At 68.5% G+C, this 56,460-nt stretch carries 49 protein-coding genes (1 of these 49 cut by a window edge); 19 read left to right on the top strand and 30 right to left on the bottom strand.

The window, feature by feature from the left end; translation table 11 throughout:
• Nucleotides 1–31: 31 nt before the first annotated feature.
• The 3 genes from BM070_RS07500 to tauA are packed head-to-tail and all read right to left on the bottom strand — an operon-like array spanning nt 32 to nt 2,777.
• Entirely contained in the window at nt 32–892 is an 861-nt protein-coding gene (locus tag BM070_RS07500; protein ID WP_092939047.1) for an ABC transporter permease subunit, read from the bottom strand.
• Nucleotides 889–1,731, bottom strand: a complete 843-nt coding sequence (locus BM070_RS07495) for a taurine ABC transporter ATP-binding protein (RefSeq protein ID WP_092939046.1) — start codon at nt 1,729–1,731, stop codon at nt 889–891. The genes BM070_RS07500 and BM070_RS07495 overlap by 4 nt, the downstream gene beginning before the upstream one ends.
• A 20-nt stretch (nt 1,732–1,751) precedes the next feature.
• On the bottom strand, nt 1,752–2,777 hold the full coding sequence (tauA, locus tag BM070_RS07490) for a taurine ABC transporter substrate-binding protein (RefSeq protein WP_092939045.1): 1,026 nt from the start codon (nt 2,775–2,777) through the stop codon (nt 1,752–1,754).
• 180 nt (nt 2,778–2,957) lie between these two features.
• Between tauA and BM070_RS07485 the strand changes: the two genes are divergently transcribed.
• The gene (locus tag BM070_RS07485; RefSeq protein ID WP_092939044.1) at nt 2,958–4,445 is read left to right on the top strand and encodes an aminotransferase-like domain-containing protein; all 1,488 of its coding nucleotides are present in this window, start codon (nt 2,958–2,960) and stop codon (nt 4,443–4,445) included.
• Here the strand turns inward: BM070_RS07485 and BM070_RS07480 are convergent.
• A complete protein-coding gene (locus tag BM070_RS07480) occupies nt 4,442–5,854 on the bottom strand; it encodes an NAD(P)/FAD-dependent oxidoreductase (protein ID WP_092939043.1) in 1,413 nt (470 codons plus the stop codon). The genes BM070_RS07485 and BM070_RS07480 overlap by 4 nt on opposite strands.
• Nucleotides 5,855–6,033: 179 nt before the next feature.
• Between BM070_RS07480 and BM070_RS07475 the strand changes: the two genes are divergently transcribed.
• Both BM070_RS07475 and BM070_RS07470 read left to right on the top strand, forming a co-directional pair.
• The gene (locus BM070_RS07475) at nt 6,034–6,429 is read left to right on the top strand and encodes a nuclear transport factor 2 family protein (RefSeq protein WP_092939042.1); all 396 of its coding nucleotides are present in this window, start codon (nt 6,034–6,036) and stop codon (nt 6,427–6,429) included.
• Nucleotides 6,426–7,358, top strand: a complete 933-nt coding sequence (locus BM070_RS07470) for an EamA family transporter (RefSeq protein ID WP_092939041.1) — start codon at nt 6,426–6,428, stop codon at nt 7,356–7,358. The genes BM070_RS07475 and BM070_RS07470 overlap by 4 nt, the downstream gene beginning before the upstream one ends.
• Before the next feature lie 146 nt (nt 7,359–7,504).
• Here the strand turns inward: BM070_RS07470 and BM070_RS07465 are convergent, their stop codons facing one another.
• From BM070_RS07465 to BM070_RS07430, 8 genes are all read right to left on the bottom strand, one after another.
• Nucleotides 7,505–8,680, bottom strand: a complete 1,176-nt coding sequence (locus tag BM070_RS07465; protein WP_092939040.1) for an acetyl-CoA C-acyltransferase — start codon at nt 8,678–8,680, stop codon at nt 7,505–7,507.
• 38 nt (nt 8,681–8,718) lie between these two features.
• Nucleotides 8,719–10,818, bottom strand: coding sequence for a 3-hydroxyacyl-CoA dehydrogenase NAD-binding domain-containing protein (locus tag BM070_RS07460; protein ID WP_092939039.1), 2,100 nt, complete (start codon nt 10,816–10,818; stop codon nt 8,719–8,721).
• A gap of 175 nt (nt 10,819–10,993) precedes the next feature.
• Nucleotides 10,994–11,689, bottom strand: coding sequence for an ABC transporter ATP-binding protein (locus BM070_RS07455; RefSeq protein WP_092939038.1), 696 nt, complete (start codon nt 11,687–11,689; stop codon nt 10,994–10,996).
• 2 nt (nt 11,690–11,691) lie between these two features.
• Nucleotides 11,692–12,531, bottom strand: coding sequence for an ABC transporter ATP-binding protein (locus tag BM070_RS07450; RefSeq protein ID WP_245785140.1), 840 nt, complete (start codon nt 12,529–12,531; stop codon nt 11,692–11,694).
• A complete protein-coding gene (locus BM070_RS07445) occupies nt 12,532–13,851 on the bottom strand; it encodes a branched-chain amino acid ABC transporter permease (protein ID WP_092939037.1) in 1,320 nt (439 codons plus the stop codon).
• 5 nt (nt 13,852–13,856) lie between these two features.
• Nucleotides 13,857–14,810, bottom strand: a complete 954-nt coding sequence (locus BM070_RS07440; RefSeq protein WP_092939036.1) for a branched-chain amino acid ABC transporter permease — start codon at nt 14,808–14,810, stop codon at nt 13,857–13,859.
• 139 nt (nt 14,811–14,949) lie between these two features.
• Nucleotides 14,950–16,185 carry a branched-chain amino acid ABC transporter substrate-binding protein gene (locus BM070_RS07435; RefSeq protein WP_092939035.1) on the bottom strand — a complete coding sequence of 412 codons (1,236 nt, stop codon included), beginning with the start codon at nt 16,183–16,185 and terminating at the stop codon, nt 14,950–14,952.
• Nucleotides 16,186–16,300: 115 nt separating this feature from the next.
• Nucleotides 16,301–17,944: a 3-(methylthio)propionyl-CoA ligase gene (locus BM070_RS07430; protein WP_092939034.1), complete on the bottom strand. Its 1,644-nt coding sequence runs from the start codon at nt 17,942–17,944 to the stop codon at nt 16,301–16,303.
• 199 nt (nt 17,945–18,143) lie between these two features.
• Between BM070_RS07430 and BM070_RS07425 the strand changes: the two genes are divergently transcribed.
• From BM070_RS07425 to BM070_RS07405, 5 genes are all read left to right on the top strand, one after another.
• Entirely contained in the window at nt 18,144–19,646 is a 1,503-nt protein-coding gene (locus tag BM070_RS07425) for a protein adenylyltransferase SelO (protein ID WP_092939033.1), read from the top strand.
• Nucleotides 19,643–20,056: a peptide-methionine (R)-S-oxide reductase MsrB gene (gene msrB, locus BM070_RS07420; protein ID WP_092939032.1), complete on the top strand. Its 414-nt coding sequence runs from the start codon at nt 19,643–19,645 to the stop codon at nt 20,054–20,056. Before BM070_RS07425 ends, msrB begins: the two co-directional genes overlap by 4 nt.
• A gap of 73 nt (nt 20,057–20,129) precedes the next feature.
• Entirely contained in the window at nt 20,130–20,705 is a 576-nt protein-coding gene (locus BM070_RS07415) for a septation protein A (protein WP_092939031.1), read from the top strand.
• Nucleotides 20,702–20,989, top strand: coding sequence for a BolA family protein (locus tag BM070_RS07410; RefSeq protein WP_092939030.1), 288 nt, complete (start codon nt 20,702–20,704; stop codon nt 20,987–20,989). The genes BM070_RS07415 and BM070_RS07410 overlap by 4 nt, the downstream gene beginning before the upstream one ends.
• Nucleotides 20,990–21,051: 62 nt before the next feature.
• Complete coding sequence (locus BM070_RS07405) at nt 21,052–21,837, top strand: foldase protein PrsA (protein ID WP_092939029.1); 786 nt, start codon at nt 21,052–21,054, stop codon at nt 21,835–21,837.
• Between the two features lie 246 nt (nt 21,838–22,083).
• Here the strand turns inward: BM070_RS07405 and BM070_RS07400 are convergent, their stop codons facing one another.
• The 4 genes from BM070_RS07400 to BM070_RS07385 form a co-directional block, all read right to left on the bottom strand.
• Nucleotides 22,084–23,211 carry a branched-chain amino acid ABC transporter substrate-binding protein gene (locus BM070_RS07400; protein WP_092939028.1) on the bottom strand — a complete coding sequence of 376 codons (1,128 nt, stop codon included), beginning with the start codon at nt 23,209–23,211 and terminating at the stop codon, nt 22,084–22,086.
• A gap of 136 nt (nt 23,212–23,347) precedes the next feature.
• On the bottom strand, nt 23,348–23,827 hold the full coding sequence (locus BM070_RS07395; RefSeq protein ID WP_092939027.1) for a hypothetical protein: 480 nt from the start codon (nt 23,825–23,827) through the stop codon (nt 23,348–23,350).
• 2 nt (nt 23,828–23,829) lie between these two features.
• A complete protein-coding gene (locus BM070_RS07390; protein ID WP_092939026.1) occupies nt 23,830–24,264 on the bottom strand; it encodes a DNA polymerase III subunit chi in 435 nt (144 codons plus the stop codon).
• 38 nt (nt 24,265–24,302) lie between these two features.
• Nucleotides 24,303–25,871: a leucyl aminopeptidase gene (locus tag BM070_RS07385; protein WP_092939025.1), complete on the bottom strand. Its 1,569-nt coding sequence runs from the start codon at nt 25,869–25,871 to the stop codon at nt 24,303–24,305.
• 23 nt (nt 25,872–25,894) lie between these two features.
• Here BM070_RS07385 and lptF point away from each other — a divergent pair, with 23 nt between their 5' ends.
• From lptF to BM070_RS07360, 5 genes are read left to right on the top strand one after another with little or no spacing between them, the layout of a single operon-like run.
• Nucleotides 25,895–26,989 (top strand): LPS export ABC transporter permease LptF, encoded by a 1,095-nt coding sequence (lptF, locus tag BM070_RS07380; RefSeq protein ID WP_092939024.1) that lies wholly within the window; start codon nt 25,895–25,897, stop codon nt 26,987–26,989.
• On the top strand, nt 26,986–28,110 hold the full coding sequence (gene lptG, locus BM070_RS07375; RefSeq protein WP_092939023.1) for an LPS export ABC transporter permease LptG: 1,125 nt from the start codon (nt 26,986–26,988) through the stop codon (nt 28,108–28,110). The genes lptF and lptG overlap by 4 nt, the downstream gene beginning before the upstream one ends.
• Nucleotides 28,111–28,127: 17 nt before the next feature.
• The gene (locus BM070_RS07370) at nt 28,128–28,547 is read left to right on the top strand and encodes a sirohydrochlorin chelatase (RefSeq protein WP_092939234.1); all 420 of its coding nucleotides are present in this window, start codon (nt 28,128–28,130) and stop codon (nt 28,545–28,547) included.
• Between the two features lie 43 nt (nt 28,548–28,590).
• Nucleotides 28,591–29,532 (top strand): CysB family HTH-type transcriptional regulator, encoded by a 942-nt coding sequence (locus BM070_RS07365; RefSeq protein WP_092939022.1) that lies wholly within the window; start codon nt 28,591–28,593, stop codon nt 29,530–29,532.
• Between the two features lie 48 nt (nt 29,533–29,580).
• The gene (locus tag BM070_RS07360; protein ID WP_092939021.1) at nt 29,581–30,756 is read left to right on the top strand and encodes a pyridoxal phosphate-dependent aminotransferase; all 1,176 of its coding nucleotides are present in this window, start codon (nt 29,581–29,583) and stop codon (nt 30,754–30,756) included.
• Nucleotides 30,757–30,771: 15 nt separating this feature from the next.
• Here BM070_RS07360 and rng read toward each other — a convergent pair whose 3' ends face one another.
• From rng to BM070_RS07320, 7 genes are all read right to left on the bottom strand, one after another.
• Nucleotides 30,772–32,259: a ribonuclease G gene (gene rng / locus BM070_RS07355; RefSeq protein WP_092939020.1), complete on the bottom strand. Its 1,488-nt coding sequence runs from the start codon at nt 32,257–32,259 to the stop codon at nt 30,772–30,774.
• Between the two features lie 33 nt (nt 32,260–32,292).
• Nucleotides 32,293–32,910 (bottom strand): Maf family protein, encoded by a 618-nt coding sequence (locus tag BM070_RS07350; RefSeq protein ID WP_092939019.1) that lies wholly within the window; start codon nt 32,908–32,910, stop codon nt 32,293–32,295.
• A 396-nt stretch (nt 32,911–33,306) separates the two neighbouring features.
• Nucleotides 33,307–33,774 carry a 23S rRNA (pseudouridine(1915)-N(3))-methyltransferase RlmH gene (gene rlmH, locus BM070_RS07340; RefSeq protein WP_092939017.1) on the bottom strand — a complete coding sequence of 156 codons (468 nt, stop codon included), beginning with the start codon at nt 33,772–33,774 and terminating at the stop codon, nt 33,307–33,309.
• Nucleotides 33,775–33,859: 85 nt separating this feature from the next.
• The gene (gene rsfS, locus BM070_RS07335; RefSeq protein WP_092939016.1) at nt 33,860–34,690 is read right to left on the bottom strand and encodes a ribosome silencing factor; all 831 of its coding nucleotides are present in this window, start codon (nt 34,688–34,690) and stop codon (nt 33,860–33,862) included.
• Between the two features lie 155 nt (nt 34,691–34,845).
• Nucleotides 34,846–35,853, bottom strand: a complete 1,008-nt coding sequence (gene hemF, locus BM070_RS07330; protein ID WP_092939015.1) for an oxygen-dependent coproporphyrinogen oxidase — start codon at nt 35,851–35,853, stop codon at nt 34,846–34,848.
• Nucleotides 35,853–37,133 (bottom strand): phosphoribosylamine--glycine ligase, encoded by a 1,281-nt coding sequence (gene purD, locus BM070_RS07325; RefSeq protein ID WP_092939014.1) that lies wholly within the window; start codon nt 37,131–37,133, stop codon nt 35,853–35,855. Before purD ends, hemF begins: the two co-directional genes overlap by 1 nt.
• On the bottom strand, nt 37,130–37,849 hold the full coding sequence (locus tag BM070_RS07320; protein WP_092939013.1) for a YebC/PmpR family DNA-binding transcriptional regulator: 720 nt from the start codon (nt 37,847–37,849) through the stop codon (nt 37,130–37,132). The genes purD and BM070_RS07320 overlap by 4 nt, the downstream gene beginning before the upstream one ends.
• A 71-nt stretch (nt 37,850–37,920) precedes the next feature.
• On the opposite strand from BM070_RS07320, the gene BM070_RS07315 reads away from it, so the two are divergent.
• Complete coding sequence (locus tag BM070_RS07315; protein WP_092939012.1) at nt 37,921–39,426, top strand: helicase HerA-like domain-containing protein; 1,506 nt, start codon at nt 37,921–37,923, stop codon at nt 39,424–39,426.
• Nucleotides 39,427–40,137: 711 nt separating this feature from the next.
• Complete coding sequence (locus BM070_RS07310) at nt 40,138–41,733, top strand: methyl-accepting chemotaxis protein (RefSeq protein ID WP_175518451.1); 1,596 nt, start codon at nt 40,138–40,140, stop codon at nt 41,731–41,733.
• A 130-nt stretch (nt 41,734–41,863) separates the two neighbouring features.
• On the opposite strand, the gene BM070_RS07305 is transcribed toward BM070_RS07310, so the two are convergent.
• Nucleotides 41,864–42,931, bottom strand: a complete 1,068-nt coding sequence (locus BM070_RS07305; protein WP_092939010.1) for a porin — start codon at nt 42,929–42,931, stop codon at nt 41,864–41,866.
• Between the two features lie 352 nt (nt 42,932–43,283).
• Between BM070_RS07305 and BM070_RS07300 the strand changes: the two genes are divergently transcribed.
• Complete coding sequence (locus BM070_RS07300) at nt 43,284–44,054, top strand: IclR family transcriptional regulator (protein WP_092939009.1); 771 nt, start codon at nt 43,284–43,286, stop codon at nt 44,052–44,054.
• 37 nt (nt 44,055–44,091) lie between these two features.
• Here the strand turns inward: BM070_RS07300 and BM070_RS07295 are convergent, their stop codons facing one another.
• From BM070_RS07295 to BM070_RS07280, 4 genes are all read right to left on the bottom strand, one after another.
• Nucleotides 44,092–46,599, bottom strand: a complete 2,508-nt coding sequence (locus tag BM070_RS07295) for a penicillin acylase family protein (RefSeq protein ID WP_092939008.1) — start codon at nt 46,597–46,599, stop codon at nt 44,092–44,094.
• A gap of 132 nt (nt 46,600–46,731) precedes the next feature.
• A complete protein-coding gene (locus BM070_RS07290) occupies nt 46,732–47,733 on the bottom strand; it encodes an LD-carboxypeptidase (RefSeq protein ID WP_092939007.1) in 1,002 nt (333 codons plus the stop codon).
• A gap of 96 nt (nt 47,734–47,829) precedes the next feature.
• Nucleotides 47,830–49,260: a tRNA adenosine(34) deaminase TadA gene (gene tadA / locus BM070_RS07285; RefSeq protein ID WP_092939006.1), complete on the bottom strand. Its 1,431-nt coding sequence runs from the start codon at nt 49,258–49,260 to the stop codon at nt 47,830–47,832.
• 121 nt (nt 49,261–49,381) lie between these two features.
• Nucleotides 49,382–50,542 carry a branched-chain amino acid ABC transporter substrate-binding protein gene (locus BM070_RS07280; protein WP_092939005.1) on the bottom strand — a complete coding sequence of 387 codons (1,161 nt, stop codon included), beginning with the start codon at nt 50,540–50,542 and terminating at the stop codon, nt 49,382–49,384.
• Nucleotides 50,543–50,639: 97 nt separating this feature from the next.
• Here BM070_RS07280 and BM070_RS07275 point away from each other — a divergent pair, with 97 nt between their 5' ends.
• The 3 genes from BM070_RS07275 (at nt 50,640) to BM070_RS07265 (ending at nt 54,748) form a co-directional block, all read left to right on the top strand.
• Entirely contained in the window at nt 50,640–52,646 is a 2,007-nt protein-coding gene (locus BM070_RS07275) for a peptidase U32 family protein (protein WP_092939004.1), read from the top strand.
• A 217-nt stretch (nt 52,647–52,863) separates the two neighbouring features.
• On the top strand, nt 52,864–54,147 hold the full coding sequence (locus tag BM070_RS07270; protein WP_092939003.1) for an O-acetylhomoserine aminocarboxypropyltransferase/cysteine synthase family protein: 1,284 nt from the start codon (nt 52,864–52,866) through the stop codon (nt 54,145–54,147).
• Nucleotides 54,148–54,295: 148 nt separating this feature from the next.
• Complete coding sequence (locus BM070_RS07265) at nt 54,296–54,748, top strand: energy transducer TonB (RefSeq protein ID WP_092939002.1); 453 nt, start codon at nt 54,296–54,298, stop codon at nt 54,746–54,748.
• A gap of 61 nt (nt 54,749–54,809) precedes the next feature.
• On the opposite strand, the gene egtB is transcribed toward BM070_RS07265, so the two are convergent.
• Nucleotides 54,810–56,102: an ergothioneine biosynthesis protein EgtB gene (gene egtB, locus BM070_RS07260; protein WP_092939001.1), complete on the bottom strand. Its 1,293-nt coding sequence runs from the start codon at nt 56,100–56,102 to the stop codon at nt 54,810–54,812.
• 72 nt (nt 56,103–56,174) lie between these two features.
• On the bottom strand, nt 56,175–56,460 hold the 3' portion of the coding sequence (egtD, locus tag BM070_RS07255) for an L-histidine N(alpha)-methyltransferase (protein WP_092939000.1). Its footprint extends 632 nt past the window's final position; only the last 286 of its 918 coding nucleotides appear in the window; its start codon lies off the right edge, out of view; its stop codon occupies nt 56,175–56,177.

Here is a 56,460-nt window from a genome sequence, read left to right as displayed (position 1 = left end):
AGTGACGGGCTCGCCCGGCCATCCCTGGCGCTCACTTGCCCTTCCAGGGCACGAGCCGGGCCTCCAGCCAGCGCATCAGCATGTCGAAGGCCAGCGCCAGCGCGCCGATGACGAGAATGCCCATGATGACCACGTCGGTCACCATGAACTTGGAGGCGCTGAGCACCATGAAGCCCAGGCCCGCCGTGGCGGCCACCATTTCGGCGGCCACCAGGGTCGTCCAGCCGAAGCCGATGGCGATGCGCATCCCGGTCAGGATGTCCGGCAGCGCGGCGGGTGCGATCACGTGCCACAGTACCTGCGAACGCGTGGCGCCCATCGAATACGCGGCATGGATCTGCTCGATAGCCACGGCGCGCACGCCAGCACGCGCGCTCAAGGCCAGCGGCGCGAACATGGCCAGGTAGATGAGCACGATCTTGGAACTTTCGCCGATGCCCAGCCAGATCACCACCAGCGGCAGATAGGCCAGCGGCGGCAGCGGGCGGTAGAACTCGACGATGGGGTCGAAGATGCCGCGCACCACGCGGTTGACTCCCATCAGCACGCCCACGGGCACGGCAGTGACGACGGCCAGCGCGAACGCCCCGAACACGCGCATGGCACTCCAGCCCAGGTGCGTCAGCAACGTGGCGTCGGCGAAGCCGTCGCCCGAGACCTCGATGAACTGCTGCCACACCGCTTGCGGCGATGGCAGAAAGAGCGGCTGTATCCAGCCCAGGCCGGTGGCCGCAGTCCACAGCGCCAGGATGAGGGCGATGGTGACGGCGCTGATGCGCCAGCTGCTGCCGTTGCCGGGCGCTCCGTACTGCTCCCCGGGGCGGGCGGGCGCCGCGCGGCGCAGGCGGGCGAACAGGCCGCCATGCGCGGCGGTCGATGGGGTCGGGGTCATTGCGTGTGTTCCTCGTCGCCGTGGATGATGCCCAGCACCTTTTCGCGCAGGGCAATGAAGTCGGGGCTGGATTTGACGGCGCGTGCATTGCGCGATTGCAGGAAGCGGCGGCCGAAGTCGAGCGGAATCTCATGCGTGATGCGCCCGGGCCGGGGCGACATCACGATGAGCCGCGTACCCATGAACAGCGCCTCTTCCACGTCGTGGGTGATGAAGAACATCATCTTCTGCGTGCCGTTCCAGATGTCCAGGATCAGCTCCTGCAGGCGCTCGCGCGTGAGCGAGTCCAGCGCGCCCAGCGGCTCGTCGAGCAGCAGCATGTGCGGGTCGTTGGTCAGCGCGCGCGCGATGCCCACGCGCTGCTGCATGCCGCCCGAGAGCTGGTAGGTCGCATGGTCCCGGAAGTCGGCCAGCCCCGCCTGGGTCAGGAAGTGCATGGCGCGCTCCTCGCGCTCGGCCTTGGGCACGCCCTTGAGCTTGAGGCCGAAGGCCACGTTGTCCAGCACGTTGAGCCACGGCAGCAGCGCATGCTTCTGGAACACCACGCCACGATCGGCACCGGGGCCGCTGATCTGGTCTCGCAGGCCAGCGCCTGCATCGGCCCCGGCAGGCGGCTCGCCCTGATAGCGGCCCAGCGTCATGAGTCCGCTGGTGGGCTGGATGAAGCCCGCCATCAGGTTCAGCAACGTCGTCTTGCCACAGCCGGAAGCCCCCAGCGCCACGACGAAGTCGCCCTGGCTGATCTTCAGGTTGACACCAGACAGCGCCGTGACTTGCTGGCCCTGCTGACGTCCGGGAAAGATGACCGAGACGTCTCGGATGTTCAGGCTGAGGCTCATGGGCGCTCCCGCTCGATGGGTTACTTGACGGCCTGCACGAAGCTCGGGTCGACGGCGATGCTGTAGTCGGGCAGCACGGCGGGCACCTTCTTCTGCTCTCTCAGGAAGGCCGCCGTGGCTTCCAGCGCCTTGGCTGCGCCGCTGGCCTTGCCGCCGCCCAGCCAGGCGTTGCCGGCCTGCTCCGCTGCCAGCGGGAACTGGTAGAGCGCCAGCACCGCCGGCACCTCGGCGGGCTGCGCGCCCGATTGCTGGGCCACCTTGCGCACCATGTCGGATTGCGCCGTCCAGGCGTTGGGGTTGTTCACGTAGCTGGCCGTGGAGTTCTGCAGCACCTGGGTGAAGGCCTGCATGGCGGCCTTGTTCTTGGCGGCGAACTCCTTGTTGACGACCAACGCGTCGAAGGTGGCCTTGCCCAGCTTGGTCAGGTCGCCGGAGGTGAGCAGCACCTTGCCGGTCTGCTTGATCTTGCCGAGCGCCGGGTCCCAGACGAAGGCCGCGTCGATGTCGCCGCGCGCCCAGGCGGCGGGGATGTCGGAGGGCTGCAGGTTGATGACGCTCACCTTGCCCGCGATGCCGTAGTGCTCCAGCGCGAACAGCGTGTGGAAGTGCGTGGTCGAGACGAAGGGCACGGCCAGCTTCTTGCCCACCAGGTCCTGCGGCTTCTGGATGCCGCTGCCGTTGCGCACCACCAGGGCCTCGGCATCGTTGATGTTGTCCAGTATCCAGAACACCTGAATCGGCACGCCACGGCTGACGGCCGCGGCAACGGGGCTGGAGCCTGCCACGCCGATCTGCACGTCGCCCGAGGCCATGGCGGTGACCACATCGCCGCCGCTATCGAACTTGCGCCAGTTGATCTTCCAGCCGGTGGCTTTCTCGAACTCCTTGTCCGCGATGGCGGTCTTCCAGGGGCCGAACATGCTCTGCACGCCGATAGTGACGGTAGGAGCGGTCTGCGCACGGGCAGGCAGCGCGGCGGCGCAAGCGGCAAGGCACAGGCCGCCCAGCAGGGCGCGGCGCAGCGTGGCGATAGAGGTAGTGGACATGGCAGGCTCCTGTGATGCGTCGAACGAGAGAGGAAGTGAAAGGGAATCGCTGGTCTGGATGCTAGGTCTGGCCTGTTCCTTGCCTTGGTTCCAGTGCTGAGGCACCGTGGTGCCAGTGCACCAAGGCTTCAGCAAGAAGCGGGCTAGGCCCCCTGCGGATCGGAAGAGAAAGAGTCATTCATGCTGGAACCGTATTTGCGCCCTTTCGAGCCGGGCCGCAGCCTGCAGGAGCAGCTGCGCGAAAGCCTGCTCAACGCACTGCTCGATGGAGCGCTGCTGCCCACCGAGCCCCTGCCTTCGTCACGCAAGCTGAGCCAGCTGCTCAAGGTCTCGCGCAACACCGTGGTGCTGGTCTATGAGCAGCTGATGCGCGATGGCTTTCTGTCGGCAGTGGACCGGCGGGGCTATTTCGTCAACGAAGGCTTCGTGCGCCATCAGTTGCGCGTGCGCCTGCAGCCCGCTCCGGAGAAATGGTTCGCCGCGCGAGAGGACGCACCCGACTGGGTCCGGCGCCTGGGGCGGCGCACCGTGGTGGAGCAGGCCATCGTCAAGCCGCGCAACTGGCGCGACTACACCTATCCCTTCATCTACGGCCAGGTGGAATACGACGAGGCCACCGCCGCACGATGGCGGCACTGCGTCCGGCTGGCCCAGACGCGCGCCCACATGCAGAGCTGGATGGACGACCACGTGATGCACGACGACCCTCTGCTGGTGGAGCAGATCGTGCAGCGCGTGCTGCCGCGGCGCGCCATCCGTGCGCGGCCCGAGCAGGTGCTGGTGACGATAGGCACGCAGAACTCCCTCTTCCTGCTGGCCCAGGCGCTGGCGCAGCCTGAACTGGTGTTCGGCATGGAGAACCCCGGCTATGTGGACGCGCGCAACATCTTCGCGCACGCGGGCTGCCAGATGCGCCCGCTGCGCGTGGACAGCCAGGGCCTGGTGCCGGGCGCACACCTGCATGAATGCGACCTGGTGTTCTGCACGCCCAGCTACCAGTCGCCCATGGGCGTCACCATGCCCGTATATCGCCGCATGGACCTGCTGGAGCGTGCGCGCCAGCACGACTTCGTGCTGATCGAGGACGACTACGACACCGAATTCAACGACCTGGGCAGCAACCACCCGGCGCTCAAGAGTTTCGATGACAGCGGCCGCGTCATCTACCTGGGCAGCCTGAGCAAGAACCTGCTGCCGGGCGTGCGCCTGGGCTTCATCGTCGCCGACGAGGCGCTGATCGAAGCCCTGCGGGCGCTGCGCCGCTATGCCTATCGCCATCCGCCGATGAACAACGAGCGCACCATGGCCCTGTTCCTGTGGATGGGCTATGGCGAGGAACACGCGCGGCGCTGGCGCGAGCGGCTGGCGCCCAAATGGCAGGCCATCAGCCGCGCGCTGGCAGCGCAGCTGCCGCAGTGCCGCAGCACGAGCCTGCCCGGCAGCTCACTGCTCTGGGTGCAGGGGCCGCAGGAGCTGGATGCGCGGGCCCTCCAGGTCCACGCCGCGCGCCGTGGCGTGCTGATCGAGCCAGGCGACGTGCATTTCTTCGAAGGCGTGCAGCGCCCCACGCAGTTCTTCCGCCTGGGATTCGGAGCCATGCCGCTGCACCAGATCGAACCCGGCATGGCGGCGCTGGGCGCGGCCTGGCGCGAGTGCCTGGGAGCCTAGATGCGCCCCTCGTCCTTCCAGTGGTACCAGTGGTAGAGCGCCCGCTGCCCCAGGCGCCGCACGGGCGCGAACAGGCGCGACTGCGGCAGGCGAATGTCGTTGAACATGAAGGGGTAGTCCAGTTCGCCGTGATAGATCGGCAGATCGAACTGCGGCAGCCGCTGGCCGGCGATGCGCTGCGCCAGGCGCCGGCCCGCATGGGCCGAGAACGAGACACCGTTGCCGCCATAGCCGAGCGCGTAGAACACCGTGCTCGCAGGGTCGGGCTGGGCGATGCGCGGCATCATGTCGTGGCTCACGTCCACCCAGCCCCACCATGAGTAGTCGATCTGGATGCCTCGCAGCGCCGGAAACTTGCGGTGCAGCCCATCGACCAGCACCGCCATGTGGCGCGGGTGGGGGGCGTCGGCCCCGGTGACGGAGCTGCGGCTGCCGATCTGCACGCGCCGGTCGGGCAGCAGGCGGTAGTAGTAGCGCAGCGTGCGCGTGTCGGTGATGACCTGGTGCGTGCGAAAACCCGTGGCGTCGATCTCGGCATCGGTCAGCGGCCGCGTGACCATGGAGTTCGACAGGATCGGCATGATCTTGGCGTCGAGACTCGGATGCAGGCCGAAGCTGGTGTAGCCGCCGGTGCAGAAACCCACGGCCCGCGCCTTGACCGTGCCACCCGGTGTTTGCAGGTGGTGCACGCCGCCGCGCGTCTCGAAGCCCGTCACCGGGCTGGACGTATGCACTTTCACACCCAGCGCGCGGGCTTCGCGCAAATAGCTGTAGGCGAGCTTGAGCGGATGCACGCCAATGCCGTCCGGCTCGTGCTGCGCGCCGTGGCATTCCTGGTCGTTCACGTACTGCGTGCGCACCTCCTCGGCGGTGAGCATGCGCGCGTCGTAGCCGAAGACGTCCCGCATCACCTGCGTCTCGCGGCGCAGGAAGTCCATCTTCTCGGGCCGGTGGGCGATGTAGAGATGACCGCCGGGCTGGGGCTCGCATTCCGGAAACTCCCGTACCAGGCTCTTGAACGTCTCGAAGCCCTCGCGGATCTCGGCATCCAGCCGCAGTGCGGCCGGCTTGCCCCAGCGCTCGATCCACTGCGAGCGGTACAGCCGCCCGCTGGCGTTCTGCCCCTGGCCGCCATTGCGACTGGTGCAGCCCCAGGCGGCCTGGTTGGCCTCCAGGACCGTGGCACGGATGGAGTGCTCGCGCGCCAGGAAGAGCGCCGCCGCCAGCCCCGTGAAGCCGCTGCCGACGATCACCACATCGGCATCCAGATCCCCCGCCACCGGGCCGTCGTCGGCGGGCGGCTCGCCCGCCGTGCCCACCCAGTAGGTGGGCGCATAGTCCCGGCCCTGGCCAGGATGAGGGGCAACCAGGGGGTCGTATCGCGGGTCGTAGGCGGCCTTGCTCGGCATCGTGCATCTCCATTGAATGAAAGCATCTTGCGGCGCAGCCTGCGGGTGTCTTGGTGCCAGCAGACAGCTGCCATGGGGCCAGTGCGACTGGCCTCATCCCTGGCAAGCACTGGCACCACACCCCTTAGCCGTGCCCACCTAGCATCGCCGCCCATCACTTCACCGGAATGCCTCACGCCATGACTACCGCCACCGACTCCAGCACGCTGCTTGCGCTACTGCACCGCTTCTCCGACGCCTGGAACCGCCATGACCTGGAGGCGCTGATGGATTGCATGGACGCGGATTGCGAATTCCATGCCGTGGCCGGGCCCGAAGTGCTGGGCCGCAGCTTCATCGGCCGCGAGGCCGTGCGCGAGGGCTTCGCGCTGTCCTGGACAACCTGCCCCGATGCCGCCTGGCGAGGGGCCGATCACTTCGTCTGCGGAGAGCGCGGCGTGAGCGAAACCACTTTCAGCGGCACGCGCGCAGCGGACGGCAAGCGCATCGAGGCGCGCATGGTGGACGTATTCACCTTCCGCAACGGCCGGATCGCCGTGAAGAACGCTTACCGCAAAGACCGGCCCGCGCAATGAACCCCGGCTGGAAACGCGCCGACATCGCCGCCGCGCTGGCCGTGGTGCTGATCTGGGGGCTGAACTTCGTCGCCATGAAGCTGTCGCTGCGCGAGTTCACGCCCATGCAGCTGGGTGCTTTGCGCTACCTGTTCGCCGCCCTGCCCATGGTGCTGCTGGTGAGGCGGCCGGCGCTGGCCTGGCGCTGGGTCGTGCTGTATGGGCTGGTCCAGGGAGTGGGGCAATTCGGCTTGCTGTTCCTGGCGTTGAAGCTGGGCATGACGGCAGCACTGGCTTCGGTGCTGATGCAGACGCAGGTGTTCTTCACCGCGCTGCTGGGCCTGGGCCTGCTGAGCGAGAAGCCGACGCGGGCACTGATGGGCGGGCTGGTGTTCGCCGGGGCAGGACTGCTGTGCTTCGGCATGAACTTCACCGCCGCGGGCGGTGCCGCCGGCGTGACGGCCATCGGTTTCGTGCTGACGCTGGGCGCGGCGGCCATGTGGGGCGGCACCAATATCCTGGCGCGGCATCTGCAGCGCATCCAGCCCGGCTACGACCCGTTTCAGTTCGTCGTCTGGTCCAGCCTGACGCCCATCCTGCCCTTTGCGGCCTTGAGCTGGCTGACCGATCCTGTGCAGGCGGGCCCGCATTGGACGCAAGCTTCCTGGCAGGCCTGGGCGGGCGCTGCCTACCTGGGCTGGTTCGCCACGGTGGGGGCCTATGGACTGTGGACTTGGCTGCTCAAGCGCCACCCTGCCAACCAGGTCGCGCCCTTTGGCCTGGGCGTGCCCGTGGTCGGGCTGCTGGCAGGCATGTGGCTGCTGAACGAGGGCCTCTCGCCCTGGCAGATGGCGGGCATCGCCTGCATCGGGCTGGCGCTGGCCTACGTGATGTTCTCGGAACGGTTCATGCCTCCGATACGAACGGAATGGAAGCTGCACAGCCGATGACAGCAGCGCCGCGCTCCCTGAACCCATTCGCCACCAGGGCTTATTCCACAAGGGTTTGACGCTTCATTTTTCATAGCAAAAAAAAAAGCAGACGCCCCGCGCAGGCCATATGGCCTGCGCGGGGCGTCTGCTTTGCGGGGGGCGCCTTACAGCACCTCGAAGATGCCCGCAGCGCCCATGCCGCCGCCGATGCACATCGTGACGCACACGCGCTTGGCGCCGCGGCGCTTGCCTTCGATCAGGGCATGGCCCGTCAGGCGCTGGCCGCTCACGCCGTAGGGGTGGCCCAGGGCGATGGCGCCGCCGTTGACGTTCAGGCGGTCGGCCGGAATGCCGAGCTTGTCGCGGCAGTAGAGCACCTGCACGGCGAAGGCCTCGTTCAGTTCCCAGAGGTCGATGTCCTGCACCGAGAGGCCCAGTTTCTTGAGCACCTTGGGCACGGCGAAGACGGGGCCGATGCCCATCTCGTCGGGTTCGCAGCCGGCCACGGCGAAGCCCAGGAAGCGGCCCAGGGGCTTGAGGCCATGCTTGCCGGCGTAGGCTTCGCTGACCACCACGCAGGCGCCCGCGCCGTCGCTGAACTGGCTGGCGTTGCCGGCCGAGACCAGGCCGCCCGGCAGGGCGGAACGCAGGCCGCGGATGGCCTCCACCGTCGTGCCTTCGCGCGTGCCTTCATCCTTGGAGACGGTGACCTGCTTGGTGATGAGGCCCAGCGTCTTGTCGGCGATGCCGGCGGTGACGGTGATGGGCGCGATCTCGGCGTCGAACAGGCCGGCGGCCTGCGCGGCGCAGGCCTTTTGCTGGCTGGCTGCGCCGTATTCGTCCATGGCCTCGCGGCCGATGCCGTAGCGCTTGGCGACCTGCTCGGCCGTCTGCAGCATGCTCCAGTAGATCTCGGGCTTCTGCTTTTCCAGCGCCAGGTCGCGGATCATGTGCAGGTTCATTTCCTGCTGCACGCAGGAGATGCTTTCGACGCCGCCGGCCACATACACATCGCCCTCGCCCGCGATGATGCGTTGCGCGGCGGTGGCGATGGTCTGCAGGCCCGAGGAGCAGAAGCGGTTGATGGTCATGCCCGAGGTGGTGACGGGCAGGCCGGCCTTGATCGCGATCTGGCGGGCGATGTTGCTGCCGGTGGCGCCTTCGGGCGTGGCGCAGCCCATGAGGACGTCATCGACGTCTGCGCCATCGATGCCGGCGCGCTGCACGGCGTGCTGCACGGCGTGGCCGCCCAGCGTGGCGCCGTGGGTCATGTTGAATGAGCCCTTCCAGCTCTTGGCGAGCGGCGTGCGGGCGGTGGAGACGATCACTGCGGAGGTCATGTGCGGAATTCCTTGTTCTGTCGGCGGGGGGCGGTCGCTCAGGCGAAGGCCTTGCCTTCGGCGGCCAGGCGCGAGAGCAGCGGCGCGGGTTCCCACGCGGAGGCGTCGTCCAGCGGGTTCTTCGCGAAGCGCTTCATGGCCTGCTCGACGTTGAAGAGGCCCAGCTCGCTCGCGTAGTGCATGGGGCCGCCGCGGTGGATCGGGAAGCCATAGCCGGTCAGATAGACCATGTCGATGTCGCCGGACTTGCTAGCGATGCCCTCTTCCAGGATCTTCGCGCCCTCGTTGACCAGCGAGAACACCAGGCGCTGCACGATCTCCTCGTCGCTGATCTTGCGCGGGGTCACGCCCAGTTCCTTGCGGTGGTCTTCGACCATCTTGTTGACCAGCTCGCTCGGGATGGCGTCGCGCTTGCCGGGGGCGTAGTCGTACCAGCCCGCGCCGGTCTTCTGGCCGAAGCGGCCCAGCTCGCAGAGCTTGTCGGCCGTGCGGCTGTACTTCATGTCCGGGCGCTCGACGGCGCGGCGCTTGCGGATCGCCCAGCCGATGTCGTTGCCCGCCAGGTCGCCCATGCGGAACGGGCCCATGGCGAAGCCGAACTTCTCGATGGCGCGGTCCACCTGCTGGGGCGTGGCGCCTTCGTCGAGCAGGAAGCCGGCCTGCTGGCTGTAGCGCTCGATCATGCGGTTGCCGATGAAGCCGTCGCACACGCCCGAGACCACGGCCGTCTTCCTGATCTTCTTGGCGATGGACATCACGGTGGCCAGCACGTCCTTGGCCGTGGCCTTGCCGCGCACCACTTCGAGCAGGCGCATCACGTTGGCCGGGCTGAAGAAGTGCATGCCCACCACGTCCTGCGGGCGCTGGGTGAAGGCGGCGATCTGGTCCACGTCGAGCGTGGAGGTGTTGGAGGCCAGGATGGCGCCCGGCTTGGCCACGGCGTCGAGCTGCTTGAACACGGCTTCCTTGACGCCCATTTCCTCGAACACGGCCTCGATGATCAGGTCCGCGTCCTTCAGGTCGCCGTAGCTCAGCGTGGTCTTGAGCAGGCCCATGCGCTGCTGGTACTTGTCTTCCTTGAGCTTGCCCTTCTTGACCTGGGCTTCGTAGTTCTTCTTGATGGTGGCGACGCCGCGGTCCAGCGCCTCCTGCTTGGTTTCCAGGATCGTGACCGGAATGCCCGCGTTCAGGAAGTTCATGGCGATGCCGCCGCCCATGGTGCCGGCGCCGATCACGCCCACCGTCTTCACGGCGCGCTGGGGCGTGTCGGAGGGCACGTCCGGAATCTTGCTGGCCGCGCGCTCGGAGAAGAAGATGTGGCGCAGCGCCCGCGACTCGGGCGTCCACATCAGGTTGATGAAGATCTCGCGCTCATAGGCCATGCCGTCGGCGAACTTGCGCTTGGTGGCGGCCTCCACCGCATCCACGCATTTGGCGGGCGCCGGCAGGTTCTTGGCCATGCCTTTGACCATGTTGCGCGCGAACTGGAAGTAGGCATCGCCTTGGGGGTGCTTGCAGGGCAGGTTGCGCACCAGCGGCAGCGGGCGCGCATCGGCCACGCTGCGGGCGAAGGCCAGCGCCTCTTCGGCCAGCGATTCGGCCGAGGCGGCCATCTTGTCGAACAGTTTCTGGCCGGGGAAGGAGCCGATCAGCTCGCTCTTGACCGGCTCGCCGCTCACGATGATGTTCAGCGCCGCCTCGACGCCCAGCACGCGCGGCAGGCGCTGCGTGCCGCCCGCGCCGGGCACGAGACCCAGCTTCACCTCGGGCAGGGCCACGTTGCAGCCGGGCGCGGCGATGCGGTAGTGGCAGCCCAGTGCCAGTTCCAGCCCGCCGCCCATGCAGACGGTGTGGATGGCGGCGACCACGGGCTTGTCGGAGGCTTCCACCGTGCTGATGACGGACAGCAGGTTGGGCTCCTGCAGCGCCTTGTCGGTGCCGAACTCCTTGATGTCGGCGCCGCCCGAGAAGGCCCCGCCAGCGCCGGTGATGACGATGGCCTTCACGGCCGCATCGGCATTGGCACGCTCGATCCCGTCGGTGATGCCCTTGCGGGTGGCATGGCCCAGGCCGTTGACCGGCGGGTTGTTCAGCGTGATCACGGCGATGTCGCCGTGGACTTCGTAGGCAGCAGTCATGCTCTGTGGTTCCTCGGAAGTGAAATGAAGATGGGAGCAGCGGCGCAGGGCCGTCAAATCGAACGATCGTGCTTTTTCATTCTAGGGGCGGCGGATGCAGGTTCCAAGACAGTTCTGTCCCAAACCGGACAGGCGGCGCGGGCACCCCGCCGGGGCACCCGCCCGTCCAGGCGAGTTAGACCTCCAGCCACTCCTTGCGCACGCCGGCATCGGCGCGCAGCGCATCGGGCGTGCCGTCGAACACCACGCTGCCGTGGCCCATGACCAGCGCCCGGTCGGAAATCGTCATGGCGATGGTGAGCTTCTGTTCGATGAGCAGCACCGACACGCCCCGCGCCTTGATGGCCGTGAGGTACTGGGCCACCAGCTCCACGATCTTGGGCGCCAGGCCCTCGGTGGGCTCGTCGATGATGATGAGTTCCGGGTCGCCCATGAGCGTGCGGCAGAGCGTGAGCATCTGCTGCTCGCCGCCCGACATCACGCCCGCCTCGGTGTGCTGGCGCTCCTTCAGGCGCGGGAACATCTCGTACATGTCGTCGAAGCTCCAGCGGCTGCCCCGGCCCTTGCCCTTCTGGCCCAGCAGCAGGTTCTGGTGCACGGTGAGATGGGGGAACACGTCGCGGCTCTCGGGCACGTAGCCCAGGCCCAGGTGGGCGATCTCGTAGGCCTTCTTGCCGGCGAGCGGCTGGCCCTTCCATTCGAGCGTGCCCTGCCAGTCCACCAGGCCCATGATGGCCTTGGCGGTGGTGGAGCGGCCCGATCCGTTGCGCCCCAGCAGGGCCACGATCTCGCCGGGCCGCACGTCGAAGGAAACGCCGTGCAGCACATGGCTCTTGCCGTAGTAGGCGTGCAGGTTATCGATGTGAAGCATGTCTAGTGCCCTCCTTCCTGCTGCGCCGCGATGACCGAGCCCAGGTAGGCCTCCTGCACGCGCGCATTGGCGCGCACGGCCTCGGGCTCGTCGAAGGCGATCACCTCGCCATAGACCACCACGGCGATCTTGTCGGCCAGGCCGAAGACCACGCCCATGTCGTGCTCCACGGTCAGCAGGGTGCGGCCCACGGTCACTTCCTTGATGAGGTGGATGAAGCGCGTGGTCTCGCTCTTGCTCATGCCGGCCGTGGGCTCGTCCAGCAGGATCACGCTGGCGCCGCCGGCGATGGTGATGCCGATCTCCAGCGCCCGCTGTTCGGCATAGGTCAGGTTCATGGCCAGCGTGTCGCGTTTGCCGTCCAGCTGGATCATCTGCATGAGCTGCTCGGCGCGCTCGTTGGCGTCGTGCAGGCCCGATAGAAAGCGCAGGAAGCTGTAGCGGTAGCCCAGGCTCCACAGCACGCCACAGCGCAGGTTCTCGAACACGCTGAGCTTGGGGAAGATGTTGGTGATCTGGAAGCTGCGCGACAGGCCCAGCCGGTTGATCTCATAGGGCGCCTTGCCGTCGATGCGCTGGCCGTGCAGCAGCACCTCGCCGCTGCTGGGCCCGAAGCGCCCGCTGATGAGGTTGAACAGCGTGGACTTGCCCGCGCCGTTGGGCCCGATGATGGCCACGCGCTCGCCCGGCGCCACGGCCAGGTTCGCGCCGCGGATGATCTCGGTCTTGCCGAAGCGCTTGCGCACGTCGCGCAGCTCCAGCGCCGGCGTCTGAGTGTTGCCGGCAGCGCCAGTCTGGCTGCCCTGCGGATGTGCATTGCTGCTGCTGAGGTTCACGTTCATTCAGGCGCCCTCCCCGCGCTGCATGCGATGCTCGATGGCTTCCTGGATGGCTTCCCAGCGGCGCCTGAAGTCCCGGCGCCGCCACTCGAAAAGGCCCACGCCCACCGCGAAGAGCACGGCCGCGCCGATCCAGCTGGCCGGCGCGCGCGCATCCAGCGTCGTACCCATGAAGGGCAGCTGCGGGCCCAGCGCCGCGTTGAGCTGCAGGTGGTAGGTCATCTCCACCATCGCCGCGAAGCCCAGCACCGCGAGCAGCGCCGTGGCCGTGAGCGCCAGATACGAGGGCAGCAGCCCGCGCAGCTTGCCGAAGCGCGCCAGGCGCACGTTCATCATGATCAGGCTGGCGATGCCGCCGGGCGCATACATCACCATGAAGAGGAAGACCAAGCCCAAATAGAGCAGCCAGGCCTTGGAAAGCTCCGACAGCAGCACCGAGGCGAACACCAGCAGCACCGCGCCGATGATGGGCCCGAAGAAAAAGGTGGCGCCGCCCAGGAAGGTGAAGAGCAGGTAGCCGCCCGAGCGCATCACGCTCACGCTGTCGGCGGCGGTGACGATCTCGAAATTGATCGCCGCCAGCCCCCCGCCCACGCCCGCGAAGAAGCCCGCGATGATGAAGGCGAAGTAGCGCACGCGCTGCGTGTTGTAGCCGATGAACTCCACGCGCTCGGGGTTGTCGCGCACCGCGTTCAGCATGCGCCCCAGCGGCGTGCCGGTGAAGGCGAACATCAGCGCGGTGCAGATGAAGCAGTACGCGGCGATCAGGTAATAGACCTGCAGCGCGGGCCCGAAGCTGATGCCGAAGAAGGGCTTGCCATAGACCCGGTCGGTGGTGATGCCGCCCTCGCCGCCGAAGAAGCCCGGGAACATCAGCGCCATCGACGCCACCAGCTCGCCGATGCCCAGCGTGATCATGGCGAAGGTGGTGCCCGACTTGCGCGTGGTGACGAAGCCCAGCAGCGCCGCGAAGAACAGGCCCGCCAGCCCCCCAACCACCGGGATCAGCACCAGCGGAATGGGCAGCGTGCCCTGCCCCGCCAGGTTCATGGCGTGGATGGCGATGAACGAGCCCAGCCCGGTATAGACCGCGTGGCCGAAGCTCAGCATGCCGCCCTGCCCCAGCAGGATGTTGTAGGAAAGGCAGATGATGATCAGATAGCCGATCTGCGAGAGCATGGTGAGCGCCAGGCTGCTCGTGAACACCCAGGGCGCGGCGACGAGCGCCAGCGCGAAGGCGCCCCAGACGATGATGCGGCCCGGGCTGAGCCGCCCCGCGCGATGGCGGCCCGCGGCGGAGGGAGAAAGCGGTGCTTGGTTCATGGGTTTCAGTCCTCGCGGGTGCCGAGCAGGCCCTTGGGCCGGAAGATCAGCATCAGCACCAGCAGCAGGTACGGAAGGATCGGCGCGATCTGCGAGATGGTGAGCTTGAGCACCGGCCAGCCGAAGGTCTGCTCGGTGATCTGCACGCCGAAGCGCGCGAAGGCATGCACCAGCGAATAGTCCAGCGCCACCGCGAAGGTCTGCACCAGCCCGATCAGCAGCGAGGCGAGGAAGGCCCCGGCGAGGGAGCCCATGCCGCCCACCACGACCACCACGAAGATGATGGAGCCCACCGACGCGGCCATGGCCGGCTCGGTGATGTAGGTGTTGCCGCCGATCACGCCCGCCAGCCCCGCCAGCGCGCAGCCACCGCCGAAGACCAGCATGAACACGCGCGGCACGTTGTGGCCCAGCGCCTGGACCATCTCGGGGTGCTTGAGCGCAGCCTGGATCACCAGCCCGATGCGCGTGCGCGTGAGCAGCAGCCAGACGGACAGCAGCATCAGCACCGCCACCAGCATGACGAAGGAGCGCGACTTGGGGAACTGCGTGCCGTAGAGCGTGAAGAGCGGCCCCTGCAACTGGCTGGGCAGCGCATAGGGAACGGTGGAACGGCCCCAGACCAGCTGCACCAGCTCCAGGATCAGGTAGGAGAGGCCGAAGGTCACCAGCAGCTCGGGCACGTGGCCGAACTGGTGGACGCGGCGCAGCGCGAAGCGCTCGAACGCCGCGCCCATGGCGCCGATCAGCAGCGGCGTGACGATGAGCGCGGGCCAGAAGCCGATCACGCCCGAGATCGTGTAGGCGAAGTAGGCGCCCAGCATGTAGAAGCTGGTGTGGGCGAAATTGAGCACGCCCATCATGCTGAAGATCAGGGTCAGGCCCGAGCTCAGCATGAACAGCAGCAGCCCGTAGCTGACGCCGTTCAGCAGGGAGATCACAAAAAATTCAAGACTCATCGGAGTGCTTCGCTTCGGCGGGCAGGGTGGACCTCGCGGCGCGGCCAGGCAGGCCGGCGCCGAGTGGTTCACCCGATGCCTGGGGGTGGAAAAAACCCGGGAGCGGCCCGGGCCCGCGAGGGCGCTGGCGGCCAGCGGCTCAGGACGGCCGCTTCATCTGGCACGAGGTGGGCGTGCTCGCCACATAGGGCTCGTAGTATTTCACCGGAACGAAGGTGTAGCCGGTGTTTTCGGCGTCATAGGGATACTTGCCACCGGCCTTTTCCCAGCGCGAGACGAAGAGGCCCTGCTGCAGCTGGTGGTCGGTCTTGCGCATCTCGACCTCGCCGTTGAAGCTGTTGAACTTCATGCCCTCCATCGCGGCAGCCACCTTCACCGGGTCGGTGGACTTGGCCTTGACGAAGCCGGCGTCGAGGATGGCGAAGGCGTGATAGACGGCCCCGGTGTACATGTCGTCGTTGAACTTGGCCTTGAAGTCCTTGACGATGCGGCCGATGTCGCCGGGCAGGTTCAGGTGGTTGTACGAGGTCATGTACACCCGCCCTGCCGCCGCCGAGCCCATGGCCGTGGGGCTGCCGGTCACGCCGCCGTAGTAGGTGTAGAAGTTGACGTTGTTCAGGCCCGAATCGTTGGCGGCCTTGATCAGCAGGGCCAGGTCCGAGCCCCAGTTGCCGGTGATGACCGTGTCGGCGCCCGACTGCTTGATCTTGGCGATGTAGGGCGAGAAGTCGCGCACCTGCGCCAGCGGGTGCAGGTCGTCGCCCACGATCTGGATGTCGGGGCGCTTCCTCGCCAGGTTCTCCTTGGCGTACTTGGAGACCTGCTGGCCGTGCGAATAGTTCTGGTTGATGAGATAGACCTTCTTGATCTCGGGCTTGTCCTTGATGAAGGTGGTCATGGCTTCCATCTTCATCGACGTGTCGGCATCGAGCCGGAAGTGCCAGTAGCTGCACTTGCTGTTGGTGAGGTCAGGGTCCACCGCCGCGTAGTTGAGGAACACCACCTCCTTGCCCGGGTTGCGCGCGTTGTACTTCTCCAGCGCGTCGATGATGGCCAGCGCCGGGCCCGAGCCGTTGCCCTGCACCACGTAGCGCGCGCCCTGGTCCATGGCCGAGCGCAGGGCGCTGGTGGTCTCCTGCGGGCTGAGCTTGTTGTCGATGCCGATGATCTCGAACTTCACGCCCGAGGCGTTCTTCTTGTTGAACTCCTCGGCCAGGAACTGGAAGCTCTTGAGCTGGTTGGTGCCGACAGCCGCCATCAGGCCCGACAGGGGGTCCAGCCAGGCGATCTTGACGGTGTCGCCCTTCTGGGCGAATGCGCCGCCAGCGCTTGCCAGCAGGACCGATGCTGCTACTGCCTTGATAGCGAAACCCATGTCTGTCTCCTGAGGTGTTGTCGATGCGGCCCAGCGTATCGGCTTGCCCCCGGAGACGTTTGAGGGAATGCCCGTAGCCACTATCGCGCAAGCGACTACGGGCGGCCGCGAGCGGTCAGAGACCGGGCAGGCGGTAGCCCGCCAGCTGCTCGCGCAGCCGGGTCTTGAGCATCTTGCCGGTAGCGCCGATCGGGATCGCCTCCACGAACACCACGTCGTCCGGGATCTGCCACTTGGCGGCCTTGCCTTCGTAGAACTTCAGCAGCTCCTCGCGCGTCACCTCGGCCCCGGGCTTGCGCACCACGGCCACGATGGGACGCTCGTCCCACTTCGGGTGCGGCATGCCCACGCAGGCCGCCATGGCCACGCCCGGGTGGGCCATGGCGACGTTCTCGATGTCGATGGAGCTGATCCACTCGCCGCCGGACTTGATCACGTCCTTGCTGCGGTCGGTGATCTGCATGAAGCCGTCCGCATCGATGGTGGCCACGTCGCCGGTCGGGAACCAGCCGATGCCGTGCTCGTCGGGTACCAGCGGGTCGCCGCCCTCGCCCTTGAAGTAGCTCGCGACGATCCACGGGCCCTTGACCAGCAGGTCGCCGTAGGTCTTGCCGTCCCAGGGCAGCTCGCGGCCCGCGCCATCGACGATCTTCATGTCCACGCCGTAGATGGCGCGGCCCTGCTTGCCCAGCACCTTCATCTGCGCGTCCTTGGGCCAGTCGATCTGCTTGCGCTTGAGCGTGGTCAGCGTGCCCAGCGGGCTCATCTCGGTCATGCCCCAGGCATGCAGCACGCGAACGCCGTAGTCGTCCTGGAAGGTCTGGATCATGGCCGGCGGGCAGGCCGCGCCGCCGATCACCGTGCGCTGGAGCGTCGAAAAACGCAGCCCGGACGACTTGACGTGGCCCAGCAGCATCTGCCAGACCGTGGGCACGCCCGCGGCGAAGGTGACGCCCTCGGCCTCCATCAGTTCATAGACCGACTTGCCGTCGAGCGCCGGGCCCGGGAACACCAGCTTGCAGCCCGTGAGCGGCGCGGAATACGGAATGCCCCAGGCATTGACGTGGAACATGGGCACGACAGGCAGCACCGCATCGCGTGCCGACAGGCACATCACGTCGGGCAGGGCCGCCGCATAGGCGTGCAGCGTGCTGGAGCGGTGGCTGTAGAGCGCGGCCTTGGGGTTGCCCGTGGTGCCGCTCGTGTAGCACATGCCGCAGGCGGTGTTCTCGTCGAAGCGCGGCCAGGCGTAGTCGGGCGAGGCACCGGCGATCAGTGCCTCGTAGCTCATCAGGCCGGGCACGCCGCTGCCTTCGGGCAGCCGGTCGGCATCGCAGAGCGCCACCCAGTGGCGCACGGTGGGGCAGCGCGCATGCACGGCCTGCACCAGCGGCAGGAAGCTGAGGTCGAAGCACAGCACCTGGTCTTCGGCATGGTTGACGATCCAGGCGATCTGGTCGGGGTGCAGGCGCGGGTTGATGGTGTGCAGCACCCGTTCGGAGCCGCTCACGCCGTAATACATCTCCAGGTGCCGGTAGCCGTTCCAGGCCAGGCTGGCCACGCGGTCGCCGGCCTGCAGGCCCAGGCCGTCCAGCGCATTGGCCAGGCGCTTGGCGCGGGCCGACAGGTCGCGGTAGGTGTAGCGATGGATGTCGCCCTCGACGCGGCGCGAAACGATCTCCGCGTCGCCATGGTGGCGCTCGGCGAATTCGATCAGCGACGACACCAGCAGCGGTTGGTTCTGCATCAGGCCCAGCATGTATGTGCTCCTTTATAGGTATGGATTTCCGGTGAAAAGCCATCCTATCGCCTGGGGCCCGGCCGCCGAGGCAGGACTATCCCGTGCATCACCCCGCGGGGCCCCGCGCTGTCGCGCAGCGGACAGGCCCCGGCGCGCCGCCGCCGCGCCCCAAGTCCCTTGCACCAGCGGGAGATCGGCCCTGCGAGACAATCGGCGCATGTCCTCCCCCCTGCCTTCGGGCGACGCATCCGCAAGCTCTCCCCTCGTCTGGCGCAATGGTTTCGCCGCGCTCGGGCCGGCCTTCTTCACCGAACTTCAGCCCACGCCGCTGCCAGCCCCCCACGCCATCGCCGTCAGCGCTAGCGCCGCCGGCTGGCTGGGCGTTGCACACGCCTGGCTGGCCTCGGACGAAGCCGTGCAGGCCTTCAGCGGCAACGCGGTGCTGCCCGGCATGCAGCCGATGGCATCGGTCTATAGCGGCCACCAGTTCGGCGTCTGGGCCGGGCAGCTGGGCGATGGGCGCGCCATCCTGCTGGGCGAGACCGAAGGCGGCATCGAAGTGCAGCTCAAGGGCGCGGGCCGCACGCCCTATTCCCGCATGGGCGACGGCCGGGCCGTGCTGCGCTCGTCGATCCGCGAGTTCCTGTGCAGCGAGGCCATGCACGCCCTGGGCGTGCCCACCACCCGCGCGCTCTGCCTCACCGGCTCGCCCGCGCCCATCTATCGCGAAGAGGTGGAAACCGCCGCTGTCGTGACGCGCCTCGCGCCCAGCTTCATCCGCTTCGGGCATTTCGAGCACTTCGCAGCGCGTGGGCAGACCGAAGAGCTGCGCCAGCTGGCCGACTACGTCATCGACCGCTACTACCCCGGCTGCCGCAGCACCACGGCCTTCGGCGGCAACGCCTATGCCGCGCTGCTGCAGGCGGTGAGCGAACGCACGGCGGCGCTGCTCGCTCACTGGCAGGCCGTGGGCTTCTGCCACGGGGTGATGAACACCGACAACATGAGCATCCTGGGGCTCACCATCGACTACGGCCCGTTCCAGTTCCTCGACGCCTTCGACCCCGGCCACATCTGCAACCACAGCGACAGCCAGGGCCGCTACGCCTTCGGCGGGCAGCCCAACGTGGCCTACTGGAACCTCTACTGCCTGGCCCAGGCGCTCATGCCGCTGATCGGCGAGACGGAACACGCCCAGGCCGCGCTGGAGTCGTACAAGGACGTCTTTCCCGCCGAATTCGTCGCCCGCATGCGCGCCAAGCTCGGCCTGCCGCAGCCCGCGGCGGGCGACGCCCAGGCTTCTGACGTCGCGCTGATCGAAGCGCTGCTGCAGCTGCTGGCCGCCGGCAAGGTGGATTACCCGATCTTCTGGCGCCGCCTCTCGCACGCACGCGCCTCGGGCGACTACGAGCCCGTGCGCGACCTGTTCCTCGACCGCGCCGGCTGGGACGCCTGGCTGCTCACCTATCAGGAGCACACGGCGCAGACGGACCCTGCGCGGGCGGCTGTTGCAATGCTCCAGGCCAACCCCAAGTTCGTATTGCGCAACCATCTGGGCGAAGAAGCCATCCGCGCCGCCAAGGCGGGCGACTTTTCCGTGTTGCACACCTTGCAGGCGCTGCTTGAGCGGCCCTTCGACGAACACGCAGAACAGGACGCCCACTGGGCCGACTTCCCGCCCGCATGGGCCTCCACCATCGAGATCAGCTGCTCATCATGACCTTCCCCATCGAGAAATCCGGCGCCGAATGGCAGGCCCTGCTGAAAGACAAAGGCGCCGAGCCCGCCGCTTACCAAGTCACCCGCCACGCCGCCACCGAACGCCCCTTCACTGGCAAGTACGAGGCCTACTGGGCCGATGGCAGCTACCACTGCATCTGCTGCGGCGCCAAGCTGTTCGACTCGGACACCAAGTTCGACGCGGGCTGCGGCTGGCCCAGCTTTTCGCAGGCCGTGCCCGGCGCCATCAAGGAAGTGGTGGACCGCAGCCATGGCATGGTCCGCACCGAAACCGTGTGCGCGCAGTGCGGGGCGCACCTGGGACACGTCTTCGAAGACGGCCCGGCCCCCACAGGTTTGCGATACTGCATGAATTCCGCGTCGCTCGACTTCGAGCCGCCGGCACGCTGAACGCCACCCTCCGCCCGCTCCGGGCGGAGAGGCCCCAGCGGCGCCGGCCCGCACGCTCCATGCCCCTCGCTTCATGAAACTGCTGATCGACTTCTTCCCCATCATCCTGTTCTTCGTGGCCTTCAAGGTCTGGGGAATCTACGTGGCCACGGGCGTGACCATCGCCGCCACCGTGGCGCAGATCGCCTACCTGCGCATCAAGCACGGCAAGGTCGAGCCCATGCAGTGGGTGAGCCTCGGGGTGATCGTCGTCTTCGGCGGCGCCACGCTGCTCGCGCACAACGACACATTCATCAAGTGGAAGCCCACGGTGCTCTACTGGCTGATGGCCGCAGCGCTGGTGCTGGGCCAGCTCCTCTTCCGCAAGAACCTGATCCGCTCGGTGATGGGCAGCCAGATGCAGCTGCCCGACCCGGTGTGGCGCACGCTGCAGTGGAGCTGGGCGGGCTTCTTCTCGGTGATGGGCCTCATCAATCTCTGGGTCGCCTACCACTTCGACACCGACACCTGGGTCAACTTCAAGCTCTTCGGCGGCATGGGCCTGATGGTCGTGTTCGTCGTGCTGCAGGCGCTCTATATCAGCCGCTTCCTCAAGGAAGGCGCGGCCGATGAGGCGGGCACGCCGGCGACCAAGGATGCCCAGCCATGAGCGGTACCGAGGAGAGGCTCCAGTACCCCGTCACCGCCGAGGCCATGCAGCGCCGCCTGGCGGAAATGCTCACCCCCACGCACCTCGAAGTGCTGGACGAAAGCGCCGACCATGCGGGCCATGTGGGGGCCAACGGCACGGGCTTCGGCACCCACTTCAGGGTACGCATTGCGTCACCGTTCTTTACGGGTCGTACACGGGTGGCACGGCATCGCCTTGTGTATGATGCGCTGCAGGTTTTTATTGACAACGGCGCACATGCCATTGCCATAGAAACCCTCTGACCAGCCCCTCGCAGGGCACGCAGCAGCAGGTGCTGCAATCACTTCCTTTTTTTGGAAATCGAATGAAGAAAAAGCTCTTGTCCGGCCTCGTCGCCGCAGCTCTGCTGGGCACGGTGGTTCTGCCGGTCTCCGCGCAAAACATCGCCATCGTGAATGGCAAGGCCGTTCCCAAGGAACGCGCCGAAGCGCTGAAACAGCAAGTGGAACGCTCGGGCCGCCCCATCACTCCCGACATCGAAAACCAGATCAAGGAAGAAGTGATCGCGCGCGAAATCTTCATGCAGGAAGCGCAAAAGCGCGGCCTGGAAGGTTCGGCCGACTACAAGGCGCAAATGGAACTGGCCCGCCAGGCCATCCTGATCCGCGAACTCTTCGCCGACTACCAGAAGAACAACCCGGTCACCGACGCCGAGATCAAGGCTGAATACGACAAGTACGTCGCGGCCAACACCGGCAAGGAATACAAGGCCAGCCACATCCTGGTGGACAAGGAAGACGAGGCCAAGGCCATCATCGCCGCCATCAAGAAGGGCGCCAAGTTCTCCGATCTGGCCAAGAAGCAATCCAAGGACCCCGGCTCCGCAGCCCGCGGTGGCGACCTGGACTGGGCCAACGCCAGCACCTACGTGCCTGAATTCACCGAAGCCCTGGTCAAGCTGAACAAGGGCCAGATGACGCAAGTGCCGGTCAAGAGCCAGTTCGGCTGGCACGTGATCCGCCTGGACGACGTGCGCGATGCACAGCTGCCCAAGCTGGACGACGTGAAGCCCCAGATCGCACAGCAGCTGCAACAGCAGAAGCTGGCCAAGTTCCAGGAAGACTTGCGCGCCAAGGCCAAGGTCGAGTGATTCCGACATTCGCGCAGCCCCTCTCGTGAAAGAGAGGCTGGCGCCGAAGAAGAAAAACGGCCACTGGCCGTTTTTTTTCGCCTGCGTGCAGGCCCCGCCGTCGGCTTCGCCTCGGCCCGACGCTCCGCTGCGCAGGCACCATGGAAAAAGCCGGGAGGATCTTTGCGATCCCCCCGGCTTTCGTTCATCACCCGCAAGGTGCAGCGGCCTGGGCCGGCCCCTTGCAGGCTATGGCTGCGTGCGCGCTCAGTTCAGAGGCGTCTTCTTGCCGTCCTTGTACACGTACAGGGTGATGGCGGGGTTCTTCAGTTCGCCGTTGGGTTCGAAGGCGATGTTGGCGGTCACGCCCTTGTAGTTGGACTTGGCCAGCTCGGGGATATAGACCTTCGGATCCCACGAACCTGCACGCTTCATGGCATCGACCAGCAGCATGGTGGCGTCATAGGTGTAGGGGCTGTACACTTGGAACTGGCCAGGGTACTTGGCGTCGTACTTGGCCTTCCAGGCCGTGCCGCCAGGCATCTTGGCCAGCGATGCACCGCCTTCGGCGCAGACCACGTTGGACAGCGTCTTGGCGCCGGCCGCCAGCTTGGCGATCTCGGACGTGCAGATGCCGTCGCCGCCGAAGTACTTGACGTTGGTCATGCCCAGCTGTTCCATCTGGCGCAGCATCGGGCCGGCCTGGGGATCCATGCCGCCGAAGAAGATGCCATCGGGGTTCTTGGCCTTGATGGCCGTCAGGATGGCCATGAAGTCGGTGGCCTTGTCGGTCGTGAACTGTTCGTCCACGATCTTGATGCCCTTCTCGGCAGCGACCTTCTTGAACACGGTGGCAACGCCCTGGCCGTAGGCCGTGCGGTCGTCGATGATGGCCACGGACTTGAGCTTCAGCGTGTCGGCCGCGTAGGCTGCCAGGCCAGCGCCCAGGGCGTTGTCGTTGGCGATGATGCGGAAGGTGGTCTTGTAGCCCGGCTTGGTCAGGTTGGGGTTGGTGGCCGCGCCCGTCACGTGGGGAATGCCGCAGTCGTTGTAGACCTTGGAAGCGGGGATGGTGGTGCCCGAGTTCAGGTGGCCCACCACGCCGGCGACCTTGGCGTCGCACAGCTTCTGTGCGGCAGCGGTACCTTGCTTCGGATCGGCGGCATCGTCTTCCGCCTGGAGTTCAAACTTGACCTTCTTGCCGCCGATGCTGACGCCTTGGGCATTCAGCTCTTCGATCGCCATGCGGGCGCCGTTTTCGTTGTCTTTGCCGTAATGCGCTTGCGCACCAGAAACCGGGCCCACGTGGCCGATCTTCACCACTTCTTGGGCGGTGGCCATGCCAGCCACCGCTGCGATCGCTGCGAGGACGGTCAGTTTCAACTTCAATTGCATAGGGATCTCCAGTAAAGGTAAACGCTGAGAAATATTGTTGTGTCTCAACGCGGGGAAACATATCGCAATTTACGGGCCAGAACACTAGGGAACACGCGGAACAGCTCTGGAATTCACAGGGATAAACCCTGCCAACTCACAATGGGGTCGCGCGGCCGGGCGCCAGTTCGTCGGCCACCGCTTCATAGACCGCGTGGCGCACCACCGACTCGACCTCTTCGCGCAGCCGGGGCACCAGGGAGCGCGTCTGCTCCTGCACCACGGTGGCGATGGCCTCGCGCAGGCGCTGGTCGAGCACCACATCCACACGCTGCATGACGCGGTGGACGATGTATTCCTCGATCCCTTCGGGCAAGGCGGACGGAGAAGGCTGCGCGGCAGGCGCTGAGGGCTGCGGATGGGGTGCAGGCACCGCCGGCACGGCAGGCCAGCTGGCAGGCGTTGCGGGCGCCGGAGGCACCGAAGGCCAGCCGGAAGTTGGAAGCGGCGGAGGGGCCACCGCCGGCGGCTCGGCCGCTGGCTGCGCCTCGCTCGCCACGTCGTCGATCTGCACCACCTCGGTGAGCGTGGGCACAAATCTGGGGGGCTGCCCAGCGGGAGAATTTGGCGCTGCCATGGTCAGCCGCCCTTGAGCACCAAATCGTGGCGGACGATGGCGTAGCCCCGCGCGGCGTAGTGCCGCCAGCGCTCGCGCGCGGCCTGGCGGTCGGCCTCGTCCTGGCTGCTCACGACCTCGATCAGCTTGCCGAAGCGGCTGAAGGCCGCGGGCACGCCGGCGCCCAGATTGAGCAGCACTTCGCTGTGCGGCGCGCTGCCCGCATCAGGCACCAAGATCACGGGCGAGACCTTGCACATCTCCTCGTCCGCATCGCCACGGCAGTGGGCCACGAAGTCGGTGGACGCCATGGCCCAGAGCATGCGGTCGAGCTGATCGAGCTGGTCCTGCGGCCCGGTGATGGCGAGCCGCACGTCGGCCCGGGAGACCTTGCGCGCGAACCGGCAGGCGTAGGCCAGCTTGTCCGGCGCATTGAAATGGAATGCGATCTCGGTCATCGCCGCGGCTGGTGGTGGGGCATGGACCTGCAGGCGCCTCAGGCGGCCGAGCGCACCGTCTTGGCACGCACCGGCTTGGCGGCCTTGGCAGCGGGCGCTGGCGTGGATGCGTCTGCGGCACGGCGGCGCGCAGCAGCCGGCGCAGCACCTGCGGCACCTGCAGCAGCGCCGCGAGCGACGTCCAGCAGGTAGTGCACCAGCAGGCCCACCGGGCGGCCCGTGCCGCCCTTGGCCGCACCGCTCTTCCAGGCCGTGCCGGCGATGTCCAGATGCGCCCAGGGCGTGTCGCCCACGAAGCGCTGCAGGAACTTGGCCGCGGTAATGGAGCCACCGGCGCGCCCGCCCACGTTGCCCATGTCGGCGAAGTTGCTCTTCAGGCCTTCGGCGTATTCGTCGTCCAGCGGCATGCGCCAGCAGGGGTCGAGCGCGGCCTCGCCGGCGGCCTGCAGCTTGGCGGCAAGCGCGTCGTCGGTGGCGAAGAGGCCGCTGCGCAGGTTGCCCAGCGCGATCACGCAGGCGCCCGTCAGCGTGGCGATGTCCACCAGGGCCTGGGGCTTGAAGCGGGCCGCGTAGGTCAGCGCGTCGCACAGCACCAGACGGCCTTCGGCGTCGGTGTTGAGCACCTCGACCGTCAGGCCGTTCATGGTGGTGACCACGTCGCCGGGCTTGACGGCGCGGCCGTCAGGCATGTTCTCGCAGGCGGGGATCAGCCCCAGGACGTTGATGGCGGGCTTGAGCTCGGCCAGGGCGCGGAAGGTGCCCAGCACGCTGGCGGCGCCGCCCATGTCGAACTTCATCTCGTCCATCTCCGCCGCCGGCTTGATGGAGATGCCGCCGGTGTCGAAGGTGATGCCCTTGCCCACCAGCACCACGGGCGGCACGCTCTTGGCGGCGCCGTTGTAGTGCAGCTCGATGAAGCGCAGCGGCTCTTCGGAGCCGCGCGCCACGGCCATGAAGGAGCCCATGCCCAGGCGCGCCACCTCGGCAGGGCCGTGCACCTTGCACTGGATGTTCGGCGCCTTGGCCAGCGTCTTGGCGGCGTTGGCGAGCAGCGTGGGGGTGGCGTGGTTGGCGGGACGGTTGGCCCATTCGCGGGCGAACTCGACGCCGGCGGCCACACCCGTGCCCCGGGCGAAGCCTTCGCGCACGGCAGCGGCGTCAGGCACGCCCACCGTCACGCGGGCCAGGGCCGGCGCTTCGGCCTTGGACTTGGTGGCGGTATAGACATAGCTGCCATCGGCCACGGCCAGCACGGCGGCGCAGACCGCATCGGGGCCGATAGCACCGGCGAAGACCAGCGCAGCACGCTTGATCTGCGGCCCCTTGAGCGCCGATGCGCAGGCCAGCAGGGCCTGGCGCACCGCCTTGGCGCTGCCGTTGCCGGCACCGGCCAGCACCAGCCGGCGGGAGGCCACGGCGGGCGCGTTGTAGAGCGACAGGCTCTTGCCCGGCTTGGCCTCCAGGTCGCCCTGTTTGAGGGCATGGGCCACCAGCGTGGACAGCGCGTCGGCCGCGGGCTTGAAGCCCTCGGGCACCAGCACGATCAGCAGGTCGCACTTCTCGGCGGCAGCGGTGGACAGCGGCAGGGTCTTCAGATCGAAGTTCATAATCGGCGTTTTCCTTCGAGCCAATGTTATTCGATTCATCCATCCGCAAGGAGCTGGCGCGCAGCTTCGGGGCCACGCTGGTGGTGCTGATCACCGTGGTCATGACGATGATGCTGATCCGCACGCTGGGCCAGGCCGCCCGCGGCAGCGTGAGCCCATCGGACGTGATGCTGGTGATGGGCTTCACCGTGCTGGGGCAGCTATCCACCATCCTCACGCTGAGCCTGTTCATCGCCACCGTGAGCACGCTCTCGCGCATGTACCGCGACAGCGAGATGGTGATCTGGTTCGCCAGCGGGCGCGGGCTCATGAGCCTGCTCGGGCCGCTGCTGCGCTTCGCCTGGCCGGTGATGCTGGCCGTCGCCGCGCTGGCGCTGGCGATCTGGCCCTGGGCCAACCGCCAGGTGGTGGAGCTGCGCACGCAGTACGAGCAGCGCAGCGACATCGACCGCATCGCCCCCGGTGAATTCCAGGAGTCGGCCAACGGCACGCGCGTCTTCTTCATCGACAAGGCCACGTCGGACGCCGGCGAGGCCAGCAACGTGTTCGTCGCTACCACCGAGAAGGACCGCGAGACGGTCACCTCCGCGCGCAGCGCGCGGCTCGAAGTGCGCAAGGGCGAACGCATGGTCATCCTGAGCGACGGCCAGCGGCTGGAAACCACGCTGGACAAGCCCGGCATCAAGGTGAGCGACTTCGTCGAGTACGGCATGCGCATCGGTTCTTCCTCGTCCAGCGGCTCGGATGAAGCCGCCGTGAAGACGCAGGACACGCTGGCCCTGCTGCGCGACCCCACGCCCAACGACCTGGCGGAACTGGGCTGGCGCATGGGCCTGGCGTTCGCGGCGCTCAACTTCGTCGTGCTGGGCCTGGCGATCGCCGTGGTCAACCCGCGCGCCGGCCGCAGCGGCAGCATGATGTTCGCCCTCTTCTCCTTCATCGTCTACTACAACCTCATGACCGTGGGCCAGAGCTGGGTGGCGGCCGGGCGCATGGGCCTCTGGCCCTTCATGCTGATGCTGCACGGCGGGGCGCTGGCCTTCGCGCTGGCGCTGCTGACCTGGCGCCACAACCACTGGTCGCTGCGCACGCTGCTGGGCGCACGGAATACCGCATGAAGACCATCCGCCGCCTCATCTACCGCGAGGCCATCACCGGCGTCGCCTTCGTCACGCTGGCCTTCCTGGCGCTCTTCTTCTTCTTCGACATGGTGGACGAGCTGCGCTGGGTGGGCCGCGCGGGCGATGCCGGCTACACGCTGTCGTACGCGCTGCTCTACGTGGCGCTGAGCCTGCCTGCGCACCTCTACGAGCTGCTGCCCATCACCGTGCTGATCGGCACCATCTTCGTGATGGCGCGGCTGGCGCAGAGCTCCGAATTCACCATCATGCGCACCAGCGGCCTGGGGCCCTGGCGTGCGCTGCGCACGCTGCTGGTGCTGGGCTGCGGCTTCGCCATCCTGACCTTCGCGGTGGGCGACTACCTGGCGCCGCTCAGCGACAAGGCCTCGCAGCTGGTCAAGGCGCGGCGCACCGGGCAGATCAGCTCCGGCGCCACGGGCGCATGGCTCAAGGAACGGCAGGGCGACCATTCGGTGGCCGTCAACGTGCGCGCGCTCGACACGAACGGCCACATGCGCAACGTGCGGGTGTACGAATTCGACGGGCGGGGCCGCGTCGTCTCCACGCTGCAGGCCGAGCGCGGCGAATTCGCGCCCGACGGCAATGGCTGGGAACTCGAAGGCGTGCACCGCAACATCTTCCACCAAGGCGGCGACGGCAGCCCGGGCAGCAGCGCAGCGCACGTGGAACGCTTCGCGGAAGCCCAGTACCGCTGGCCCACGCACATCAGCACCGACATGGTGGCCGCCTCCCTGCTCAAGCCCGACAAGATGGCGACCATCGACCTCTTCCAGTACATCCGCCATCTGGAATCCAACGGCCAGTCCGCCCAGCGCTACGAGATCGAGTTCTGGCGCAAGGTCTTCTATCCGCTGAGCTGCCTGGTGATGGTCGTGCTGTCGCTGCCCTTCGCCTACCTGCACTTCCGCTCGGGCGGCATCGCCACCTATGTGTTCGGCGGCGTGATGGCCGGCATCAGCTTCTTCCTGCTCAACAACGTGTTCGGCTATGCGGGCAACCTGCGCAACTGGTCGCCCTGGCTCACCGCCGCGGCGCCGGGGCTGATCTATACCGTGCTGTCGCTGGGCGCCTTCGGGTGGCTGGTGCTCAGGCGATGACACACCACAACGACTCCATGCCCTCTTCCTCCCACGAACACGACGGCGTCGTGCTGTTCGCCCACGGCTCCCGCGACCCGCTCTGGAGCAAGCCGATGGAGGCCGTCGCCGCGCGCATCGCGGCCGACCGGCCTGACCTCGCCGTGCAGTGCGCCTACCTCGAACTCAGCGAGCCCGACCTGCCCCAGGTGGTGCGCGGCATGGCGGCCGGCGGCGTCGGCCGCATCACCATCGTGCCCATGTTCCTCGGCACCGGCCGGCATGCGCGCGAGGATCTGCCGCTGCTGGTGCAGGAGCTGCGCACCGAACACCCCACGCTGGACCTACACGTGCAGCAGGCCATCGGCGAGGACGAGCGCATGACGGCCCTCATGGCGCAGATCGCCTGCGCGCCATTCGACACCAAAGAGGAACTGCATAAGGGTCTCGACACTTAGACGATTGCAGCATAATGATGCGACTTTTTAGCCGCCATCAGACATGAACCTGCACCAGTTCCGCTTCGTCCAGGAAGCCGCCCGCCGCAACCTGAACCTGACCGAAGCCGCCAAGGCGCTGCACACCTCGCAGCCCGGCGTCTCCAAGGCCATCATCGAACTGGAAGACGAGCTGGGCGTGGACATCTTCGCGCGCCACGGCAAGCGGCTCAAGCGCATCACCGAGCCCGGCCAGCACGTGCTGAAAAGCATCGAGCTCATCATGCGCGAGGTGGGCAACCTGAAGCGCATCGGCGAGCAGTTCAGCGCGCAGGACAGCGGCACGCTGAGCATCGCCACCACCCACACGCAGGCGCGCTACGTGCTGCCGCTGCCGGTGGCCAAGCTGCGCGAGGCCTACCCCAAGGTCAACATCAGCCTGCACCAGGCCACGCCGCACGAGGTGGCGCGCATGGTGATCGACGAGGTGGCAGAGATCGGCATGGCGACCGAATCCCTCGCCGACTACCCCGACCTGGTCACCCTGCCCTGCTACGAGTGGCAGCACGTGCTGGTCATGCCCACGGCGCACCCGCTGGCGCAGAAGGACCGCATCGGCCTGGACGACATCGCGCACGAATCGCTGGTCACCTACCACCCCTCGTTCACCGGCCGCGGCAAGATCGACCAGGCCTTCGCCGCCCGCAAGCTGCAGCCGCGCATCGTGCTGGAGGCCATCGACTCCGACGTCATCAAGACCTATGTGCGCCTGGGCCTGGGCGTGGGCATCGTGGCCGAGATGGCCATGCGCGACGACCCGCTGGGCGACCTGGTGGTGCGCCCGCTGGGCCACCTCTTTGGCCAGAGCGTGGCGCGCGTGGCCTTCAAGCGCGGCGCCTACCTGCGCAACTTCGTCTTCAAGTTCGCCGAACTGCTGAGCGACCGGCTGAACCGCGAACTCATCTCGCGCGCCATGACCGGGCACGTGAACGACTACGAACTCTGACGCCCCAGTCCCCCGTATTTCCCGCCCCGCCCCACCGCCTTCCGCCGCATGAACTCCGCCGCACCGCTCTCGCCCCGCACGCCCGCCGTCCCCAGCAAGCTGCCCCAGGTGGGCACCACCATCTTCACCGTGATGTCGGCGCTGGCGGCCGAGCACGGCGCGGTGAACCTGGGACAGGGCTTCCCCGATTTCGCCTGCGACCCGGCCCTGGTCGATGCCGTGACCCGCGCCATGCAGGCCGGCCACAACCAGTACCCGCCCATGACCGGCGTGCCGGCGCTGCGGCAGGCCGTGGCGCGCAAGATCGAGGCGCTGCACGGCCGCGCCTACGACGCGAATACCGAGATCACCATCACCGCTGGCGCCACGCAGGCCATCCTCACCGCCATCCTCGCCACGGTGCGGCCGGGCGACGAGGTGATCGTGCTGGAGCCCTGCTACGACAGCTATGTGCCCAACATCGAGCTGGCCGGCGGCACCGTGGTGCGCGTGCCGCTGGTGCCCGGCAGCTTCCGCCCGGACTTCGCGGCCATCGGCGCGGCCATCACGCCGCGCACGCGCGCGATCATCGTCAACACGCCGCACAACCCCAGCGCCACCGTGTGGACGGAGCAGGACATGCTGGCGCTGCAGGAGCTGCTGGCGCCCACCGACGTGCTGCTCATCAGCGACGAGGTCTATGAACACATGGTGTTCGACGGCGCCCAGCACCAGAGCGCGGCGCGCTTTCCGGGCCTGGCGGCGCGCGCCTTCATCGTCTCCAGCTTCGGCAAGACCTTCCACGTGACGGGCTGGAAAGTCGGCACGGTGGCCGCGCCCGCGCCGCTCACGGCGGAATTCCGCAAGGTGCACCAGTTCAACGTGTTCACCGTCAACACGCCCATGCAGCACGGCCTCGCGGCCTATCTGGAAGACCCCGCGCCCTACCTGCAGCTGCCGGCCTTCTACCAGGCCAAGCGCGACCTGTTCCGCCAGGGGCTGGAGGGCTCGCGCCTGAAGCTGCTGCCCAGCACGGGCAGCTACTTCCAGTGCGTGGACATCTCGGCCGTGAGCGACCTGGGCGAGGCCGACTTCTGCCAGTGGCTGACGCGCGAGATCGGCGTGGCGGCGATCCCGCTCTCGGCCTTCTACGGCGACGGCTTCGACCAGCGCGTGGTGCGCTTTTGCTTCGCCAAACGGGACGCGACGCTGCGCGAGGCGATCGCGCGGCTCAAGAAGCTCTGAAACGCGCGTTCGGGTTCAGAGCAGCACGATGTCGTACTGCTCCTGCGCCATGGCGCTTTCGGACTGCAGCGAGATCGGCTTGCCGATGAAGTCCGAGAGGCCGGCCAGATGCTGGCTTTCCTCGTCGAGGAACAGCTCCACCACGCGCGGCGAGGCGACCACGCGGAACTCGCGCGGGTTGAACTGCCGGGCCTCGCGCAATATCTCGCGCAGCACGTCGTAGCAGACGCTGCGCGCCGTCTTCACCTGGCCCTTGCCCTGGCAGTGGGCGCAGGGTTCGCAGAGCATGTGGGCCAGCGATTCGCGCGTGCGCTTGCGCGTCATCTCCACCAGGCCCAGTTGCGAGAAGCCGCCCGCCGTGGTCTTGACCCGGTCGCGCCCCAGCTGCTTGCGGAACTCGGCCAGCACGGCGGTCTGGTGGTCTTCGCGCACCATGTCGATGAAGTCCACGATGATGATGCCGCCCAGGTTGCGCAGCCGCAGCTGGCGGGCGATGGCGCCGGCCGCCTCCAGGTTGGTGCGGAAGATGGTGTCGTCGAAGTTGCGGGCGCCCACGTAGCCGCCGGTGTTCACGTCCACCGTGGTCAGCGCCTCGGTCTGGTCCACGATGAGGTAGCCGCCCGATTTCAGATCGACCCGCCGACCCAGGGCCCGGGCGATCTCTTCGTCGATGGCGTAGAGGTCGAAGATCGGCCGCTCGCCCTTGTAGAGCTGCAGCTTGGGCACGGCCGCCGGCATGAATTCGGTGCCGAAGGCGTGCAGCTGCTCGAACTGCTCGCGCGAATCGATGCGGATGCTCGTCGTCTCCTCGCCCACCAGATCCCGCAGCACGCGCTGCAGCAGGCTCAGGTCCTGGTGCAGCAGCGAGCCGGCAGGCAGGCGCAGCCCGGCCTGCTTGATGCGAGCCCAGGTCTTGCGCAGGTAGGCGATGTCTTCGGCCAGCTCGGCGTCGCTCGAATCTTCGCCGTTGGTGCGCAGGATGAAGCCGCCGCCACCGCCAGTGGCCTTGTCGCCCACCAGCGCCTGCAGCCGCGCGCGCAGCGCGTCGCGCTCGGCCACCGGGATCTTCTGCGACACGCCGATGTGGTCATCCTGCGGCAGGAAGACCAGCAGCCGCCCGGCGATGCTGATCTGCGTGGACAGGCGCGCGCCCTTGGTGCCGATGGGGTCCTTGATGACCTGCACCATGATGGACTGGCCCTCGAACACCTGCTTCTCGATGGGCACGGGCGGCTCGCCCTTGCGCGCGAACATGGGCGCCTCGCCGCCCTCCTGGCGGTGCCACACGTCGGCCACGTGCAGGAAGGCCGCACGGTCCAGGCCGATGTCGATGAAGGCCGACTGCATGCCCGGCAGCACCCGCGAGACCTTGCCCAGATAGACGTTGCCCACCAGCCCGCGCTCCAGCGTGCGCTCCACGTGCAGCTCCTGCACGGCGCCGTGCTCCACGACGGCCACGCGGGTTTCCTGGGGCGACCAGTTGATGAGGATGTCTTGTTGCATGGTGTGGGCGGTGGGGAAAGGAGAAAGGCGCGCTCAGAGAGCGAAGCCGGCCTGGCGCAGCAGCTGCGCCGTCTCGAACATGGGCAGGCCCATGATGCCCGAATAGCTGCCCGCCAGATGTTCCACATGCGCGGCGGCCCGGCCCTGGATGCCGTAGGCGCCGGCCTTGCCCATGGGCTCGCCGGTGGCGACGTAGGCATCGATCTGCGCGGCCGTCATCGGCGCGAAGCGCACCTGCGAGACCGAGAGCGCCGCCCGCCGCGGACCGCCCGCGGCCTGCAGCGCCACCGCCGTCAGCACGCGGTGCTCGCGCCCGGCCAGGCGCGCCAGCATGCGGGCGGCGTCCTGCGCGTCGTCCGGCTTGCCAAGGATGTCGGCGCCCAGCGCCACCGTGGTGTCGGAGCACAGGATGGGCGCATCGGGCAGGCCGCGCCGCGCGCGCCGGGCGATGGCGGCGTCGAGCTTGAGGCCGGTCACGCGCTGCACGTAGGCATCGGGCGACTCGCCGGGCAGCACGGCCTCGATGGCCTCGGCGTCTTCGGGCTCGTCGCCGCGGGCGTTGGGCAGCAGCAGTTCATGGCGCACGCCCAGCTGCTCCAGCAACTGGCGGCGGCGCGGGCTTTGGGAGGCGAGGTAGATGAAGTCGGCCATGGGGAGTGAATCAGGAATTCAGAAGGAAAAGTGCCGGCAGCGCTTGACCTGCCTGCGCAGGCAGCTATCAAACGAAGAGCAAAGCGATCGGGCTGCGGCTGCGGCGCACGGCCGCGCGCGCGGACTCAGAACGTGTTCCCGATCTCGCAGGGGATCGCGTTGGAACGCAATCGGGATGAGTGGATGCTTCGGGTGCGCCGCATGGACTCATGTCCATGCAAGCAGCCGGGGCCTCCAATCGCCCGATTTCGCTCCAACCCGAAGGGCAGCGGTCTGGGCGGGCGGTCTGCGGCGTTGCGGCGCTTGTGGATAGCCGTGCTATCCACTGCGCACCGCGCCTTGCATCCCATCCCGCCCACACCGCTGCGCGCCCCCTGGGAGATCGTGAACACGTTCTCACTCCCGATGGTACGGGTGGCCGGCGTTGACGGACCATGCCCGGTAGAGCTGCTCGATCAGCAGCACCCGCACCATGGCGTGCGGCAGGGTCAGGTCGGAGAGGCGGATGCGTTCGTGCGCCGACTGCCGGAAGGCCGGCTCCAGCCCGTCGGGGCCGCCGATAACCAGGGCCACGTCGTCGCCGCCCATCTGCCAGTCCTTCAGGCGCTGGGCCAGGGCCTTGGTGGTCAGGTTGGTGCCGCGCTCGTCGAGCACGACGATGCGCGTGCCGCGCGGAATGGCGGCCTCGATGCGCTCGCGCTCGGCGGCGTAGAGAGTTTCCAGCGTCTTGGAGCCGCGCGGCTCGGTCTTGACGGCCTTGAGCTCGACTTTCAGCTCGGGCGGAAAGCGCTTGGCGTAATCGTCATAGGCCGTCTGCGCCCAGTCGGGAACGCGCTGGCCCACGGCCACGATCAGGAGCTTCATCGGCTGGCGGGGGGATGGATCACGGGAAAGGGGAAACGCACGGGGCGCCGCTGTTCAGGCGCCCCGCGATGTGCCGCAGCGGGCCTCAGACGGCCTTCTTGCGGGCCGGTGCCTTCTTGGCTGCAGCGGCGGCCGGGCGTGCCGTGGCCCTGGTGCCGGACTTCGGCGCGGCCTTGCCGGAAGCGGTCTTGGGCGCGGTCTTCTTCACGGCGGGCTTGACCACCACGGTCTTCACCGTCTTCACGGACTTGGCGGCCGGTGCCTTCGCAGCGGTCGTCTTGGCCGCAGTGGCCTTCGATGCTGGCTTGGCAGCGGTCTTCGCAGCCGTCGTCTTGACCGGGGCGCGGGAGGAAACAGCCGCAGCCTTCTTCGCAGGCGCCTTCTTGGCTTCGGCCGGCGCAGCAGCGGCGGGCTTGGCCCTGGAAACGCCGGGCTTGCGTGCCGGCTGGGCCGGCGCGGCGGCAGCGGCCTTCTTGCGGGCCGGCTTCTTCTTGGCCGAAGCGTCTTCGCTGGCGACGGCAGCGGCGGGCTTGGGCGCACCCAGCTTCAGGCGCACGGGCTTGTCGCCCCAGATCTCTTCGAGGCGGTAGTACTGGCGGATGGCCGGCTGCATGATGTGCGCCACGGCGGCGCCGCAGTCCACAATGATCCACTCGCCGTTGTCCTCGCCCTCGGTGCGGGGCTTGGGAAAGCCCGCTTCGCGCACCGCGTCGCGCACGCTGGAGGCCAGCGCCTTGGTCTGGCGGTTGGACGTGCCCGAGGCCACGATGACCCGCTCGAACAGCGGGGACAGGTGCTCGGTGTTGAACACCTGCACGTCTTGCGCCTTGACGTCTTCCAGCCCGTCCACGATGGCGCGCTGGAGCTTGGTCACGTCTTTCTTGGCGGCGGATTCCGATTTGCTGGAGGTGGTCATCAGGCTGTGTTCAGTGAGGAGGAAATAGGTTTATAGCGGGCTGGCGAAGCGCCGGCCAGTAGGACCGATCCCTCCACCTTCCGGCATGCAGGCGCCGGATCGGATGCTTTTCAGGCACTTGGCGCAATGGCTTCAAGCGCTGGCAGCTATCAAAATTATAGTTGATCGCCTTCGGAGGCACCCAGCCAGTCGCGGCGCTGCAGGAAGCGTGCCGTCAGTTCGGCCTCGGGCGAGCCCGGCGGGTCCTGCCGCTGGTAGGCCCAGCCGGCCAGCGGCGGCATCGACAGCAGGATGGATTCGGTGCGCCCGCCCGACTGCAGGCCGAAGTGCGTGCCCCGGTCCCAGACCAGGTTGAATTCGACGTAGCGCCCGCGGCGGTAGAGCTGGAATGCGCGCTCGCGCTCGCCGTAGGGCATGGATTGGCGGCGCTCCACGATGGGCAGGTAGGCGCCCAGGAAGGCATCGCCCACCGACTGCATCATGGCCAGGCTCCGCTCGAAGCCCAGCTCGGAGAAGTCGTCGAAGAAGATGCCGCCCACTCCGCGCTGCTCGCCCCGGTGCTTGAGGAAGAAGTACTCGTCGCACCACTGCTTGAAGCGGGGGTATTTGTCGTCGCCGAAGGGCGCCAGCGCCTGCTGGCAGCTGCGGTGGAAATGCACGGCGTCTTCGTCGAAGCCGTAGAAGGGCGTCAGGTCCATGCCGCCGCCGAACCAGCACACGGGCTCGGCGCCCGGGTGGCCGGCCGCGATCATGCGCACGTTCATGTGGACGGTGGGCAGGTAGGGGTTGCGCGGGTGGAACACCAGCGACACGCCCATGGCCTCGAACGGCGCGCCGGCCAGCTCCGGCCGGTGGGCCGTGGCCGAAGGCGGCAGGCGCGGCCCGCGCACGTGCGAGAAGCCGCAGCCGGCGCGCTCGAACACGCGCCCGCCTTCCAGGATCTTGGTGATGCCGTCGCCCTGCAGCGTCTCGCCCGGCGGCTTGTTCCAGGCGTCGGCGAGAAAGCGCGCCCCACCCTGCTCCACCGGGCCTTCGACCTGTTCCAGCGCATCGGTGATGCGGGCTTGCAGGCCGACCAGGTAGCCGCGCACCCGGGCGGCCACGCCACCGGGGTGCAGCGGCGGCTGCGAGGCCTGCGGCTGGGAAGGCGCGCCGGCGTCCATCAGCTCTTGATGGCGCGGTGGCCGATGTCGCGGCGGTACTGCGCGCCGTCGAAGTGGATGCCGCGCGCCACGTCATAGACGCGCTGCTGCGCCAGCTTGACGCTGTCGGCGAGGGCCGTCACGCACAGCACGCGCCCGCCCGTGGTGTGGGGCACGCCGTCCTTCAGCGCCGTTCCGGCATGGAACACCATGGCGTCGTCGGCATCGGCCGGCAGGCCGTTGATGGCGTCGCCCTTGCGCGGGTCTTCGGGGTAGCCGTGCGCGGCCATCACCACGCCCAGCGCGGGGCGGCGGTCCCACTGCATGTCGACCTGGTCGAGCTTGCCGTCGATCGCGGCGCCCAGCACGTCCACCAGATCGCTCTTGAGACGCATCAGGATGGGCTGGGTCTCGGGGTCGCCCATGCGGCAGTTGAATTCCAGCGTCTTGGGGTGGCCGCCCGCATCGATCATCAGGCCGGCGTACAGGAAGCCGGTGTAGGGAATGCCGTCCTTTTCCATGCCGCGGATGGTGGGCAGGATGATCTCGCGCATGGCGCGGGCGTGGACGTCGGCCGTGACCACGGGCGCGGGCGAATACGCGCCCATGCCGCCGGTGTTCGGGCCCTGGTCGCCGTCCTTGAGGCGCTTGTGGTCCTGGCTGGTGGCGAGGGCCGCCACGTTCTTGCCGTCGCACAGCACGATGAAGGAGGCTTCCTCGCCTTCGAGGAACTGCTCGATCACCACGCGGGCGCCGCCGTCGTTGTGGCTCACGCCGTACTTGTTGTCCACCAGCATGAAGTCCACCGCGTCGTGGGCTTCCTGCAGCGTCATCGCCACGACCACGCCCTTGCCGGCGGCCAGGCCGTCGGCCTTGACGACGATGGGCGCGCCCAGGCGGTCCACGTAGGCGTGGGCGGCTGCCGGGTCGGTGAAGGCTTCGTATTCGGCCGTGGGGATGCCGTGGCGCTTCATGAAGGCCTTGGAGAAGGCCTTGGAGCTTTCGAGCTGCGCGGCGGCCTTGGTCGGGCCGAAGATGCGCAGGCCGTGGGCACGGAATTCGTCCACCACGCCGGCCGCCAGAGGCGCCTCGGGGCCGACCACGGCCAGGGCGATCTTCTGCTCCTGCGCCCAGGCGCGCAGTTCGCGCACGTCGGTAATGGGCAGGTTCTGCAGCTTGGGATTCAGGGCCGTGCCGCCGTTGCCGGGAGCCACATAGACCTTGCTGACCTTGGGCGACTGGCTGATCTTCCAGGCCATTGCGTGTTCACGGCCGCCGCCACCAATCACGAGAATTTTCATAGGGCTGCGTTGTGATAGACCTCTTGCACGTCGTCCAGGTCTTCCAGGACGTCGAGCAGTTTCTGCATGCGGGCGGCGTCGTCGCCTTCCAGCTCGATGGTGTTTTCGGCGCGCATGGTGACTTCGGCGATCTCGGGCTTGAAGCCCGCCGCCTCCAGGGCGTTCTTCACGGCCTCGAAGTCGGCGAAGGACGTCAGCACCTCGATGGCGCCGTCGTCGCCCGTCACCACGTCTTCGGCGCCGGCTTCCAGCGCCGCTTCCATGACGCGGTCTTCATCCGTGCCGGGTGCGAAGATGAGCTGGCCGCAGTGCTTGAACTGGAAGGCCACCGAACCTTCGGTGCCCATGTTGCCGCCGTGCTTGCTGAAGGCATGGCGCACTTCGGCCACCGTGCGCACGCGGTTGTCGGTCATCGTGTCCACGATGATGGCCGCGCCGCCGATGCCGTAGCCCTCGTAGCGGATCTCTTCGTAGCTCACGCCCTCGGCGTTGCCGGTGGCCTTGTCGATGTTGTATTTGATGCGGTCGGCCGGCATGTTGGCGGCCTTGGCCTTCTCGATCGCCAGGCGCAGGCGCGGGTTGGCCGACACGTCGCCGCCACCGGCACGGGCCGCCACCGTGATTTCACGGATGATCCGGGTCCAGATCTTGCCGCGCTTCTCGTCCTGCCGCCCCTTGCGGTGCTGGATGTTCGCCCATTTACTGTGTCCTGCCACGGGTGTCCTTTTTGCTTTTCGTGCTGTATTAACCTTCAGTCCGCGATTTTACTTTTGACTGTCCCTCCATCATGGCCGAACCCATCCTGATCGCCCGCTCGGGCACCGCCGAATGCCACCTGCTGCCCGCGCTGGCCAACCGCCACGGGCTCATCACCGGCGCCACCGGCACCGGCAAGACGGTGACGCTGCAGTCACTGGCCGAAGGCTTCTCGCGCATCGGCGTGCCCGTCTTCATGGCCGACGTGAAGGGCGACCTCACCGGCATCAGCCAGACCGGACGCATCGGCGACAAGCTGGCCGCCACGCTGGCAGAGCGCGGCCTGCCGCTGCCCGAGCCCGTGGCCTGCCCCACCACGCTCTGGGACGTGTTCGGCGAGCAGGGCCACCCCGTGCGCGCCACGGTCTCCGACATGGGCCCGCTGCTGCTGGGCCGCATGCTGAACCTGAACGAGACGCAGCTGGGCGTGCTCAACCTGGTGTTCAAGATCGCCGACGACCAGCAGTTGCTGCTACTGGACCTGAAGGATCTGCGCGCCATGCTGGCCCACGTGGGCGAGAACGCCAAGGACTTCACCACCACCTACGGCAACATCAGCGCCGCCAGCGTGGGCGCCATCCAGCGCGGGCTGCTGCAGATCGAGACCCAGGGCGGCGACAAATTCTTCGGCGAGCCCATGCTGAACATCAGCGACTTCATGCAGACCGTCGATGGCCGGGGCGTGGTGAACATCCTCGCGGCCGACAAGCTGATGAATTCGCCCCGGCTCTACGCCACCTTCCTGCTGTGGATGCTCTCGGAGCTGTTCGAGACGCTGCCCGAGATCGGCGACCCCGAGCAGCCGAAGCTGGTCTTCTTCTTCGACGAGGCCCACCTGCTCTTCAACGAAGCGCCCAAGGTGCTCGTCGAGCGCATCGAACTGGTGGTGCGGCTGGTGCGCTCCAAGGGCGTGGGCGTCTATTTCGTCACCCAGAACCCGCTGGACATTCCCGACAGCGTGCTGGCGCAGCTGGGCAACCGCGTGCAGCACGCCCTGCGCGCCTTCACCCCGCGCGACCAGAAGGCCGTCAAGGCCACGGCCACCACCATGCGGCCCAAGCCGGGGCTGGACATCGAGGCCGCCATCACCGAACTGGCCGTGGGCGAGGCCCTGGTGAGCCTGCTGGACGCCAAGGGCCGCCCCAGCGTGACCGAACGCGCCTTCGTGCTGCCGCCGGGCAGCCAGATCGGCCCCATCACGCCGCAGCAGCGGCAGGCGCTGCTGGCCCAGTCGCTGGTGGCGGGCGTCTATGAGCAGGCCGTGGACCGCGAATCGGCCTACGAGAAGCTGCGCGGCCGCGCGGAGGAAGCCCCTGGCGGCGCTGCACCGGCGGGCGGCGGTGCCGCAGCGGGCGGTGGCGGCCTCATGGATGGCCTCAACGACGTGCTCTTCGGCACCACCGGCCCGCGCGGCGGCAAGCACGACGGCCTGGTGCAGACCATGGCCAAGTCGGCCGTGCGCACCATGGGCACCTCGCTGGGCAAGGAGATCCTGCGCGGCGTGCTGGGCAACCTGTTCGGCGGCAAGCGGCGCTAAGAACGTGTTCACGATCTCGCAGGGGATCGCGTTGGAACGCAATCGGGATGAGTGGATGCCTCGGATGCGCCGCATGGGCTGGTGCCCATGCAAGCAGCCGGGGCCTCCAATCGCCCGATTTCGCTCCAACCCGAAGGGCAGCTACGTCGGCGGGCGGTCTGCTGCGTTGCGGCGCTTGTGGATAGCCGTGCTATCCACTGCGCACCGCGCCTTGCATCCCATCCCGCCGACGTAGCTGCGCGACCCCTGGGAGATCGTAAACACGTTCTAAGAACCTGTTCACGATCTCGCAGGGGATCGTGAACACGGTCTAAAGAGCCCTTTGGCGATCCCGCGGGGTCGCCTTGAAGCGCGATCGGCAGGGGTGGGTGCGCCCCATGCCCTGCCCCGCATCGCCCCGTGCCAGTCCCCGTGCCCATGCCAGCGCCATCCCCAATGGCCCGGCCTCGCCCCCCAAGCGGCAGTGGAGGGACTGTCAATACATTCCACACGGAAATGTTAACTCTGGCTACAAAGTGTTAGCCTAGGCGCCGTACGCCCCGGCCACGGATGACAGGCCTGGGCGGCCGCCGCCCAGGCAATGACATGGCTGCCCGGACCCGGTGGTGCTCCCGACCCGAACGAGCCTGCGACCCTCCTAGGAGGCGACGCAGCGCCAGCCATGCCGCATCAGAGCCCCACGGCCCGCAACCTGGAATGAAAGCCCATCCCATGAAAGTCTCCACCCGACTTCTCGTCTTCTCGCTCGCCGCCATCCTCATGCTCTGCGCCCTGGGGGTGCTCTCGCTGTTCAATCTGCGCTCCTACGGCGTGGACGAGCGGCGCGCCCAGATCTTCAACATGCTGAGCATTTCGCGCACGCTGGTCGGCCACTACCACGAGCTCGAAAAGAACGGCAGCCTGACCCGCGAGCAGGCGCAGGAGGCGGCCAAGCAGGCGCTGATCTCCCTGAACGACAAGCAGCGCAGCTACTACTGGGTGCGCACGCCGGCGGGGCTGAACCTGGCGCACTTCAACCCCAAGGTCATCGGCACGCAGTCGTCCGGCAAGGCCATGGACGGCAGCTCCGACACCGACGCCTACCTCAAGGCCATGCGCGAAGGCGTCAACGGCATGGGCATCGCCAGCATCCGCGCGCAGCTACCCTCCGGCGACATGGCCCCCAAGCTCAACGGGGTGTACGCCTTCGAGCCCTGGGGCTGGTGGGTGGGCACGGGCTTCTTTACGCAGGACATCGAAGAGGCCTTCTGGCGGCAGGCCCGCTTCATGGCGGCCATCCTGGCGGCGGCGGTGCTGGTGCTGGGCGCGCTCGCCTGGTACTTCGGCCGCTCCATCGTGCGCACGCTGGGGGGCGAGCCCTCCCAGGCCGCCGAGATCGCGCAACGCATCTCGCAGGGCTATGTCGATGAAACCGTGCCGCTGCGCCCGGGCGACAGCGACAGCCTGATGCACAGCATCAGCCAGATGCAGCTCAACCTCGCGCGCATGGTGGCCGAGATCCGCACCAGCGCCGACGTGATCGCCCAGGGCGCGGACGAGATCTCGCAGGGCAACGTGAACCTGTCCGCCCGCACCGAAGACCAGGCCGCCTCGCTCGAAGAGACCGCCTCCAGCATGGAGCAGCTCACCCGCACCATCGAGCAGAACGCCACCCACTCCGCGCAGGCCGACCGCACGGCCAGCGAAGCCGCGGCGCTCATGGAGCAGAGCCGCTCCGTGTTCTCGCGCATGGCGGACAACATGAACGTCGTGAGCAGCAGCTCGCGCAAGATCGGCGACATCACCAGCGTGATCGACGGCATCGCTTTCCAGACCAATATCCTGGCGCTGAACGCCGCCGTGGAAGCGGCCCGCGCAGGCGAGCAGGGCCGCGGCTTCGCGGTGGTCGCATCCGAAGTGCGCACGCTGGCCCAGCGCAGCGCGACGGCGGCCCACGAGATCAAGGCGCTGATCGAGGATTCGGCCAACCAGGTGCGCACGGGCACCGAACTGGTGGAAGAAGCGGGCAAGCGGCTCGAGCAGGTGATGTCCGCCGTGGGCCGGGTCGCGCAGATGATGACGGAGATCTCCCGTGCATCGGCGGAGCAGAGCTCGGGCGTGGGCCAGATCTCCGCAGCCATCAACCAGATGGACACCGTGACGCAGGGCAATGCCGCAGCGGTCGAAGAACTGGCCGCCGTGGCCCTCAAGCTCAAGGAGCAGACCGAGGCCATGCGCAGCACCGTCTCGGTCTTCAAGACCGGCGAAGAAAGCCGGGCCGCGCAGCAGACGCTGCGCATCGGCACGGCCGGCCCGCACGGCCGCTGACGCGCAGGCGGCGGGGAGCGCGGCAGCCCCGCCCCGGACGAAAAAAAGGCTGCCGGCGATCAGCGCGGCAGCCCCAATGCCGGTTCATCCGGCTCGCAATGAAAAAACGGGTATCAGCGCGGGTGCGGGCTCAGAACGAATGGCCCATGCCCACGTACATGGCGCGCTGCGATGCGCCAGCGCCCGGGCCGTTGACGGTGACGTCGGCGGCGTAGTTGGCGGTGGAGCTGTTGTTCACGCCGCCCAGCGATGCGTACAGGAAGGTGCGCTTGGAGAGGTAGTAGTCCGCGCCCACCATCAGCAGCGTGGCATTGCCGTTGCCCCGGTTGGCGCTCACGCGGTAGCCCGCGCCGATCAGGGTCAGCGCCGGCGTCACGTCGTAGCGCACGCCCAGCCAGCCGTGCTTGAGCTTGCTGGGTGCGCCGGCCACGGCGTCGGGGGCCGAGATGGCGTCATAGGCGGCGAACAGCTTGGCCGCGCCGATGCGGTAGGTGCCGCCTAGGATGGCCTCCTTGGACGACGTATAGACGTCGCTGTAGTTGCCGTTCGCGTCATGCCGGTTGTTGAACATGGCGCGCAGTTCCAGGTTGTTGGCGGCATAGGCCAGCGACAGGCCTTCGTTGCGCAGCTGCTTGTTCGAGCCCGGCTGCTCGCCCAGGCCCACCTGCACGTTGGCCGTGAAGCCGCCGAAGTTCGGCGTGGTGTATTCGATGAGGTTGTTCACGCCCTGCCAGTTGCGGCCCCGCACCAGGGTGGCGCTGCTCATGAACTGCTGGCCGGTGGGGTCGATGTTCCACACGTCGTTGCTGTTGAAGAGGTTCTTGCCGACCATCAAGGTACCCCAGGTGGCGCTGCTCAGGCCCACCAGCGAACGGCGGTTGAAGAACGCGGTGCCGGTCGTGCCCTTGGTGGCGCTGAAGCCGCCTTCCAGGTTGAAGACGGCGCTCAGGCCGCCGCCCAGGTCTTCCTTGCCCCGGAAGCCGATCATGCTCGTGCCCCACTGGTTGTCGGCCGCACGGGTGAGCGAGTTGGTCTGGCCGGTGACGGGATCGGCGATCTTGTTGATGTATTCGACGCCGGCGACCACGCGGCCGTAGAGCGTGACGGCGGACTGCGCCTGCGCGAGGGAAGGCAGCGCGCCTGCGGCGGCCACGGCGGCGGCTGCAGCCACCAGGGTCTTGTTGATGCTCTTGTGCATGTTCCTCATCTCCGTTGTAGTGAATCGTTCTGGATAATCGAATCGGGCCACGCCCGACACAGCCCGCCGGCACGGCGCGGGTCGCGCGCCCTGCTTTCCGGCGCAGGGCCATGCGCCGGAAGGCCTGCCGAGGCAGATAGGCCCCGGCAGAAATTCATTGATGAACTTTTCATTCATCAGCGCACAATGTAAAAACTTGCAGCGGGCAGCGCCAATGAGGAGATACCCTGCTCCTGTGGCGCCCGGGCCACTGCCAAAGTGCCGGGCACGGCAGCGCCCGATTGCCCGGAGAATTCCGCAGCCGCACGCGCCGGGCCTGCCCGGTGCCGCCCCCTCATCCCAACGCCCCGCCATGACCGAAGAATCCGATCGCTACCGCGCCCCCGCCCTGGACAAGGGGCTGGACATCCTCGAGCTGCTGGCCGGCCAGCCCCACGGCCTCACGCGGGCCGAGATCGTCAAGGCCATGGGACGCAGCCCGGGCGAGATCTACCGCATGCTCGAGCGGCTGGTGGCGCGCGACTACGTCACCCGTTCGCCGCAGGGCGACCGCTACGCGCTCAGCCTCAAGCTCTTCGTGCTGGGCCACAGCCACCCGCCCATGGAGCGCATGGTGTCGCAGGCCCTGCCGGTGATGGAGGCCTTCGCCACCGCGGCGCAGCAGTCCTGCCACATGGGCATCTACGACCGGGGCGGCATCACGGTGGTGGCGCAGGTCAACGGCCCGGGCAACTGGGGCCTGTCGATCCGCCTGGGCGTGCGCGTGAGCCTGATCGACACGGGCTCGGGCCACGTGATGCTGGCCTTCCAGTCGGAGGAGCGGCGCGCCGAGATGCTGGCCGAGCAGCAGGCGCTGGAGGGCGCGCAGGGCGATGCGCCCATGCAGCCGGCCGAGCTGCACACCATCCTGGAGCGCATCCGCGCGCAGGGCTGGTGGCAGGGCGACAGCCAGCAGGCCTACGGCGTGATCGACATCTCCATGCCCGTGCTGGGGCCGCAGGGCCAGGCGCTGGCCGTGCTGACCTGCCCCTTCATCCGCCGGCTGGACCAGCCCCTGGAAGCCGACCTGCAGGCCGCCCGCGAGCAGCTGGCGCAGGCGGCGGGCGCCCTCTCGATCCGCTGACGGGGAGGCGCCGCCCGCTCAGAACGTGTTCACGATCTCAGGGCTGCAGCACCAGCCGGTGCGCGAAATGCGCCGGCGCCAGCTGCAGCGGCCGCATGCCGCCCTGCGCCCAGGCCTGCGCCATGTCGCGGTAGCGCGGCGAGAAGACCAGGCCGCTCTGGCCCGTCTGGTAGATGAAGAGCGAGCGCTCCGGGTCGGCCAGGTCGTAGATGGCGCGCAGCGAGGGCGCGTGGTGGCTCACGAAGGGCTCCTGCACATTGCCCGGGTTGTACTGGCCCACATCGACGGTGTAGGTGTCGCCCGGCGACGGCACGCTGACGTCGAAGAACGGCGCCAGCAGCGGCACGTTGTCGAACGGGCGGTGCTGGCTCACGGCCGGATGCGCCCGGCCCCAGCGCCAGCGGGCGGGATCGGCGCCGTAGCCTGCCGACAGCCGCTGCAGCGCGCGGTCCAGCGCCGCGCCGGTCTGCTGGGCGCAGCTCAGCGGCTGGCACCACCAGGCGTCGTTGCGCTGCAGGATGCCTTCCACCGCCAGGCGGAAGTCGCGCCGGCCGTAGAGCGCGGCGAAGCGCTCGTCGCCCAGGCGCGGGCGCAGCAGGCCGCGGGCCAGTTCGTCGGCCCAGGCCGCGAAGATCAGCGGCGCGGCGCTGTCGGCGCGCATGTCGCCGTTCCAGCCCTGCAGCTGGGCGCGCGCGGCGCCGGCCAGCGGGTGGTTCGATGCGGCGGCCCGCAGCTGCGGCAGCAGGCGCTGCGTGGCCAGCGAGACGGTGTCCTGCTGCAGCGCGCGCATGCTGCCCATGTCGTGGCGCGGCGTGGCCTCCAGGCGCTCGGCGATGCGGTCGTAGCGGTACGGGGGCGTCCAGTCGCCGGTCAGGAAATAGGGGTAGCCGGGCGGCGTGATGCGCTGGTTGGCGGTGGCGATCCAGCCCCTGGCGGCACCGTCGTCCTGCGGGGTGTCGGCCAGCGGCAGCCAGCCCTGCCAGTCGTAGCGCGCCTCCCAGCCCGGCGCGGGCGCCACGCCGCGCAGGTCGTTGTCCGGGCCGCGCACGGGCACGCGGCCCATGGCCTTGAAGCGGATGTGGCCCTGCACGTCGGCCGCCACCACGTTCTGCATGGGCGAGTGGTAGTGGGAGAACGCCTGGAACACCTCGTCCACCGACCGCGCCTGGTTGGCCAGCAGGCCGGCCAGCGCGGTCTGGTTGTCGGCGTCCAGCGCCGTCCAGCGCAGCGCCAGCACGTAGCGGCGCAGGTCGATGACGGCGCCGTGCGCGGACGGCTGCGCGTCGCTCAGCACCGGGCCGTGGCGCGTGCTGCGCACCGTCATGCGCACGTCGGGCTGGCCCTTGACGCGGATGACCTCCTCGCGCTGGGCGAATCGGGCCCAGCCGTCCGGCGTGCGGTAGCGCGATGCGTCCTGCGGGTCGATCTGCTCCAGGTAGAGGTCCTGCACGTCGGGCGCGGTGTTGGTGAAGCCCCAGGCGGCCTGCGCCGTGCGGCCCAGCACCACGCAGGGCAGGCCCGGCAGCGTGGCGCCGACCACGTCCATCGCGGCGACGGGCGTGCCGTCGCTGGCGTGGCCGGCCGGCGCCTTCAGGCCGGCGAAGTACCAGATGGCCGGCGCGCTCAGGCCCAGGTGCGGGTCGTTGGCCAGCAGCGGCTTGCCGCTGGCCGTGCGCGTGCCGGACACCACCCAGTTGTTGCTGCCGCGCCCACCCGGGTCGCCGGCCTGGGCGGCGATGTCCTGCGCGAGGGCGGCCAGCCGTTCGGGCGCGGCGTCGGCCCGCGCGTCGTTGTCGGTGTCTTCGCCGGAGTCGGCGCCGGGCGGGGCATCGCCCTTGCGATAGACGCCCAGGCGCTGGTAGAGCGCGTGCAGGTCCACGGCGGTGGCGGGCTGCTCGCCGGGGTATGGCGGCATCAGCTGCCAGAGGCGATCGGTGGGCAGCTGGCGGGCCAGCGACAAGCGGGTGAATTCGCTGCCCCAGTTGCCGCCCAGGTCCAGCGCCAGCATCAGCGTCCAGCCCACGCTGTCTTCGGGCGACCAGGCCGTGCCGTCCGCGCCGCCGGGCTTGGCGCCCAGCAGCAGGAATTCAGGCGGCAGCGCCTGCGTGCGGTGCTGGTGGAAGGCGTTGATGCCGCGGCTGTAGGCCTGCAGGGCCTCGCGCGCGAAGAGCGGCAGGCCCGCGTACTGGCGGCGGGCGGCGCCCATGATGTCCAGCGTGCGCATGAGCCGGTCGGTGTCCAGCGCGGCGGGGCCGAACAGTTCCGAGAGCTCGCCGTGCATCAGCCGGCGGTTGAATTCGAGCTGCCAGGTGCGCTCCTGCGCATGCACGTAGCCCAGCGCGTACCAGGCGTCGAACGGCGTGGCGGCCTCGATGTGCGTCACGTCGGCCGCGTCGCGCCGCACCTGCACGGCCTGCGCCAGCCCGGCGGCCTGCAGGCTGCCGTCCAGCGCGGGAAAGCTGCGCTGCACATAGACGGCCACCGCCGCACCCGCCAGCAAGGCGGTGGCCACCAGGCCCACCGCCGTCTTCTGAATCCAACCCATCGCCCGTTCCCCTCGCCTTGGTCCGCCCGTTGCGGCGCCCGCGACGCGGGGCCTTGCCTATGCTGCCAGCCGTTCGTGTCAGCCCATCCCGTCCGCTCCGCGATCGCAGCCGCCGGTGGGCACGGGCTTCACTCAGTGCGTGTGGCCCCAGTAGATCAGCGCATCGCGCCCTTCGACCGACAGCGACACGGGCGCGCCCACGGGCAGCAGCACCTTGGTGGGCACGTGGCCGAACGGCAGGTTGGTGAGCACCGGGGCCTTGATCTGCGTGCGCAGCCAGTCCACCACGCTCTGCAGCTTGAAGCCCTTGTCGTGCGGGCTGAGCTTGTAGTCGCTGAACTGGCCCAGCACCACGGCCTTCTGGCGGGCCAGCACGCCAGCATGCAGCAGCTGGGTGAGCATGCGTTCGATGCGGAAGGGGTGCTCGTTCACGTCTTCCAGGAAGAGGATGCCGCCGCGCACGTCGGGCATGTAGGGCGTGCCCACCAGCGAGGCGAGCATGGCCAGGTTGCCGCCCCAGAGCGTGGCGCTTTTCACGTAGATGTCGCGCACGGCGGGCTCGCCCGAAGGCAGGGGCTTTTCGGCCGACATGCGCCAGCCGGCGCCTTCGCCGTGGCCCTCGAACAGGTCTTCCAGGCAGGCCAGCATGATGTCGTCGGGATCGCCCTCGCAGCCGAGGTCGCCCACCAACGCGGGGCCGGCCCAGGTGGTGGCGCCGGTCTGCGCCAGCAGCGCGCACTGCAGCGCGGTGAAGTCGCTCAGGCCGATGAAGCGCGTGCCGCCCGCCACCGCCTTGGCGAGGGCCTTGTAGCGGATGCCCGGCAGGATGCGCGAGAGCCCGTAGCCACCGCGCGAGATCATGGCCACGTCGGCGCCGCTGGCGGCCGCGCGGTGGATGGCGGCCAGGCGCGTGGCGTCGTCGCCGGCGAAGCGCGTGTGCGAGGCCAGCGCGTCGGCATCCACTTCCACCTCATGGCCCATGGCCTTCAGGCGCGCTACGCCGCGCTTGAAGGCGGCCTTGTCGCGCACCGCGCCGGAGGGCGAATAGATGTAGATGTGCAGCGGGCCGTGGCGATGGCCGTGCTCATCGCCTTGCAGGTGGGCCTGGGCGGCGGGGACTGGTTTCTTGGGCATGGGAATGTCGGGCCGCGAACCGCGGGCCGCTCCGGAAAGACGGGTCGAAAAGAGAGCGCCAGGGCCGCACGCCGCAAAAAGGGCGCGGGGCCGGCATCAGGTGCGGAAGTATTCCACAGCGCGTTCGGCCACCGCCCTGCCCTGCTCTTCGGGCACGCAGGGGCCGCAGCCGGGCAGCGGCCACACGGGCGGCGCGCCGTGCAGGCGGGCGCCCAGGCGCTGCAGGGCCTGCAGGCCGGCCGCCGGTGGGCGGGTGCCGGCGACGAGCAGGCTGGGGCCTTGCCAGCCGCTGCGCCAGAAGTCTTCGCTCCCGGGCAAGAGGCCCGCCGCGCCGGCATCAGCGACGGCCCAGGTGCGCACGGCGGCGCGGTAGCCCGCGTCGGGAAAGGGCGCGTCATAGGCCGCCGCCTCGGCGGGCGGCATGCCGGGCGCCTGCTCGGCCAGCAGCGCGCCGGGCGCCAGGCGCGGCTGCGTCGCGCAGCGGCGGCGCCAGTCGCCCCGCGCCTGCGGGCGGCGTGCGGAAGGCGCTTCATTGCCCCCGCCCGCCTCCGGCAGCCAGGCATCGATGGCCAGCAGCCCGGCGATGCGGCCCGGCAGCGCGGGCGCCAGGGCCAGCGCCAGCGTGGCGCCCAGGTCGTGCCCGACCAGCACGGTGCGGCGCAGGTCCAGCCGCCCGGCCAGCTCGGCCAGCACCTGCCGGTGCCAGGCCGGATCGTGGGCGGCTTCCTTCTTCGGCTTGTCGCTGCGGCCGAAGCCGATCAGGTCCGGCGCCACCACGCGGTCGCCCGCGGCCAGGAAGACGGGCAGCATCTGCCGCCAGAGGTAGCTCCAGGTGGGCAGGCCGTGCAGGCACAGCCACGTGCGCGGCGCGTCCTGCGGTCCTTCGTCGAGGTAGTGCAGGCGCAGGCCGGCCAGCGCGGGCAGGTCGCTCAGGTAGCGCGGCGCCCAGGGGTAGCCGGGCAGCTCGCCGAAGGCCCGCTCGGGCGTGCGCAGGGCGTCGTCGCGCAGCGGGTGGGCCGCCTGGGCGCGCTCGCGCTGCTGCTGCCGGCGCTGCTGGAAGAAGCCGCTCAGCAGCGCGCCGCACTCATCGGCCAGCACGCCGCCCTGCAGCTGGGTCTGGTGATTGAGGCGTTCCTCCGCGAACAGGTTGACCACCGATCCGGCCGCGCCGGTCTTGGCATCGGCCGCGCCGAACACCACGCGCGCCAGCCGCGCATGCAGCATGGCGCCGCTGCACATGGCGCAGGGCTCCAGCGTCACATAGAGCGTGCAGCCGTCGAGCCGGTAGTTGCCCAGCCGCTCGGCGGCGGTGCGCAGCGCGGCGATCTCGGCATGCGCGGTGGGGTCGTGCCCGGCGATGGGCGCGTTGCGGCCGGTGGCGACCACCTGGCCGCTGCGGACCACGACGGCGCCCACCGGCACCTCGCCGGCTTCGGCGGCAGCATGCGCCTCGGCCAGGGCCAGGCGCATCCAGGCCACGTCCTGCTCCGGATCGGGCACGGCGTCGGGCGTCTGCAGTTCACTCATTTTTCAATAGCAGCTAGCGCGCATGGGGAAAGGGCTGCAAGGCATTTCGATCACAGCAGGCCTCCAAGCACAACGGCCGCTTGAGCGGCCGTTGCAGGAAAGCGCCGATCGAATCGGTGGATCAGTTCAGCGGCACGCGCACGTTGTTGGGATAGCTGTAGAGCGTCACGGCCGGCTTGGTCAGCTCGCCCTTGGACGTGAAGGCGATGTTGGCGGTCACGCCCTTGTAGTGGGTCTGGGAGATGAAGGGCGTGTACTTGCGCGGATCGACCGAGTCGGCACGCTTCATCGCGTCGGCCAGCACCATGGCGGCGTCGTAGGCGTAGGGGCTGTAGATCTGGAACTGGCCGGGGAACTTGGCGTCGTAGCGCTTCTTCCACTCGGCGCCGCCCTGCATCTTGGTGACCGAGGCGCCGCCGGTGGCGCAGGTCACGTTCGCGAGGGCGGGCGACTTGCTGGCCAGCTCGGGCAGCTTTTCGGTGCAGAGCGCATCGCCGCCGAAGAACTTCGTGTCGCCCATGCCCAGCTGAGCCATCTGGCGCAGCATGGGGCCGGCCTGCGCGTCCAGGCCGCCGTAGAAGATGCCGTCGGGCTTCTTGCTCTTGAGCGAGGTCAGGATGGCCATGAAGTCGGTGGCCTTGTCGTTGGTGAATTCCTCGCCCACCACCTTCAGGCCATGCTGCTGCGCGGTGGCCTTGAAGACCTGCGCCACGCCCTGGCCGTAGGCCGTGCGGTCGTCGATGATGGCCACGGTCTTGAGCTTGAGGTGGTCGGCCGCGTAGATGGCCAGCGCCGCGCCCAGCGCGTTGTCGTTGGCGATCAGGCGGAAGGCGGTCTTGTAGCCGGGCTTGGTCAGGTCGGGGTTGGTGGCCGACGCGGTGATGTGCGGCAGGTCGCACTTGTCATAGACGGTAGAAGCGGGAATGGAGGTGCCCGACTGCAGGTGGCCCACGACGCCCGCGACCTTCATGTCGCAGAACTTCTGCGCCACGGCGGTGGCCTGGCGCGGGTCGCCCGCGTCGTCTTCGGCCGCCAGCTCGAACTTGATCTTCTTGCCGCCGATGACGAGGTTCTGCGCGTTCAGGTCGTCCACCGCCATGCGCACGCCGTTCTCGGTGTCCTTGCCGATGTGGGCGATGCCGCCGGACACGGGGCCGGCATGGCCGATCTTGACGACCTGCACGTCTTGCGCCGAAGCGGCGCCGGCCGCGGCCAGAGCGCAGGCCAGGGCCGTCAGTTGCAGGGGAAAACGCAGGCGTTGGATGGTGGACGAGATGAGCATTCAGTCTCCAGGGAAAGGGTTTTCGACAGCCCCCGATACTAGCTGCAAGAACCTGACCGGATTCCTTTCGGGGGCGGCCCTGGGATAATCCCGCCCCATGTCCCTGCTGCCCCACCAGATCGAACTGCTCTCCCCCGCGCGCGACGCCGACATCGGCATCGAGGCCGTCAACCACGGCGCCGATGCCGTCTATATCGGCGGCCCCGCCTTCGGCGCGCGGGCCGGCGCCGGCAACGAGATGCGCGACCTGGAACGGCTCATCCGCCACGCGCACCGCTTCGGCAGCCGCATCTTCATCACGCTCAACACCATCCTGCGCGACGACGAGCTCGAAGGCGCCCGCCAGATGGCTTGGCAGGTGTACAACGCCGGCGCCGACGCGCTCATCATCCAGGACATGGGCCTGCTGGAACTGGACCTGCCCCCCATCCAGCTGCACGCCAGCACGCAGACCGACATCCGCACGCCCGAGAAGGCGCGTTTCCTGCAGGATGCGGGCCTCTCGCAGATCGTGATCGCCCGCGAGCTGGACCTGGGCCAGATCGCCGCCGTGCGCGCCGCCACCGACCCGGCGCGCACCACCATCGAATTCTTCGTGCACGGCGCGCTGTGCGTGGCCTATTCGGGCCAGTGCTACATCACCCACGCCCACACCGGCCGCAGCGCCAACCGGGGCGACTGCAACCAGGCCTGCCGCCTGCCCTACGAGGTGCTGGACTCGAATGGCCGCATCATCGCGCACGAAAAGCACGTGCTCTCGATGAAGGACAACAACCAGAGCGACAACCTGCGCGCGCTGATCGACGCGGGCGTGCGCAGCTTCAAGATCGAGGGGCGCTATAAAGACATGGGCTACGTGAAGAACATCACGGCCCACTACCGCAAGCTGCTCGACGAGATCATCGAGGAGCGCGAATTCACGGCCCGGCCGCTGGCGCGCTCCTCTTCGGGCCGCACCACCTTCGGCTTCACGCCCGACCCGGACCAGAACTTCAACCGCGAGTTCACCGACTACTTCGTCAACGGCCGCAAGGAAGACATCGGCGCCTTCGACACGCCCAAGACCCCGGGCCGCGCCATCGGCTGGGTGACCAAGGTGGGCGAGAACTTCGCCGAGCTGGAGCTTTCCAGCCCCGACACCGTGCTGCACAACGGCGACGGCCTCTGCTACTACGACCTGCAGAAGGAACTGGTGGGCCTGCAGATCAACCGCGCCGAAGCCATCAACGCGAAGAAGGGCCTGTGGCGCGTGTTCCCCAAGGACCCGATCGCCGGCTTCAAGGACCTGCGCAAAGGCCTGGAGGTCAACCGCAACCGCGACATGGACTGGGTGCGCACGCTCGACAAGAAGTCCAGCGACCGCCGCATCGGCCTCTGGGCGCAGCTGTCGGAAACGCCGGACGGCTTCGGCCTCACGCTGACCGACGAGGACGGCTTCACGGGCAGCGCCGCCATCGTGCAGCCGCACCAGCCCGCCACCGACGCAGCCCGCGCCGAGGCCACGCTGCGCGAGCAGCTGGGCCGCTTCGGCGCCACCATCTTCGCGGTGCACGACATCGCGCTCACCCTCTCGCAGCCCTGGTTCGTGCCGGCCTCCGCGCTCAACCAGCTGCGCCGCGACGCGGTCGAGGCGCTGGAGGCCGCGCGCGCAGCCGGCTTCGTGCGCCTGCCGCGCGCCACGCCGGTGGAGCCGCCCGCGCCCTTCCCCGAAGACACGCTGAGCTATCTGGCCAACGTCTTCAACCACAAGGCGCACGACTTCTACGCCCGCCACGGCGTGAAGGTGATCGACGCGGCCTACGAGTCGAAGGAAGAGGAAGGCGAGGTGAGCCTGATGATCACCAAGCACTGCGTGCGCTTTTCCATGAGCCTCTGCCCCAAGCAGGCCAAGGGCGTGATCGGCGTCAAGGGCACCATCAAGGCCGAGCCGCTGCAGCTGGTCAACGGCAAGGAAAAGCTGACCCTGCGCTTCGATTGCAAGCCCTGCGAGATGCATGTGGTGGGCCGCATGAAGAAATCGGTGCTCAACCAGCACGCCAAGGAGATGCAGGCCGTGCCCATGCAGTTCTACCGCACGCGGCCGGCGCCCGCTGCGCTATCGTAATCAGAGCAAACTGCGCTTATCCCATGCGGGCTGCAGGCCGATTCGGCGCTAAGAAAGTGTTCACGATCTAAAGACCGGCCTGCGAAGCGCAGGGCATAAGCTCATCGCCAAAGATTCGACGACCTTTGGCCGGCACGGCGCCAGAATGGCCGCGCGCCCGCTGCCTCATCCGCTGAGGCAGCGGGCACGCATCCACCCCATTCAGGAGACCTGCTGCATGAAGATCGAAACGCTCGCCGTCCACGCCGGCTATTCGCCCGACCCGACCACCAAGGCCGTGGCCGTGCCCATCTACCAGACGGTGGCCTACGCCTTCGACAGCGCCCAGCACGGCGCCGACCTGTTCGACCTGAAGGTGCCGGGCAACATCTACAGCCGCATCATGAACCCGACCAACGACGTGCTGGAAAAGCGCGTCGCGGCGCTCGAAGGCGGCATCGCCGCGCTGGCCGTGGCCTCGGGCATGGCGGCCATCACCTACGCCATCCAGACGATCGCCGAAGCGGGCGACAACATCGTCTCGGCCGGCACGCTCTACGGCGGCACCTACAACCTCTTCGCCCACACGCTGCCGCAGCAGGGCATCACCACGCGCTTCGCCGACCCGCGCGATCCGGCCAGCTTCGCCCCGCTGATCGACGCGCGCACCAAGGCCATCTTCATCGAATCCATCGGCAACCCGCTGGGCAACGTGACCGACATCCGCGCGCTGGCCGACATCGCCCATGCCCACGGCGTGCCGCTGATCGTGGACAACACCGTGCCCAGCCCCTACCTGCTGCGGCCCATCGAGCATGGTGCCGACATCGTCGTGCATTCGCTCACCAAGTACCTGGGCGGCCACGGCACCAGCGTGGGCGGCGCCATCGTCGATAGCGGCAAGTTCCCATGGGCGCAGCACAAGGCGCGCTTTCCGCGCCTCAACGAGCCGGACGTGAGCTACCACGGCGTGGTCTATACCGAGGCGCTGGGCGAGGCCGCCTTCATCGGCCGCGCCCGCGTGGTGCCGCTGCGCAACACGGGCGCGGCGCTCTCGCCGCAGAACGCCTTCCTGATCCTGCAGGGCATCGAGACGCTGGCGCTGCGCATGGACCGCATCTGCGACAACGCCCTGGCGCTGGCGCACTACCTGCAAAAGCACCCCAAGGTCGAATGGGTGCGCTACGCCGGCCTGCCCGACCACCCCGACCACGCCCTGGTGCAGCGGCAGCTGGGCGGGCGGGCCTCGGGCATCCTCTCCTTCAGCCTCAAGCAGGACGGCGGCGATCCGCGCGCCGCCGGGGCGCGTTTCCTTGACGCGCTGCAGCTCTTCACGCGGCTGGTCAACATCGGCGATGCCAAGTCGCTGGCCACGCACCCGGCCTCCACCACTCACCGCCAGCTCGACGCGGCGGAACTCGCCAACGCGGGCGTGACGGAAGGCATGGTGCGCCTGTCGGTCGGCATCGAGCACATCGACGACCTGCAGGCCGACCTGGCCCAGGCGCTGGACGCGGTCTGATCCGGCAGGCAGGGCCCGCCGAAAGCTTCTCGGGCTTCTCGGGCTTCTCGGGCTTCGGGGGCTTAAGGCTCCCGGGCGATACTCGGGCATCGCCCGGCCCCCGCCCCACCGGCGGCGGCCGAGTCCCCCGTTCCAACTGGAGAGTCCTGTGTCCCTGCACGCCCCGCACCGCCCCTTCTTCCGCCCGCTGACGCTGGCCGCCACGCTGGGCCTCGGCCTGCTGCTGACGGCCTGCGGCTCGGGCCCGGCCGGCGCCGACATGACCGAGGAAGACTTCATCGCCTACCGCAAGAGCCTGGACGTGGTGGCCCTGCAGCAGCAGATCACCCCGCCGCTGGATGCGCCGCTGAAGCTCATCGATTCGCCCGACCCGCGCTACCCGTCCTACCTGATCTCGCAGGGCACGCGCGGCAACGTGGTTGTGTCGTTCGAGGTGCTGCCCAGCGGCCATGTGGGCGATGCCAAGGTGCTGCCCGGCACCGACCCGGCGCTGGACAAGCCCGTGCTGGACGCGATCCGCGGCTGGCGCTTCGCCCCGCCCATGCGCGACGGCAAGCCAGCCCGCCTGCGTCTGCAAAAGACCTTCCGCATGGCGCCCTGAGATCTTGAACACGTTCTGAGCGCTGGGTGACGAGGGGCGCCCGCACCTTCCTTCCCGTCAATCAGGCGTCGCGGGCCAGCCGCACGCCGCTGAACTGCCAGCGCGCGGTGGCCGGGAAGAAGTTGCGGTAGGTCAGGCGCTCATGGCCGGCTGGCGTGGCGCTGGAGCTGCCGCGCAGCACGTACTGGTTGACCATGAACTTGCCGTTGTATTCACCCACCGCGCCTTCGGCCACGCGAAAGCCGGGGTAGGCGGCGTAGCTGGACTGCGTCCACTGCCAGGCCTCGCCGAACATCTGCGCCAGCGCAGGCTGCTTCGTGGGCGAGGCGCCATTCCGCTCGGCACCGGCTGCTGCCACCTCCCACTCCGCCTCGGTCGGCAGGCGCGCGCCGGCCCAGCGCGCATAGGCATCGGCCTCGAAGTACGAGAGGTGGACGACCGGCCGCTCGCTGCGCAGCGGGCAGGCGCCGTCCAGCGAGAATTCCTCCCAGCCCTCGGCCCGGCCGGCCCGCGCAGACGCGCTGCGGCGCCAGTAGATGGGCTGCTCCAGCTGCAGCGCGCGGCGCCATTCCCAGCCTTCGGAAAGCCAGTGGGCCGGCTCGGCATAGCCGCCGTCGGCCATGAAGGCCAGGTATTCGCCGTTGGTGACCAGGCGCGAGGCCAGCTCGTAGCGAGCCAGATAGACGCGGTGGCGCGGCGACTCGTTGTCGAAGGCGAAGCCGCCGCCCGCATGGCCGATCTCGGCCACGCCCTCGCCGAAGCGCTGCCAGGCCAGGGGCGGCGCGGCGGGCACCTCGTCGGGGCAGTGGTCCACCGAGCGCTGGTGGTAGGCGGGCCAGAGCGGGTTGCACGAGAGCAGGTGCTTGAGGTCGGTGACGATCAGCTCCTGGTGCTGCTGCTCGTGCTGCAGGCCCAGCTCGATCAGCGCCTGCAGGGCCACGTCGCCCGGGCGCTCCTGCAGCAGCCGGGCGATGCGCCCGTCCACGTTGAGCCGGTAGGCCAGCACCTGCGGCAGCGCCGGCCGCGTGATGAGGCCGCGCTGCGCACGCGGGTGCTGCGCGCCGACGCCCTGGTAGTAGGAATTGAAGAGCACCCGGAACGCCGGGTGGAAGGGCTGGAAGCCCCGCTCGTAGGCCTCCAGCACGAAGGTCTCGAAGAACCAGGTGGTGTGCGCCAGGTGCCATTTGACGGGGCTGGCGTCGGGCATGGACTGCGCGCAGCAGTCCTCGTCGCCCAGCGGCAGGGCCAGGGCGGTGGTGGCCTGGCGCACCTCGGCATAGCGCCGCGCCAGCGGACAGATGGGCGCCGGGCCGGGGGCAGCCGGGACTTCGTGGAGGTCAGGAAAGGCTGTCATGGCGCTGGGTGTCTGAAGAGGGATCGGAAGAGACGCGGTGCGCGGCGTTGGCGGCGGTCGGCATGCCGCCGCTCAGGGCCGGGCATGCACCATGGCGTACCAGCCCTGCGCGTCCGTCCACGCCTGCATGCGCGAAAAGCCCGCGCTGGCCAGCAGCGCGGAGAAGCTGGGCAGCGTGTACTTGTAGCTGTTCTCGGTGTGGATGCGCTCGCCCGGCGCGAAGTCGCGCTCGCCGCCCGGCCAGTTCACGCGGATCGGCGCGCGGGCTTCCAGGTGCATCTCAATGCGCGAGGCGCCGTCGTTGAAGAAGGCCCGGTGCAGCCAGCCTTCGGGCGTGAAGTCGCTGCCGATGAGTCGG

Origin of the sequence: Paracidovorax wautersii (genome assembly GCF_900113035.1) — a bacterium.
Taxonomy (GTDB): Bacteria; Pseudomonadota; Gammaproteobacteria; order Burkholderiales; family Burkholderiaceae_C; genus Paracidovorax; species Paracidovorax wautersii.
The sequence above is the reverse complement of the archived record's forward strand: the minus strand, read 5'-3'. Positions and strand labels throughout refer to the sequence as shown.

Coding starts and splice junctions, on each gene's coding strand:
- BM070_RS07500 (WP_092939047.1), bottom strand. CDS start 892: ATGACCCCGACCCCATCGACCGCCGCGCATGGCGGCCTGTTCGCCCGC.
- BM070_RS07495 (WP_092939046.1), bottom strand. CDS start 1,731: ATGAGCCTCAGCCTGAACATCCGAGACGTCTCGGTCATCTTTCCCGGA.
- tauA (WP_092939045.1), bottom strand. CDS start 2,777: ATGTCCACTACCTCTATCGCCACGCTGCGCCGCGCCCTGCTGGGCGGC.
- BM070_RS07485 (WP_092939044.1), top strand. CDS start 2,958: ATGCTGGAACCGTATTTGCGCCCTTTCGAGCCGGGCCGCAGCCTGCAG.
- BM070_RS07480 (WP_092939043.1), bottom strand. CDS start 5,854: ATGCCGAGCAAGGCCGCCTACGACCCGCGATACGACCCCCTGGTTGCC.
- BM070_RS07475 (WP_092939042.1), top strand. CDS start 6,034: ATGACTACCGCCACCGACTCCAGCACGCTGCTTGCGCTACTGCACCGC.
- BM070_RS07470 (WP_092939041.1), top strand. CDS start 6,426: ATGAACCCCGGCTGGAAACGCGCCGACATCGCCGCCGCGCTGGCCGTG.
- BM070_RS07465 (WP_092939040.1), bottom strand. CDS start 8,680: ATGACCTCCGCAGTGATCGTCTCCACCGCCCGCACGCCGCTCGCCAAG.
- BM070_RS07460 (WP_092939039.1), bottom strand. CDS start 10,818: ATGACTGCTGCCTACGAAGTCCACGGCGACATCGCCGTGATCACGCTG.
- BM070_RS07455 (WP_092939038.1), bottom strand. CDS start 11,689: ATGCTTCACATCGATAACCTGCACGCCTACTACGGCAAGAGCCATGTG.
- BM070_RS07450 (WP_245785140.1), bottom strand. CDS start 12,531: ATGAACGTGAACCTCAGCAGCAGCAATGCACATCCGCAGGGCAGCCAG.
- BM070_RS07445 (WP_092939037.1), bottom strand. CDS start 13,851: ATGAACCAAGCACCGCTTTCTCCCTCCGCCGCGGGCCGCCATCGCGCG.
- BM070_RS07440 (WP_092939036.1), bottom strand. CDS start 14,810: ATGAGTCTTGAATTTTTTGTGATCTCCCTGCTGAACGGCGTCAGCTAC.
- BM070_RS07435 (WP_092939035.1), bottom strand. CDS start 16,185: ATGGGTTTCGCTATCAAGGCAGTAGCAGCATCGGTCCTGCTGGCAAGC.
- BM070_RS07430 (WP_092939034.1), bottom strand. CDS start 17,944: ATGCTGGGCCTGATGCAGAACCAACCGCTGCTGGTGTCGTCGCTGATC.
- BM070_RS07425 (WP_092939033.1), top strand. CDS start 18,144: ATGTCCTCCCCCCTGCCTTCGGGCGACGCATCCGCAAGCTCTCCCCTC.
- msrB (WP_092939032.1), top strand. CDS start 19,643: ATGACCTTCCCCATCGAGAAATCCGGCGCCGAATGGCAGGCCCTGCTG.
- BM070_RS07415 (WP_092939031.1), top strand. CDS start 20,130: ATGAAACTGCTGATCGACTTCTTCCCCATCATCCTGTTCTTCGTGGCC.
- BM070_RS07410 (WP_092939030.1), top strand. CDS start 20,702: ATGAGCGGTACCGAGGAGAGGCTCCAGTACCCCGTCACCGCCGAGGCC.
- BM070_RS07405 (WP_092939029.1), top strand. CDS start 21,052: ATGAAGAAAAAGCTCTTGTCCGGCCTCGTCGCCGCAGCTCTGCTGGGC.
- BM070_RS07400 (WP_092939028.1), bottom strand. CDS start 23,211: ATGCAATTGAAGTTGAAACTGACCGTCCTCGCAGCGATCGCAGCGGTG.
- BM070_RS07395 (WP_092939027.1), bottom strand. CDS start 23,827: ATGGCAGCGCCAAATTCTCCCGCTGGGCAGCCCCCCAGATTTGTGCCC.
- BM070_RS07390 (WP_092939026.1), bottom strand. CDS start 24,264: ATGACCGAGATCGCATTCCATTTCAATGCGCCGGACAAGCTGGCCTAC.
- BM070_RS07385 (WP_092939025.1), bottom strand. CDS start 25,871: ATGAACTTCGATCTGAAGACCCTGCCGCTGTCCACCGCTGCCGCCGAG.
- lptF (WP_092939024.1), top strand. CDS start 25,895: ATGTTATTCGATTCATCCATCCGCAAGGAGCTGGCGCGCAGCTTCGGG.
- lptG (WP_092939023.1), top strand. CDS start 26,986: ATGAAGACCATCCGCCGCCTCATCTACCGCGAGGCCATCACCGGCGTC.
- BM070_RS07370 (WP_092939234.1), top strand. CDS start 28,128: ATGCCCTCTTCCTCCCACGAACACGACGGCGTCGTGCTGTTCGCCCAC.
- BM070_RS07365 (WP_092939022.1), top strand. CDS start 28,591: ATGAACCTGCACCAGTTCCGCTTCGTCCAGGAAGCCGCCCGCCGCAAC.
- BM070_RS07360 (WP_092939021.1), top strand. CDS start 29,581: ATGAACTCCGCCGCACCGCTCTCGCCCCGCACGCCCGCCGTCCCCAGC.
- rng (WP_092939020.1), bottom strand. CDS start 32,259: ATGCAACAAGACATCCTCATCAACTGGTCGCCCCAGGAAACCCGCGTG.
- BM070_RS07350 (WP_092939019.1), bottom strand. CDS start 32,910: ATGGCCGACTTCATCTACCTCGCCTCCCAAAGCCCGCGCCGCCGCCAG.
- rlmH (WP_092939017.1), bottom strand. CDS start 33,774: ATGAAGCTCCTGATCGTGGCCGTGGGCCAGCGCGTTCCCGACTGGGCG.
- rsfS (WP_092939016.1), bottom strand. CDS start 34,690: ATGACCACCTCCAGCAAATCGGAATCCGCCGCCAAGAAAGACGTGACC.
- hemF (WP_092939015.1), bottom strand. CDS start 35,853: ATGGACGCCGGCGCGCCTTCCCAGCCGCAGGCCTCGCAGCCGCCGCTG.
- purD (WP_092939014.1), bottom strand. CDS start 37,133: ATGAAAATTCTCGTGATTGGTGGCGGCGGCCGTGAACACGCAATGGCC.
- BM070_RS07315 (WP_092939012.1), top strand. CDS start 37,921: ATGGCCGAACCCATCCTGATCGCCCGCTCGGGCACCGCCGAATGCCAC.
- BM070_RS07310 (WP_175518451.1), top strand. CDS start 40,138: ATGAAAGTCTCCACCCGACTTCTCGTCTTCTCGCTCGCCGCCATCCTC.
- BM070_RS07305 (WP_092939010.1), bottom strand. CDS start 42,931: ATGCACAAGAGCATCAACAAGACCCTGGTGGCTGCAGCCGCCGCCGTG.
- BM070_RS07300 (WP_092939009.1), top strand. CDS start 43,284: ATGACCGAAGAATCCGATCGCTACCGCGCCCCCGCCCTGGACAAGGGG.
- BM070_RS07295 (WP_092939008.1), bottom strand. CDS start 46,599: ATGGGTTGGATTCAGAAGACGGCGGTGGGCCTGGTGGCCACCGCCTTG.
- BM070_RS07290 (WP_092939007.1), bottom strand. CDS start 47,733: ATGCCCAAGAAACCAGTCCCCGCCGCCCAGGCCCACCTGCAAGGCGAT.
- tadA (WP_092939006.1), bottom strand. CDS start 49,260: ATGAGTGAACTGCAGACGCCCGACGCCGTGCCCGATCCGGAGCAGGAC.
- BM070_RS07280 (WP_092939005.1), bottom strand. CDS start 50,542: ATGCTCATCTCGTCCACCATCCAACGCCTGCGTTTTCCCCTGCAACTG.
- BM070_RS07275 (WP_092939004.1), top strand. CDS start 50,640: ATGTCCCTGCTGCCCCACCAGATCGAACTGCTCTCCCCCGCGCGCGAC.
- BM070_RS07270 (WP_092939003.1), top strand. CDS start 52,864: ATGAAGATCGAAACGCTCGCCGTCCACGCCGGCTATTCGCCCGACCCG.
- egtB (WP_092939001.1), bottom strand. CDS start 56,102: ATGACAGCCTTTCCTGACCTCCACGAAGTCCCGGCTGCCCCCGGCCCG.